Source organism: Actinoplanes sp. NPDC048988 (assembly GCF_043197815.1).
In the GTDB taxonomy this organism is placed as follows: Bacteria; Actinomycetota; Actinomycetes; order Mycobacteriales; family Micromonosporaceae; genus Actinoplanes.
Window position 1 is genome coordinate 15,136 of the sequence record NZ_JBICTW010000024.1, and the last position, 55,700, is coordinate 70,835.

Below are 55,700 nucleotides of genomic sequence, written 5' to 3' on the forward strand. Positions count from 1 at the left end.
CCGCGGGGCGCGGCTCAACCGCGGGGCGCGGCTCAACCGCGGGGCGCGGCTCAACCGCGGGGCGCGGCTCAACCGCGGGGCGCGGCTCAACCGCGGGGCGCGGCTCAACCGCGGCGGCTCAGGCGGGGATGTTTCGGCGGCGGAGGCCGTTCAGGCCGATCGCGGTGAGGGCGGCCGCGATGGCCAGGAGCGCTAGCAGCGGGGTGACCGCGACGTCGCCGCCCGGAAGGTGCGGGATGTGGGTGAAGGGCGAGACGTCCAGGAGCCACTGGTCGAGCCGCACGGTCTGGCCGACCAGCAGGATCAGCAGGCACAGGGCGGGGGCGCCCCAGGCCGCGGCCGACAGGCGGGGGAGCAGTCCGAACAGGAGGACGGTCACCGCGGCCAGGACCCAGACCGCCGGCAGCTCGATCAGGGCGCTCGCCACGATGGCGCCGAGGTCTCCGTCGGTGTAGGTCAGGCCGGCCACCAGACCCTCCGCGAACAGGGCCACGGCCGGGCCTGCGAGACAGAACAGCAGGTGGGATCCGGCCCAGGCGTAGCGGGACACCGCCGTGGCCAGGATCGGCTCGGCGTGGCCGGACTGTTCCTCGTCGCGCAGGCGCAAGGCGGCCTGCACGGCGTAGCAGGAGGCGATCAGGCCGACGATGCCGGCCGTACCGGCGAAGTAGTTGTCGACCAGGCTGGTGGCGCCGCCGAGGCGGGTGAAGATGTCGCCCACCCGCTGGTTGTCCTCGACGAGGTCGACGACGCTGCCGCCGACGCCGCCGAAGATCAGGCCGAGCAGGGCGAAGCCGGTCGTCCAGCCGATCAGCAGGCCGCGGTGCAGGCGCCAGGCCAGGGCCAGGGGCGTGCCCAAGCCGGACGTCGCCGGTCCAGGGCGGGCCGGGAGCAGGCCGCCGCCGAAGTCGCGCCGGGCCAGCAGAACCGCCGACAACCCCGAGGCCAGGACCACGAACAGGGCCGACAGCAGCACCGGCCACCAGTCGTTCGCGCCCCACGGGAAGATGTGTGTCGCCCAGCCGATGGGGGAGAGCCAGCTCAGCCACGAGACCGCGCCGTCGCCGACGGCCGAGACGTCCCCCGCCACCCGCAGCGCGTACGCGGCGCCGAGCGCGACCACCGCGATGGTCCGCGCCCCGCGCGCACCGGCGGTGAGCTGCGCGGCGACGGCACCGACGGCGGCGAAGGCGCAGCCGCTGAGGGCGAACTCGGCCCCGAACAGCACCGCCCCCTCGGCCGGCAGGTTCTGCCCGAGCATGGCCGCGGTCAGGATCGCGCCGAGCAACAGGCTGGCCGCGCACGTCGTGATCAGGGCGGCCGCGAGTGGGGCGTGCCGCCCGACGGCGCCGGCCGCCACCAGCTCCGTACGGCCGAACTCCTCGTCGGCGCGGGTGTGCCGGATGACCGTGAGGGCCGCGAAGAGCGCCACCATGATCGGGATGAAGCCGGACCGCCAGGCCACTATCTCGCCCAGCGAGGAGCCGCTGATCAAGCCGTAGAGGCCGACGAAGCCGGCGTTGGAGCCGCTGACCGTCGCGTATTCGAGGCGGTCGGCCGCGGTCGGGAACAGGCTTTCGAAGGACGTCGCGTAGCCGGCCGGGATCAGGGCGAGGGCGATCACCCACAGCGGCAGGACGACGCGGTCGCGGCGCAGGATGAGCCGGATCAGCCGGCCGGTCCCGGTCATGAGCCGGACCGGGAGTACTGGCGCAGGAACAGCTCCTCCAGCGACGGCGGCTGGCTGACCAGCGAGGTCACCCCGACCTGGACCAGCGTCTGCAGGGCGGGCGAGAGGGCGTCGGAGTCGACGTCGAACCGTACGCGGCCGTTGTCGATCTGGAAGTCGTGCACGCCGGCCAGGGAGGCCAGGCCGTCCGGGGGTCCGGCCAGGTCGGCCTGGATCGTGGTGCGGGTGAGGTGGCGCAGGTCGGCCAGGGTGCCGGTCTCGACGGTGCGGCCGTCGCGGATGATCGTCAGCCGGTCGCACAACTTCTCGACCTCGGCCAGGATGTGGCTGGAGAGCAGGACCGTACGGTCGCCGCGCCTTTTCTCCTCTTTGATCACCTCGCTGAAGACCTCCTCCATCAAGGGGTCGAGGCCGGAGGTCGGTTCGTCGAGGATGAGCAGTTCGACGTCGGAGGCGAGCGCCGCGACCAGGGCGACCTTCTGCCGGTTGCCCTTGGAGTAGGTGCGGCCCTTCTTGCGCGGGTCGAGTTCGAAGCGTTCCAGCAGGTCCGCGCGGCGCCGGGGGTCGAGGCCGCCGCGCAGCCGGCCGAGCAGGTCGATGACCTCGCCGCCGGTCAGGTTGGGCCAGAGGGTGACATCTCCGGGCACGTACGCGAGGCGTTTGTGCAGTTCGGTGGCGGACGACCAGGGGTCGCCGCCGAGCAGGCGGGCGTGGCCGCCGTCGTACCGCATGAGGCCGAGCAGGACGCGGATCGTGGTGGTCTTGCCGGCCCCGTTCGGGCCGAGGAACCCGTGCACCTCGCCGGTACGCACGTGCAGGTCGAGCCCGTCGAGGGCGGTGACCGGGCCGAACCGCTTGATCAGCCCGGTGACGTCGATGGCGTCGCTCATGATGGGGCCTCCCCGAAGATCTTGTCGAGCTGGGCCCGCGCCTGATCTGCCTGCGAGGGCGTGATGAGGGGTTGCGAGAAAAGGTCGAGAGACGCGTTCAGTACGCGCGTCCAGCCCTCGACGGAGCCGACGTCGCTGCCCACGGCGCGGGAGAGAAGCTCGCGCATGGTGAACATCGACATCTTCATGACGGTGAGCAGGCCGATGAACGCCGCGGGGTCGGTCACCTTGAGATCGGGCTGCTGGGCCAGCCACTCCCGGCCGTGGTCGATGATCCGGTCGAACATGGCCGTGCCGGACGGCGAGCCGTCCATGGTCGAGCGCATGAAGTAGCGCTGGAGCAGCAGGATCTTGGGTGTCAGCCGGTCGAGCGACTGGAACTCGGTGAAGTGGGCGTTGACCCGCAGGAGTTCGCTCAGCGCGTACTCGTCGCAGGCGTCTCGTAGCCCCTCTTTGGAGCCGAAGTGGTGACGCAGGAGGCCGGAGGAGACCCCGGCCGCCTGCGCGATGTCACGGATGGTGGCGGCCTCGATGCCACGCTCGGCGAAGAGCTCGATCGCGGCGTCGCGGATGCGCGCTCGTGCGGTCAGGTCGCTACTCACATGTGTAGTTTACTGCACACGTGTGTAGCGTGCCTAGCGTCGATCTGGCAGCAGTCGCTCCTCGTGGTCGAGCTCCCGCTCCAAGATCCGCAGACTCTCGTCGTTGAGGTTGCCCGCGTCCCGCCATCGCAGCAGCTCCTCGCGCTGCGACTCGATCACCATGCGCCTGACCATCAGTGCCGCCTCGTACTCCGGCGAGGTCGGCACCTCGTCCGAGTCGGCGTTCTCGAGCAGGTCCAGGCGCCGGCTGTAGCGTTCGAGCCGGATCTCCAGCTGCTTGCGCATGTTCTCGATGGCCCGGTCCTCGACGTGGTCGTGCTGCTCCTCCTGGATGTCCTCGAGCCGGTCCAGGGCGGCCCGCACCGCGGCCGACCGGGCCTCGTTGCGCTCCCGGGCGTCGTCGGCGTGGTTGGCCCGCAGGCCCAGCATCCGGACCAGCGGGGCAAAGGTCAGACCCTGGCCGAGCAACGTCACCAGCACCACCACGAAGGCGCAGAAGTGCAGCAGCTCGCGGTTGGGCACCGACTCCGGCAGGGTGAAGATGGCGGCCAGACTGATCACGCCCCGGGTTCCGGCCCAGCTCAGCGCGGTCACCTCGCGGCCGGTCAGGGCCTGCTCGCTACGCGGCCCCTCGACGTCCTCGCCGCCCAGCCGGGCGTGCAGCGAGCGTGGCAGCAACTGGGTGAGGATCAGCCACAGCGGGCGCAGGATCAGCGTCACGCCGACCGTCACCGACACCGCGATGATGATCGTGGACATGTCGTAGTTGCTCAGCTCGTCCACCACGTTCGGCAGTTGCTGGCCGATCAGCAGGAAGACGATGCCCTCGAGCAGGAAGTCGACGAGCCGCCAGACCGCGCTGGTCTGCAGGCGGCTGGCCGCCCCGCTGTAGCGGGGCGAGTCGTGCCCGATGATCAGGCCGGCGATCACCACGGCCAGCACACCGGAGACATGGACGGACTCGGCCAGGATGTACGCGGCGAGCGGGGTGGCCAGCGAGATCGCGTTCGCGGTGAGCGGGTCCTGCCGGATGTGTCGGAGTTGCCGGATCACGAAAGCGACCACGACACCGGCGACCACGCCGCCGATGGCCATCAGGAAGAACTCGCCGATCGCCGACGGCACGGAGAAGTGACCGCCGTTGGCGGCCGCGACGGCGACCGTGAGGATGGTCAGCGCGGTCGCGTCGTTGAGCAGGCCCTCGCCCTGGATCAGTGTGATCAGCTTGCCCGGCAGGCCGGCCCGGCGGCCCACCGCGAGCGCGGCCACCGGATCGGGCGGGGCGACCGCGGCGCCCAGGGCGACACCGGCGGCCAACGTCGCGCCACCGACCCACAGATCGATCCCCCAGCCGATGAGCAGGGCGGTGACCAGAACCAACAGCACCGAAAGACTGATCACGGTGCGCATGTGGCGGCGGATGTCGAGCAGCGAGGAATCGAGCGCCGCGTTGTAGAGCAGCGGCGGGATCACATAGGTCATCACGAGCTCGGGTTCGAGCTCCAGATTCGGCCCGGGCAGCAACGCGTACGTGATGCCGGCGATCGTCAGAAGAGCGGCGGCCGGAAGGCCCGTCTTCTCCGCGATCAGCCGTACGCCCACGATCAGCGCGACGCCGCCGAGGATGAGAAGGAGTGTGGTCTCGGCGTGCACACCTCTCATCTTTCCTGGCCGACACAGGGATAACTGTGTCGGCCAGGAAAACAATGATCAGTAGCGGTAGTGCTCCGGCTTGTACGGGCCGTCGACGTCGACGCCCAGGTACTCGGCCTGCTTCTTGCTGAGGGTCGTCAGCTTGACGCCGAGGGCGTCCAGGTGCAGCCGCGCGACCTTCTCGTCCAGGTGCTTCGGGAGCACGTAGACCTGCTTCTCGTACTCACCCGGCTTGGTCCAGAGCTCGATCTGGGCCATGACCTGGTTGGTGAACGAGTTGGACATGACGAAGCTGGGGTGGCCGGTGGCGTTGCCCAGGTTCATCAGGCGGCCCTCGGACAGCACGATCACCGAGTGGCCGTCCGGGAAGCGCCACTCGTGGACCTGCGGCTTGATCTCGACCTTCTCGATGCCCGGCACCTTGGCCAGGCCGGCCATGTCGATCTCGTCGTCGAAGTGCCCGACGTTGCCGACGATCGCGTTGTGCTTCATCGCCTGCAGGTGCTCGACCCGGATGATGTCGGTGCCACCGGTGGTGGTGATGAAGATGTCCGCCTCGCCGACGACATCCTCGAGCCGGGCCACCTGCATGCCGTCCATCGACGCCTGCAGCGCGCAGATCGGGTCGATCTCGGTGACGACGACGCGAGCGCCCTGACCGCGCAGTGTCTCGGCCGCGCCCTTGCCGACGTCGCCGTAGCCGCAGACGATGGCCAGCTTGCCGCCCAGCATCACGTCGGTGGCCCGGTTGAGGCCGTCGACGAGCGAGTGGCGGATGCCGTACTTGTTGTCGAACTTGCTCTTGGTGACCGCGTCGTTGACGTTGATCGCCGGGAAGAGCAGGGTGCCCTCCTTGGCCAGCTTGTACAGCCGGGCCACGCCGGTCGTGGTCTCCTCGGTGACGCCGCGGATGTCGGCCGCCACCCGGGTGAACCGCTGGCCGTCGGTGGCCAGCGAGGACCGGAGCGTCTCGAGAATGATCGAGTACTCGTGGCTGTCGGCGTCGGTGGTCTGCGGGACCGCGCCGGCCGCCTCGAACTCGACACCCTTGTGTACGAGCAGGGTGGCGTCGCCGCCGTCGTCCAGGATCATGTTCGGACCCTGGCCGTTGCCGAAGTCGAACAGGTTCATCGTGGCCCACCAGTACTCGTCCAGCGTCTCGCCCTTCCAGGCGAAGACCGGAACGCCGGCGGGGGCGTCGACGGTGCCGTTCGGGCCGACGACGACGGCGGCCGCCGCCTCGTCCTGGGTCGAGAAGATGTTGCAGGACACCCAGCGCACCTCGGCGCCGAGCGCGACCAGCGTCTCGATCAGGACTGCGGTCTGCACGGTCATGTGCAGCGAGCCGGCGATCCGGGCGCCGCTGAGCGGCTTGGCGTCGCCGAACTCCTTGCGCAGGGACATCAGGCCGGGCATCTCGTGCTCGGCCAGGCGGAGCTGATGACGACCGGCCTCGGCCAGTGAGATGTCCGCGATCGCGAACTCGAGGCCGTTACGGGTCTGAAGCTTGTCGCTCACGAAGAGGGTCTCCTCCCTCATCAGGAGGCGCCCTTGAGTCAGAAACCCGAGCCGAGCGTGGCGAACCACCCATCAGGAGCTCGGGGGCCCGTCGCAGCGCCTCTCGGACGCGGGCTCTAATACTCTAGCGTGTCCGGTCTGGCAGGGTAGGGGATCATGCGTCTGCGCACTCAGCTCACCCTGGCCGTCACGGCGGTGGTGGCCCTCGTGGTGGCCCTGGCCGGGTTTTTCGTCGTGCTGCGCATCGACAGCCGGGATCAGGAGGCTCTCGACCGCGAGATCTCGTCCCGGGCCGACCGGGTACGCGTCACCGCGTCGAAGACCGGGACCCTCGCCTCGGACGGCTCGTTCGTGGCCCGGTTGATCAAGGACGGCGTACTCGTCAAGCAGGTCGGATCGTCGGCCGGCGTCCCGCTGCCGGTCGCCGAGGGCTACACGACGGTGAAAACCGGTGACGGCCAGTGGCGTTCGCTCGGCGAGACGCTGCCGTCGGGCGCCCAACTCCAGATTCTGATGAGTCAGGACGACCTGAACGACCAGCACGGCAGTAACGTGCGCATCGTGGTTCTCCTCGTGGTCCTCGCGGCCCTGTTCAGCGCGGCCGGTGTCTGGTTCGCGACGGGATACATGCTGCGCCCGTTCCAGCGCCTGCTGACCTCGGCGCGGGACCTCGACCCGGCGGACCCGGCGTCGCGCCTGCCCGAGGTGCGCAGCCCGCGCGAGGTGGCCGAGCTGGCGTCGACCCTGAACGGCCTGCTCGACCGCGCCCGCGGAGCTCCCGCCCCGTCCGCCCCGCCGGTTTCCTCCCCGTTGACCGCCGAGACGATCGAGATACCGAAGATCGTCGTGGAGAAGGTCGTGGAGAAGGTCGTCACCACGCCGGGGCCCGACCTCCGCCCGCCGCTGGCCGATCTCGGCGCCAACCTCGAGACCCTGCTCGACAATCCGGACATGCCGGCCACCCAGCGCCACCTCATCCTGGCCGCCATGGCCGACGAGCACCGTCGCATGCTCGCCCTGCTTGCGGAGCAAGCTGACCGGTGACCAGTCGCGCCAGGGGTGGAACAAACATCAAAGACCTTCCATAAGACCTCAAAAACCCCTCATTCTGTACGGCGTGAAGCACCTCCACCGGATCCGCGAGATCGCCGAGCGCGCCGGCCTGAGCCCGGCCACCGTGGACCGGGTGCTGCACGAGCGGGGCGGGGTGCGTGAGAGCACCGTCCGCCGGGTCCACCAGGCCATCGCCGCCCTGGACGGCCGGGAACCGCCGTACCACCCGGCCGTGCCGATCGACGTGGTCGTCCCCCGCCCGGATCCGGTCCGGGCCGCCTTCGCGGCCGAGCCGCCGCCGCTGATCCGCCCCCGCTTCCTCAGCGACCTGGCCCGGGCCGGCCACGCCCGGGGCCTGATCCTGGACGCCCCCGACACGCCGGAGGTCACCGAGGCGGTCGGCCGGCTCGGCGTCCCCGTCGTCACCCTCGGCCGCGACCTGCCCTCGAGCAAACGGATCGCGCACTTCGGCCCCGACCACGGGGAGTCCGGCGCGACCGCCGCGTACCTGATCGAGCAGTGGCTGGCCGACCGGGCCGGCGACGTGCTGCTCGTGGAGGGCGACCGGGACGAGAGCGCCTTCCGGGCCGAGATGAGGTCGCGCGCACCGAACCGGCGGCTGCTGTCCGTGCCGCTCGCCGAGGTGCGGCCGGCGCTGGCCGCCAACCCGTCGGTGCGGGCGGTCTACTCGGCCACCAGCGGCAACGCCCAGGTGGTGGCAGCGTTCGCGGCCGAACGCCGCCGCTACGACGTCTTCGTGGCGTACGACCTCGACGACGAGAACGCCGGCCTGCTGCGCGAGGGCAAGCTGTCCGCCGTACTCCATCATGATGTGCGGTCCGACCTTCGGAACGCGTGCCGAGCCATCCTGCGGGAGCTCGGCCTGCTGCCCGGGCCGCTGCCGGAGACGCCCGCCCCGGTGCGGGTGATAACTCCGATGAACATTTCCGCCTGATGCTGTCCGATAGCCGGTGTCCCCGTTCGTCACCCTGGTGACAAGCGAACAGCGAGGGAGTGGACAGCGATGAAGTACATGATGTTCGTCTGCACCGACACCGAGCCGGAGACCGACGAGTCACGGGTGCCCGACATCGAGGTGTGGGTCGCCGAGAACGACGCCGCCGGCCGCCGGGTCACCGGCAGCGTGCTGGGCGCCACGTCGGCCGCCACCACGGTCCGGGTCCGCGGCGGCGAGGTGCTGCTCACCGACGGCCCGTTCACCGAGACCAAAGAGGTGATCGTGGGATTCGACATCCTGGAGTGCGCTGATCTGGACGAGGCGATCGCCGTGGCGGCGGCCCACCCGATGGCCTACAACGGCCGGATCGAGCTCCGCCCCTTCGCGGACCTGTGAAGGAAGTAGCTGAGGCGGCCCAGGACTCGTACGCCCGGATCGTCGCGACCCTGATCCGGGTGACGGGGAACTGGAGCCTGGCCGAGGACTGCGCCCAGGACGCGCTGACCGCCGCGCTGGAGCGATGGCCGCGCGACGGCGTGCCCGGCAACCCGGGCGGCTGGCTCATGACGGTCGCCCGGAACCGGGCCGTCGACGTGCTGCGGCGCGCCGCGGTCGAAGAGACCAAGCTGCGGGAGATGGCGATGCTTGCGGGCTCGGGGGATTCTGCGCCGTCCGACGACCGGCTGCGGCTCATCTTCACGTGCTGCCATCCGGCGCTGTCGCTGGAGGCGCGGGTGGCGCTGACCCTGCGTACGGTCGCCGGGGTGCCCACGGCCGGCATAGCCCGCGCCTTCCTGGTCTCCGAGGCCACCATGACCCGCCGCCTCACCCGGGCCAAGTCGAAGATCGCGGCCGCCCGTATCCCGTACCGCGTACCGGCCGACCTGGGCGAACGCTTGCCGGGCGTACTGGCCGTGCTCTACCTGCTGTTCACCCGAGGCTACGACGCCGACGGCGAGCCGGCCTTCGCCGACGAGGCGATCAGGCTGGCCCGCATGCTGACGGCGCTGATGCCGGGCGAGCCGGAAGTGGCGGGACTGCTGGCCCTGTTGCTGTTGCAGCATTCCCGCCGAGCCGCCCGCCGCGACGAGGCGGGCGACCCGATCACGCTCGCGCGGCAGGACCGTTCCCGCTGGGACCGGGCGGCGATCGACGAGGCGGTGAAGATCTTGTCCGGTACGCCGGTGGAAGGTCCATATGCGATCCAGGCGCACATCGCGGCCTGCCACGCGGGGGAGAGCACCGACTGGAGGTCGGCGGCTTCGTGGTACGACGAGTTGGCGCGGGTGCAGCCGACACCGGTGGTCGAACTGAATCGGGCCGTGGCACATGGTTACGCCTACGGCCCGGCGGCCGGATTGTCGCTGCTGGCCTCGGTGAGCGGCGCTCCGGAGGGATATACGCTGGCCGTGGAGGCCGACTTGCGAGAGCGCGGCGGCGAGGCGGACCGCGCTTTAGACCTGTTCCGCCGGGCCGCGGCCGCGGTGCCTGACGGCCCGGAACGGCGAGCCCTGCTCAAGCGCGTCCACAGCGAGCCGCGTAAGCCCTGATGCCTCAGGCCGCGGCCAGCTTGTTGGTGGCGTCCAGGGCCTTCGTCGACCAGCGCACCGCGTCCATGTACTCGCCGACCAGGTTCACGTCGGCCGGGCCGCATTCGCCGTGTTCGTACGCGTCCACCGCCTGCAGCACCTGACCCAGCGAGCCTGTCCCGTTGGTCAGGGCCGCCGCCACCTGTGGGTGCAGTGGGAACTGCTCCGCCATGTCGGCCGGTGTCATGCCCAGCACGCCCGCCACCCCCGTGATGACTCCCGCCATGAACGCCGCGTCCGACGGGGCGCCGAACGAGTGGGCCACGTTCTCGCAGAGCCGGGCCCGGGTCAGCACGTCCAGCATGTGCTCCTCGGTCGCCCCGCCCACCTCGTCCAGCACCATCAGCATCGCCCACTGGCGGATGTGCGGCAGGCCCACCATCACCACCGCCTGCTGGACCGATGAGACCCGGTTCGCATGGCCGGCCGCCACCGAGTTGCTCGCCCGCAGCACGCGCAGGGACAGGGCCGGGTCGCTCGCGATGATCGAGACGATGCGGGGGAGGTCGGCGTCGGGCGCGCTCAGCGCCGCCACCAGTTCGAGGCGCCGCAGGCGGGACGGTGACAGGCTGGCCACCGTGAGCACCTGGGGGTGCGAGAGGGCGTACCCCTGACGCAATTCCATGCCGTAGCGGTCGGCCAGGGCGAGCTGTTCGTCGGTTTCCAGCCGCTCGGCCACGATTTTGATGTTGGGGTGTTGCCGGCAGGCGGCCACCACCTCGTCGAGGTTGCTCAGGTCGCCGTCGAGCAGGTCGAGTTTGACGTACGAGGCGATGCCGAACAGCTGCTCGTGCCCGGAGCCCCAGACGAAGTCGTCGAGCGCGATCCGGTATCCGGCCTCGGCCAGCCGGGTGATGCCGGCGACGACCTCCTCGTCCATCTGCACCGTCTCCAGCACCTCGAGCACCACCTGGGCCGGGCCGAACGGGAGGGCGAGCTGCCCGGTGAGGAATTCCCGGGTGAGGTTGATGAAGCAGAGCCGGCCGCCGGCTACCTCGTTGATGCCGAACTCGGTGAACGCGTTCACGATGACCGTGCTGGTGGCGTACGTGTCCTGCCGTCCCGCCGCGACCGCTTCCATGCTGCCGCGGAAGAGCAGTTCGTAGGCGAACACGTCGCCCTGCTCATCGAAGATCGGCTGGCGGCCCACGTGCACGAGCTGGGTGCCGGTCGAGGAGGCGGTGGATGTCACACCGCTGCTATCGGCCACTACTCATCCGACTTGAGCCACCACGGGCTCGAGTAGGCGACGCCCCAGTCGTTGCAGGGATGGCCGAGCGGTCCGGGGGAGTCGTTCTCCTGTCCGGGGTCGGAGACGCGCAGCAGGACCCAGTCGCCGTCGGCGGCGTCGAGCGGGACGGTGAACCGGGTGACCCGGCCGACCTCGACGGCGATCACGTCGGCCACCTCGGGGACCTGACCGCCGGGCCGTAGCACCTGGACCAGCAGTTCCCGGCCTTCCCAGTGGCGGCCCCGGTCGAGGTCGAGCTCGAATTTCACGTCACCCTTGGTGAGGGGCAGGTGCTTTCCCATCCGTACGCCGTTGGCCCGCGCGTCCAGGCGTAGTCCGCTCACCCGGGTGGCGAAAAAGCGGCGGCGCCGCATCGCCTCGAGCACGCCGGCCCGGGTGTTCTCGGTGACCCAGATGCCGGTGCGCCCCCGGCCTTCGTCGAAGCCCCAGTCGGTGCCGTGCTCGTCGGCGACACCGGTGATCCCGGTCCGCCAGCCCGCGTTGAGGCAGGCGTTCAGTGGTGAGCCCTGCAGCGGCCAGCCCTCGAAGAGGTAGTCGTCGCGGTTGTTGAACATCTCCAGGCTCACCATCTGCCGGCGCAGTGCCGGGTGGTAGGCGAAGTTGTCGAAGCGCAGGAACTGCCGTCCGGGGTGGTTGAAGCCGCAGATCCCGGAGGTGTTGGCGATCCAGTCGTAGAGCCGGCGCATGCCGCCGGTCATGGTGGGCTCGGTGTAGTCGTCGGTGAACCAGACGTTGACGTGGCCGAGGGCCGAGTGCGACCACTCGAAGCCGCGGATCGCCGTGTAGGCGCCGGGCTCGTCGGCCTTGTCGGCGAGCTGCCCGGTGCGGCTCCACTCGGCGTGGTTGAGCCCGTCGATGCCGAGGAGCTTGGAGTGGTCGGTCAGCGCGGCCACGTCGAGTCCGGCCGAGCGCATCGAGGCGAAGGCGAGCGCGGGGTCGCCGTGGCCGTCGGACATGAGCGTGTGGTTGTGCAGGTCGGCTTCGACGAGCCGGGTGCCGTGGCTGATCGGGGATCGGCGCCGTCCGGCGACGGCCGCCCGGGCACTGCCGGGTGCGGCCGCGAGCATGAGCATCCCGCCGGCGGCGGCCAGCACAGAGCGTCGGGCGAAATGGTGTTTATGGGGGTGTTCGTCCGATGACATGCAGGCAGCTTCTCAAGATCCGGGCACCCGGCGTGGTTGAACCCCCGCAAGGGGTCGAAAGGTGCAAGAAGGAGATTCGTAGAGCGCAAACACCGAACAGCAGCGCGAAATTAGACGACAGCATCTTGTGCACTTCGTCACACCCGACCTATGGTCACCGGCAAGCTCCCTCCTCTGTAGAGAAGAGTTCGTCGATGTTCCTGGAACTGAGACGTGGCGGCTGGGCCATCGCGGCCGCCACAGCCTTGGGAACCGTCCTCAGCGGGGGCGCGGCCTACGCGGCTCCCGCCTCGCCGGCGCCGAAAGTCACCCGCGCCGGGCTCGACCCCGCCCTCGTCGCCGGCCGGGGCGCAGCCGTCGGCTTCCACGAGCAGGAGGCCGAGAACGCCCGGACGAACGGTGCCGTCATCGGCCCCGACCGCACGGCCTACACGCTTCCCGCCGAGGCGTCCGGCCGTTCCGCCGTGCGGCTCACGCCGGGCCAGTGGGTCGAGTTCACGCTGCCCCGGGCGGCCAACGCGATCACCGTGCGATACAGCCTGCCGGACGCGCCGAACGGCGGCGGGATCACCGCGCCGCTGACCGTGAAGGCCGGCAACCTGACCCGCGCGATGACGCTGACCTCGCAGTACTCCTGGCTCTACAACCAGTACCAGTTCACCAACGACCCCAACGCCGACCTGCTGCACCCGGACTGGTGGATCACCGAGTGCGCCTGCGTGCCGGCCGCCACCACCCCGGCGCCGGTGATCGCCAAGCCGTTCCGGCCCATGCACTTCTACGACGAGCAGCGCCTCCCGCTCGGCCAGACGGTCCGGGCCGGCGAGAAGGTCCGCCTCACCGCCTCGAACAAGGCCGCGTGGACCGTCATCGACCTGCTCGACTCCGAGTTGGTCGCGCCGCCCAAGGTCAGCCTCGTCGCGGCGAACGTCCTCGCCTTCGGCGCCGACCCGACCGGGCGCCGCGACTCCGCCCCGGCCTTCGACCGGGCCATCGCCTTCGCCCGCAAGGCCAAACTGAAGGTGTACGTGCCGCCGGGCACCTTCCAGGTCAACCGGCACATCGTCGTCGACGACGTGACGATCGAGGGCGCCGGCAACTGGTACACGATCATCAAGGGCCGCGAGGTCGCGCTGAGCACCCCGGCGCCGGACGGATCCGTGCACACCGGCGTCGGCTTCTACGGCAAGGACGCCAAGGACGGCGGCAGCCGCAACGTGCGTCTGTCCGGCTTCGCGATCGAGGGCGACGTCCGCGAGCGCATCGACACCGACCAGGTCAATGGCGTCGGCGGCGCGATGAGCGACTCGACCATCGACGGCCTCTACATCCACCACACCAAGGTGGGTCTCTGGTTCGACGGGCCGATGGCGAACACCAGGGTCACCAACAACATCATCGTCGACCAGATCGCCGACGGGCTGAACTTCCACACGGGGGTCACCCGCTCGCTGGTGCGCGGCAACTTCGTCCGCAACACCGGCGACGACGCGCTGGCGATGTGGGCCGAGAAGGTCACCAACTCCGGCAACACGTTCGACCGCAACACCGTGCAGACGCCGACGCTGGCCAACGGCATCGCGATCTACGGCGGCCACGACATCACGGTGTCGAACAATCTGGTCGCCGACCCGATCCGCGAGGGCAGCGCGATCCACGCGGGTTCCCGGTTCGGGGCCGAGCCGTTCACCGGCCACCTGTGGATCACCGACAACACCACGGTGCGCGCGGGCACGTACGAACTGAACTGGAACATCGGCCTGGGCGCGATCTGGATCTACGCGCTGGAGCGGAACATCGACGCCGACATCCGGGTGACCGGCGACCACTTCCTGGACAGCACCTACAACGCGATCATGCTGGTCGCCGACTGGCCGGTGAAGGATCTCTACTCGATCACCGATCTGCACTTCAAGGACATCAGGGTCGACGGCACCGGTACGAGCGTTCTCAGCGCCCGGGTGGCCGGCGGCGCCACGTTCGAGAACGTCGACGCCCGCAACGTGGGCGCGGTCGGCGTGAACAACTGCGGCACGTTCCACTTCACGCCCGAGGGGTCGGAGTTCGCACTGTCGGATCTCGGCGGCAACGACGGCGGCTGGCTGGCCCCGTGGATGCTGCCCAACACGATCACCTGCGACGACAGGCCCCCGGTGGTCGCGCCGCCCGCGCCCTCCACCTGGTAGCCCGAAGGATGCCGCCCCATCGGACGATTCCGGTGGGGCGGCGTTTCCTTGGTAGCCTCGCCCGAGTCGGCCGGGGAACGTCGTACGGAGGAAGTTTTGAGTCAAACGCTGCTGGTCACCGGTGGTGCCGGATTTGTCGGTTCCGCTCTGATCAAGTCACTGCTGACCGACTTCCCCGGGGCGGCGATCGTGTCGCTCGACAATTACTTCACCGGTGTGCCGGAAAATCACGTGAACGACCCCCGGGTGACCTACATCGACGGCTCGACGGTCGACCTCGCGAAGATCTGGGCCGGTCGCGGCCTGCCCAGCCCCGAGATCGTCTTTCACCTGGGCGAGTACTCGCGCATCGTGCAGTCGTTCGACGACCACGACCTGACCTGGGAGTTCAACCTCCACGGGACCAAGGAGGTCGTGAAGTTCGCGTCGGCCAACGGGTCCAAGCTGATCTACGCGGGCTCGAGCTCGAAGTTCGGCAACGACGGCCAGGACGAAAACCTGAACCCGTACGCCTGGACCAAGGCGAAGAACATCGAGTACATCAAGAACTACGCCGACTGGTTCGGCCTCGACTTCGCCATCACCTACTTCTACAACGTGTACGGGCCGGGCCAGATCACCAGCGGCAAGTACGCGACCGTGATCGGCATCTTCGAGGACCGCTACCTGCGCGGCGAGCCGCTGCCGGTGGTCTCGCCGGGCACCCAGACCCGCGACTTCACCCACATCGACGACATCGTGCGCGGCATCGTGCTGGTCGCCCAGAAGGGCAGCGGCGACGGCTACCTGCTCGGCGCCGGCCACGAGCGCCCCATCCTCGAGGTGGCGAAGATGTTCGGTGTGCCGTACGAGCTGGTTCCCGCCCTGCGCGGCGAGCGCGTCCGGGGCCAGGCCGACAACACCAGGGCGGCCGAGCTGGGCTGGCGCCCCGAGCGTCACCTGGACGAGTACATCGCGTCCTTCGTGGCGGCCCACCCCGTTTAACGGGTGATCAACCGGGAACGCGCCGCCGTATGGATCAGCGGCGCACCCCGGTGCTGGACGCCATCGAGCAGTTCCGGCACAACGACCAGTACTCCTTCGCCCTGCCCGGCCACCGCCTCGGCCTGGGCATTGACGACCGCACCGCCTCGGTGCTGTCGCGCGGCGCCTTCGAGGCCGACGTCATCTTCGCGAAGAGCGCGGTCTCCGAGGCCGAGGAACTGCTGGCCGATGCCGTCGGCGCTCACCACGCCGTCTTCACCACCTGTGGCTCCAGCATCTCGATCCACACCGCGATGCTGACCGTCACCGGGCCCGGCCGGAAGGTGCTGGTCGACCGGAACGTACACAAGTCGGTGGTGGCCTCGCTGATCCTGGCCGGCGCCGAGCCGGTGTGGCTGCGCCCGCGCTGGGACGCCGAGAACCAGATCGCCCACCCGGCCACCGCGAGCGACGTCGCCGCCGCCCTGAAGCGGGAACCGGACGTCTCGGCCGTCCTGATGATCACACCGACCGAGTACGGCACCGGCGCCGACGTCCGCGGTATCGCCCGGGCCTGCCACAAGCACGGCGTCCCGCTGCTGGTCGACGAGGCCTGGGGCGCGCACTTCCCATTCCACGACGACCTGCCCACCGCGGCCATCCAGGCCGGCGCCGACATCGTCGTGCAGAGCCTGCACAAGGCCGACGGCGGCCTCTGCCAGGCCTCGGTGATCCTGATGTGCGGCGACCTGGTCAACCCGGTCGACCTGCGGCTGCGGCTCGACCTGATCACCACCACGAGCCCGTCGGCGCTGCTCTACGGCTCGATCGACGGTTTCCGCCGCCGGATGGTGGCCGAGGGCCGCCAGCTGCTGGACGACGCGCTGCGCCGGACCAACCACCTGCGAGCCCGGCTCGGCAAGTTGTCCCCGCTGTCGGTCATGGACGAGTCGATCATCGGGCACGACGCCGTGGCCGAGTGGGACCCGATGAAGCTCTCGGTGGACGTCTCCGGCCTCGGCCTCACCGGCTACCAGGTCATGGACTGGATGTCGGAGCGCCGGCGCCTGAGCCTGCAGCTCGGCGACTCGCGCCGGGTGATCTGCTCGCTGACCTACTCCGACTCCGAGGTGGCCATGGAGCGGCTGGCCACCGCCTTCGAGGATCTGGTGGCCGAGCCACCGGCGCCGGACCGGCCGGCGCCCGCCGTGCCGCCGCTGGACGAGCTCGACCTCGACCAGGCGATGAACCCCCGCGACGCGTACTTCGCCGAGACCGAGCAGGTGGCCGACCCGGCCGGCCGGATCTCGGCCGAGATGATCAGCCCCTACCCGCCGGGCGTTCCGGCGATCCTGCCGGGCGAGCGCTTCAACGACGCGGTCGTGAAGTATCTGCGTGCCGGGCGCGCGGCGGGCATGGTAATCCCCGACGCGTCCGATCCGGAATTGGCAAGTTTTCGGGTCGTGCGTAACGGTTGTCACTGAGGCGAACAGGGTGGCCGGCGGGTAGATCAACTGTCGTGCGACGTTCCCTCGTTTTCGTTTTGGCCGTGGCCTGCGGTCTCACCGTGGCCAACCTCTACTACTCGCAACCGCTGCTCGACCTGATCGCCGACTCGTTCCACGTGAGTCAGGGCGCGGCCACCGTCGTGGTCACGCTGACCCAGGTCGGGTACGCGGTCGGGCTGCTCTTCCTGCTGCCCCTCGGCGATCTCGTCGAGAACCGGAAGCTGACCACCCGCATGCTCGGCGGCACGGCGATCGCCCTGCTCCTGGCGGCGGTCTCCCCGGCGTACTCAATCTTCCTGGTCGTCTCGGTCCTGGTCGGCGTGACGTCGGTGGTGGCGCAGATCCTGGTGCCGCTGGCGGCCCATCTGGCTCCGGCCGAGCAGCGCGGCGCGCTGGTCGGCAAGGTGATGAGCGGCCTGCTGCTCGGCATCCTGCTGGCCCGCACGTTCTCCAGCCTGGTGGCCGAGGTGTGGGGCTGGCGGGCGATCTACTTCATCTCGGCGGTCCTGATGGTGGTGCTGGCCGTGGTGCTGCGCCGGATGCTGCCGGTGCGGCCGGCCGACCACACGGCCGGCTACGGCTCGCTGCTGCGCTCGGTCGGCACGCTGGTGCGCGAGGAGCCGGCGCTGCGCCGCCGCGCGCTGAGCCAGGCCACGCTGTTCGGCGCGTTCACCGCGTTCTGGACGGCGATCGGCTACGAGCTGATCGACGAGCACGGCTTCAGCCAGGGCGCGATCGCGGTCTTCGCGCTGATCGGCGCGGGCGGCGCGCTGGCCGCCCCGATCGCCGGCCGGTTCGCCGACCGCGGCCACGGCAAGGCGGCCAGCGGGGGCGCCCTGCTGCTGGCGGCGCTGATGCTGATCCTGGCCGCGGTGGGTCACGGCAGCGTCATCGTGCTTGCTCTGGCCGGCGTCCTTCTCGACTTCGCGGTGCAGGCCCACCAGGTGATGAGCCAGCACGAGATCTACGCGCTGCGCGAGAACGCCCGGGCCCGGATCAACACCGTCTTCATGACCACCGTCTTCTCGGGTGGGGCGCTCGCCTCGGCCCTGACCGGCGTGCTGCACGACCGCTACGGCTGGACCGGCGCCTGCGTACTCGGCGCGGTCCTGGCTCTGGTGGGCCTGGGGGTGTGGGCGACGGGTCTTCGTTCGCGGACGCCCGCCGCTGCCTATTGATTTTCGATAGCTAACGAGCGATAGTCGATGCATGTTCGCGCATCGGGTCGTCGCGCCCCTCCGTGTCTTCCTCGCCCTCCTCTTCGCGGTCCTGATCTTCTTTCAGACCGTGTCGCTCCCGGGTCAGTTCGCCCACATGGCCCGGGAGGCTCCCGAGGGCGCTTACCTGAGATGGCCGGCCACGATCGTCACGATCTTCTGGGTGCTCTGCGTTCAGGCCGTGATCGTGGCGACGTGGAAGCTGCTCACCCTGGTCCGCAAAGACCGGATCTTCACGCCGGCGTCGCTGGTCTGGGTCGACGTGATCCTCTGGGCCTTCGGCGCCGGCTGGGTGACGCTGGTGGGCGTCTTCCTCTACGTCGGCTTCAACGCCGAGGACCCCGGCCTGCCGCTGCTGCTGTTCCTGGCCACCACCGGCGTCACCGTGCTCGGGCTGCTCATCACCGTGCTGCGAGCGCTGCTGCGGCAGGCCACTACGCTGCGGACCGACATGGAAGCGGTCATCTGATGCCCATCGTGGTGCGCATAGACGTCGAACTGGCCAAACGCAAGATGAGCGTGGGCGAGTTCGCCGAGAAGGTCGGGCTCACCCCGGCGAACGTCGCCGTGCTCAAGAACGGCCGGGCCAAGGCGGTGCGCTTCAGCACCCTCGAGGCGATGTGCCGCGTCCTCGAGTGTCAGCCCGGCGACCTCCTCGAATTCATACCGGAGCCGGAGTAGCGATCCGCAGCGCCTCGATCAGGCCGCGGTAGAGCTCGTCGGTGGCCAGCAGCGACTCGTGCGTCCCCTCGGCCCGGACCCGCCCGTCCTGCATCACGATGATCCGGTCGGCGTCGATCACGGTCGACAGCCGGTGCGCGATGGTCACCACGGCGGATTCCGATGCCTTTTCCCGTACGCACCGGTGCAGCGCCGCCTCGGTCAGCGCGTCCACCTGGGCCGTCGCCTCGTCGAGCAGCAGGACCGCGGGGGAGTGCAGCAGGGCCCGGGCCAGCGCGATCCGCTGACGCTCCCCGCCGCTGAGCTCGGTCGCCGAGATCGGAGTGTCCAGGTTGACGACTTTCTCGCGGAGTCTTACCCGCTCCAGCACGTCCCACAGCTCACTCTCGGTCACCCCGGGATTGCCAAGCATGAGGTTTTCCCGAATGGTGCCCGGGACCACGGGGGCTTCCTGCTCGACGTACGCCAACTGGTCCCGAATCTCGGCATGCGTGAGGTCTTCATATGGCCGCCCGTGCAGCAGCACCTGGCCTTCCTGGGGATCGAGGAAGCGCAGTATGAGCGAGAAGAGCGAGGTCTTGCCGGCGCCGGAGGGTCCGACGACGGCTGTGTGCCCCCTTGACGAAATGTCCAGATTTATCGTCTTGAGCGCTTCGGTCGACCCGTAGCGCAGGGTGACATCGCGCATGGCCAGAACGGGCGCTTCGGGCATGGCGGCGGAGGCGCGCGGAGTCGAGGTCTCCTCGTCCATCGCGTAGACCTCGCTGATGCGCCGCGCGGCCGCGATGCCGGACTGCAGGGCGGTGACGTTCTGGGTCAGCTCGCCGATCGGCCCCATCAGCTGGAAGGCGTACAGCAGGAACGCGATCAGGCTGCTGACCTCGAGCAGACCCGCGTCGGCCCGCCACGCGCCGACCCCCAGCACGGCGATCACCGAGAAGGAGATGCCGCTCCAGGCGACCGTCCAGACCCAGGCGGCCCGCCTCGCGGCCCGCACGTTGTGCGCCGCCGCCCGCTGGGCGTCGGCCTCGATCCGCGCCTCCTGCCGGGACTCGGCCCGGCTCGCCTTCACCGTCCGCATCGCCCGCAGCGTTCCCTCGAGCTCGCCGCCGAGGTTGCCCACCGCGTCCTGGGCCGCCTTCTGCGCCCGGCTGATCGTCGGCAGCAGCGTCGCCATGACGATGCCGATCACGACGACCGCGGCCAGCGTGCACAGCAGCAGCACGAGGTCGAGCGTGCCCATCAGCACCAGGGTGGCGATGAAGGCGAGACCCGCGTTGATCAGGCCGACGATGCTCGACGAAGCCGCGTGCAGCAGGCCCGGGTCGGCGGTGACCCGGGTGACCAGCTCGCCGGCCGGGCGCCCGGTCAGCTCGGCCAGCCGGGCCCGGAAGTAGCGCTGGATGACCGAGACCCGCGCGTCGAGCACGACCTGCTCGGCCAGCGTGCCCATCAGGATCCACTGCCAGAGCCCGATCACCGCGCCCACGACGACGAGCCCGAGCAGCAGCGTGATCGGCCCGGTCAGCGCGCCGCCGTCGCCGAGCGTGTCGATGATCCGCTTGGTGGCGAGCGGGGCGGCGAGGTTGGCCGCGTTGGCGATCAGTCCGAGGAGCAGCCCGAGGGCGAGGACCGGCCAGTGCGGCCGAAGGAGGCGCAGGAGAATCTGCATGTTCTGTAGTGGAACACAGGTGTTCCATCGCGGGCAATGCCAATTCCCGTAAGGTATGCGCGTGACCTCCGGCATCAAGAACCGCACCCGGCAGGCGATCGTCGACGCCGCGATCACCCTGCTCGCCGGCAACCCGTCCTGCTCCCTGGGCGACATCGCCGCCGCGGCCGAGGTCGGGCGCACCACCCTGCATCGGTACTTCGCCGAGCGGGCCGACCTGATGGCGGCCGTGGCCGTCGAGGGCGGCGAACGCCTGACCCGCGCCGCCCGGCTGGCCGAGCTGGACAAGGGGACCGGCGCCGAGGCGCTGCTGCGGCTCTGCCGCGAGTATTTCGACCTGGGTTCGCTGCTGTCGCTGGTCTTCAGCGAGCCCGACGGCGCCTGCTACACCGAGGGGGAGCAGCCCGACCTCGACGCGGTGATCCGCCGCGGCCACGCCGACGGCTCCATCGACCCGGTGCTGCCGCCCGACTGGGTGATCAGCCTGATGTGGTCTCAGCTTTACGCCGCGTGGTCATATCTGGCCGAGCGCCCCGGCGCCTCCCGCCACCACGTCCTGGACCTGCTGACCAGGACGCTGGCCAATGCCGTCCGTGGGCCCGGCGCGATTTGAACGCGCGACCTACCGCTTAGGAGGCGGTTGCTCTATCCACTGAGCTACGAGCCCGTCCTCGCGAGGGTACCAGTGGCGTGTTCATGGGGTCGCGTGCAGATAGACCTCGACGTCGTACAGCAGGCGGACCGGCTCGCCGTTCGTCACCCCGACGAAGACGGGGTCGCTTGCGGGGGTACGGCCGAGCCGGATCACCGCGTCACGGGCCGCGTCCCGCGACGGCCGGTCCACCTTTCCGGCCCGATGGAGGGCGAGCACCTTCTTCGCCGCGCCTCGACTGCTGTCGACCTGAACCCGTACGAGAGGCATGCAAGCAATTTAACGTTGTTAAGTCGGGTTATCATCGTTCGGTGCCGAAGACCGACAGCATCTGGCTCCGCGCCGAGCCGGAGCGCCCCCGCCGCCCGCCGCCGCTCACCCGGGAACGCATCGTCGAGGCGGCGATCGCCCTGCTCGACGCGGACGGCCTCGACGGGCTGACCATGCGCCGGCTCGCGCAGCGGTTCGACGTCAGCGCCACCGCGCTCTACTGGCACGTCCGCACCAAGGACGACGTGCTCGACCTGGCGGTCGACGAGATCTTCTCCGAGGTACGCCTCCCGGCCGCGACCGCCGACTGGCGGGCCGACGTCAGCGACCTGATCCGGGGCTGGCGCGACGCCATGCTGCGTCATCCGTGGTCGGTCACCCTCATCGGCCGCCCGATGCTCGGCCCGAACGTCCTCGCCCGTACCGAATTCCTCCAGGCCACCCTCATCCGCGGCGGCCTGACCGGCCACGACCTGGCAGTGGCCACCCGCCTGCTGGCCAACTTCGTGGTCGGCGCCGCCGCGACCGCCGCCGCCGCCGACCCGGCCCAGGCGCGCCGGCACATCACCGCCGACCCCGGCGCCTACCCGACCCTGACCGCCTCCGGCCACCTCGATCCGGGTGAATGGAACGACGACGACCTTTTCGAGAGTGGTCTCCATGTCCTTCTCGGATAGATGCAACCTCGCCGCCGGCGGAATCGTCATCGGGGCGTGAGACGAGACAGCGGCTCGGGCAGAACCGAGCGAGACGAGCAGTTCCACGAGTTCGTGGTCGGCCGGCGGCCTCGCCTTCTCCACACGGCGACCCTGCTCACAGCGGGCGACACGCACCTGGCGGAGGACCTGGTCCAGGCGGCGCTGACGAAGCTGTACGTGGCGTGGCCGGCGTTCCGGCGCGCGCACAACCCCGACGCGTACGTGCGCCGGGTGTTGGTGAACGCGCTGATCGACGAGCGGCGGCGGATCTGGCGGCGACGGGAACGCCCGGTGGCCGAGCTCCCCGAGGTCGCTTTCGCCGAGGCCACGGGCGATGTGGGCGAGGCCGTACGGCAGGCGCTGCGCGAGCTGCCGCCGCGGATGCGGGCGGCGGTGGTGTTCCGCTACTTCCACGACCTCGGTGTCGCCGAGACCGCGGACGCCCTCAACTGCTCCGAAGGCAACGTCAAGAGCCAGACCGCCCGTGGGCTGGACCGTCTCCGCACTGCGCTCGACTCGGCGCAGACCACCTTCCTCAGCAGCCAAGGAGCCACCCGATGAGCGACCTGCGCCGTCACTTCGAGAAGATCGCGGGCCCCGCGCCGGAGACCAACCCCACCACCGTCCGGGCTCTCGCCGAGGCCGATGTCGTCCGCGGCCGCCGGGCCCTGCGCCGCCGCCGCACCCTGCAGTCGGTCGCCGGATCCGCGTTCGGCGTCGCGGCCCTGGTCGCGGTGTTCGCGGTGACCACGACCGGCGGTGCCGGCGAGTCCGCCGCGCCGATCGCCGCCGATCGCGCCGCCGATCGCCCCGCCGCTCGTCCCGCCGCGAAGGTGCAGCTCGTGGCCTACAAGGGCGAGCAGCCCAAGGGCTTCACCGTCGACAAGGTGCCGTCGGGCTGGTTCATCCAGAACGACGACAACTACTCGCTGGTCTTCGCCCCCGAGAAGGCCAAGAACCCGGGCCCGGACGTCGACCCGTCGGCCGACCCGATCTACGACCCGAACCACTTCGCCGACAAGATCGTCGTGATGCTGGAGTCGAAGGACCAGAGCGGCCCGGGCCGCGAGGGCAAGAAGGTCAAGGTCGGTGACCAGGACGGCGTACTCCTCAAGAGCCTCCAGGACATGACCCCCGACGGCCCGGCCCCGACCGCCCCCGGCGGCGACACCGGCTGGGAGCTGTGGGTCAAGCAGCCCTCCGGCATCTACATGATCGTCCAGGTCTGGCAGGGCCTCGGCCTGAGCGAAAGCCAGATCGTCGAGCTCGGCGCCGGCGTCCACGTCCACAAGGGCGCCCAGCAGGGTGTCGGCTGATCGGCCCGAACGGCCGATTTGGCTCGGTTGGGTAGCCTCGGGGCATGTTTCCCGGGCCGGGTGAACCGGTGGCCGGCCCGTGGCAGGCCGAAAGCATGGAAACCGTCGTCGAAGCGCTTCTCGACGACGGTTTCTCGCGTGGCAGCGGCCCCCGCGTCATCGCCGTCGACGGCCGCGGCGGCTCCGGAAAGACGACTTTCGCGTCGTCTCTGGCCGCTTCGATCGACGGCGCTGTCCTCGTCCACACGGATGACGTGGCCTGGTGGCATTCCCGCTTCGACTGGGCGCCAGCCATGATCGACGGAATCCTGGCACCGCTGCGTTCCGGCGAGGATGTGCGTTTCACGCCACCCGGGTGGGAGGCTCACGGGCGTACCGGGGAGATCTTTGTTCCCGCCTCCGCATCCGCGGTGATCGTCGAGGGTTGTGGCGCCTCCCGCCGCGAGTTGGCCCGCTACCTCGACGTGACCGTGTGGGTGCAGTCGCCTTTCGACGAGGCCCGCGCGCGCGGCCTGCAACGGGACGTCGTCGAAAAGGGCCTGCCGATGGCCGACGCCGAGCGCGAATGGGACGAATGGATGGCGGAGGAGATTCCGTTCTTCCTGTCCGACCAGCCGTGGCGGCGCGCCGACCTCATCGTGTCCGGCTTCGGCGACCTCCGCGTCGCATAGCCTCGTCGTCATGGTTCCGCATGTAGTGCTGCCGCCATCCGGTGGTCCCCGCCCCGAGGCTCCGGTCGTGGTCGGATATCACCTGCTCGACGCGCCTCGTACGCCGTCCGCATTCGCCGCCGCCGTGCCGCTCGACGGCCTGGACGCGTGGAAGATCTACCTGGGCCTGCCACTGCCCACTTCGGATCGGGACGAGCTTCGGCGCCTGCTCGGCGAAGACGCCGTTCTGAGTCTCTACCAGCACGTCCTTTTCGGCGCGCTCGCCGAGTTCCCGTCCGCTCTCGCCTCCATCCGCCGCGAGAACGGCATCGCCGACGACGTTCCCCTCGGAATGATGGGTGGCTCGATGGGCGGCGCGGCGGCTCAGCTGGTCATGGCGGAGAGCGGTTACGCCGCGCACGCCGCCGTACTGGTCAATCCCGTGGTCCGCATGCGGGACACCATCGACGCCCTGTCAGTCGTTCACGACAACCCGTACACGTGGAGTTCCGCGTCCTCCGCGGTGGCGTCCCGAGTCGATTTCGTCGCCCGCTCAGCGGACATCGCGGATGCCGCCATTCGTTTCATCACCGGCGCCGACGACATGCCGGACGTCATCCTGAATCCGGTGGGCGCCGCCGTCGACGCATTGACCGCCTCCGGTGCGACTGTCGACTGGAAAGTCGTACCGGACATGGCCCACGCCTTGGCCCCGCAACCGGGAACAGACCCGGCACCGCAGACGCCACACGCCGCGGCGGTGGACAGACTGGCCGTCGAATGGTTCGACCGCTACTTGTTCTGAAGCTGCACCCAGGCGCCGGTCGCCGCCGAGCGCTCCATCGCGTCGAGCGCTTCGGCACTGCGAATGGCATCTTTGAGCGTTGCCCCGTACGGCTTCCCCTCGGCGATCGACCGCAGAAACCGAGCCGCCTCGATCACCTTCAGGTCGTCGTACCCCATCGGAATGCCCGCCCCCGGCTGAAACGCCCCGAAGTCGCCGTCGCCCGGCCGCACAAAATAGTCGCCGCCGCCGGCAATGCCCAGCTCACCCATGCGCCGGAAGTCCCAGTACAGCGCTCCCTCGGTCCCATGAATCTCGAACCCGTAGCTGTTCTGTTCACCCACCGCGACCCGGCTGCAGTCGAGCGTGACACGCGCCCCATTCACCATTCGGAGCAGACTGCCGAAGTAGTCCTCGTTCTCCACAACTCCCGCTTCACCGCTGCCGCGTTGATGCCCCTCCGTAGCTCCGGTCGGCCGAGGCCGCTCAGGAATGAAAATCGCGGTGTCGGCGACCAGCGAATCAATCTCCCCCAGCAGATACCGCACCAGGTCGACACCGTGCGCACCGAGATCCCCGAGCACCCCGTTGCCGCCGCGGTCCCGCTCGAACCGCCAGCTCAACGCCCCATCCGGATGAGCCGCATAGTCACTGAGAAACCGAAACCGCGCATGAGTGACGGCCCCGATCTCCCCACCGGCGATGAGTTCCTTGGCCCGCTCAACGGCCGGCGCGTTCCGGTAGTTGAACCCCACAGCGACCTGACCACTCCCGACGATCGCCCGGGCGTCATCGGCGTTGAGTCCCACCGGTTTCTCAATCCAGATGTGCTTCCCGGCCGCCGCGAACGCGGCACCCATCTCCCGATGCAGAAAGTTAGGCGCGGTAATACTGACCGCCTCAACCGCAGGATCGTCGACGAGTTCCCGCCAGCTCTCCACCGACCGGCCGAACCCGTACCGCGCGGCCGCCGCCTGAGCCCGCCCCGGCACGTCATCCGCCACCGAAACAAGCCGCACCGCCGGCACATCAGCGAAGTGATGAGGCACCCGCGCATACGCCTGCGTGTGCACCCGCCCCATCCACCCGAACCCCACAACAGCGACGCCGACCGATCTTTCCGTCATCCTCGGCTCGCTAACTGGCTTCATCAGCGGAATCGATCTCGCTCAGGGTGCGCCAGGCGAGCTCCGCCAGCGTCTCTCCGGAGCTGACAGTCCATCGAGCGGTTCCCTGATTGGCTACTGGCCGGTTCTCCCAGCCGGCCAGCTCCCAGATGCGAGAGACCAGTCCCGATGGTGAGTAGGGCCGGCCGTCGGCAGCCCAGATGATCGGCTTGCCGCGATGGGGAACCCAGATACCGCGTCCGCGTTTAGGGTCTTCGGCCAGCCATTGGTGTAAGGCCTCCACCTCGCTGGGCACCGAGACGACAAGGGTGAGAGGCTCCCCTTCGGGGAGAACTGCCTTGTCCACCAGAACCGACACCGCGTTGGGGCGACGGGTACGTCCTGGCGGCATCCGGCGATACCTGTTGCTTGACACTTGAGAGGTTCCTTGCGAGGTCAGCACATGTTCGGTGATCTCGCGACAACGTGTGACGTCAGAGCAGACGGCTCGGATCTGCGCACGGTCCGAAAAGAGATCGTCGATGGTCGTGGCCACCCTCGGCAGAAGCTCCTCAATCAGGATCTTCACTTGGTTCAGCGCCTGCCGTGACCACTCCAGCCTCGAATCGGGCTCATCGATCCCATCGGTGTCGAGCCGACGGAACACCAGATGGGTGAGAAGGTACGCGCCGTGCTCGATCAGGGCGGCGCCGCGGCCTTGATACTGCGGCTTCAGTTCGTGCAGGACACGGCGCACCTCCCGCAGAACCAGCACGGTGTTCCAAACGGCATATACACCGGGCTGCGGCCGGAACAGGATGTCATAGATGCCCTGCGAGCCACGTTCCCAGAGGACATCGAGCGTAGTCGCGATCCGGGCCGCGTACTGGCTGTCCGAGTGAGCGCAGGCCAGCGCGCAAGCAGCTTCGACGACCGAGCAGCCGGTATCGCGCTCCGGCTCCAACTCGCCTCGGCGCACGCTGTATTCGAGACCGAGCTCGGCGCGCATGTCCTCGAGGATGGCGGCCTGTACCGGATCGAGCGCGATGAAGTCGCGTGCCTCCACCCGATTCTGGCGGTTCGTTGCCTGGGTGGCGCGTTTGGCGAATTCCTCCGCCTTGCCGGTCACGATGATGCGCACACCGACCTGGGCGGATCCGGCCTCCTCGTCAGCGGCAACGGCCTCCGCGACGGACCGGACGGTCTGGGCCCCGTTGATGACACTCGCGTTGTGCAGCGTCAGCTTGATCGGCTTCATCTGCGGCGATCGAATCGACTGAGGGACGGCGTCCGCCGACTCGCAAAGGATGGTGATGCCGTTGTTGAAGTACCAGAAGTGCGCCGGCTCGTCGGTCAGAGTCTCGATTATCTCGTTGTTGATCGCGGTGCGCCCGAGAGGGTTTCGGATGTTCAGCTGGAAGAGGTTCGTACCGTGTTCGACCCACCGGGCAACCTGTTCCGCCTCCACTACGCCCTGGTACGAAATGTACGGCGTGCTGATGGGGAACCACGGGAACAGCTCGGCGTCCAAGTCGACCGGCCGTGTGGACATGTCGTCGCGAACCGATGCCCAGACCTCCGACGCGAGGATGATACGGCTGTCGAGCACGTTGCCGTGACGGTTGAATTCGCGCTCTCCGCCCTGGACCGCATCGAGAAATCCGAGCGGCACGTCATCGGCCCGCATCAGAACGATGACCTGCGTGACCGGCACGGGTCCCTGTGACATGACGTTCTTGGCCTGCTCGGCCAGGATCCGCCCGCGGAGGTTGAACGGTGTGAATTCCTCGTCGTCGATGAGGCGCAGGCCGGCCAGAAGCTCCATTACCGCGGATCGGTCGGCGTTCGCGCTCCCGTTCTTGCTCCACTTCGCCTGCACCAGGAAGACGTGCGGTTCGGGCTTCTCCACCACCGCTATCGCGTCGATGCCCTGATCAGCGACACCGTCGATGACGGTGAGCGCCGCATCCGGTGCGGCCCACCCGGTGACTATGCGCACGGCCTGGGCGGCGAGCGCCCGCGAAAGAGCGCGAGGAGCGCGCTCCTCCTCCGGCCGTCCCTCGATATCTTCGAGGTTGAGCAGACCCGGGTTGATGTAGACCGAGCGGAGAGCCGCCTCGGTCTGACGGACCTGCAGAGCTACGTCGCGGGCACCGGATCGGTGGCTGGGCGAGCTCAAATGGGCCTCCTCGAGCCGAAGAGCGGAGTGCGAAGTGGATTGTCGCACGCGATAGCGGCCCGAGGCTTTCCTGTCATCCGCGATGACGAACGCGGAGGACGGCTTGGAACATTTGTAGCGGGGACAGGATTTGAACCTGCGACCTCTGGGTTATGAGCCCAGCGAGCTACCGAGCTGCTCCACCCCGCGTCGGCGAATCCAGCATAGTCCGGGTATATCGGGACCCGCCGGCCGACCCCCCGAGCGACCCGTCAGGCTGACGGGTCGCTGCTCAGAAGTGTCGTACCCAGCCCATAGGATGGCTCGGTGCCTGGAGAGAACACGGACTACAACCGAACACTGAGCGGTCCTGAGCACCAGCAGGTTCGTCTGCCCATCATCGAGGAGCTCGCGAAAGCCGGTTGGAGCCGGGACCAGGTGCGCTGGCAGCCCGAGTGGCGCGTGCCCAAGTCTCCGCACGATGCCGCGCAGCGCGAGGGCGGCAAGTCGTTCTCCTCGTGGCCGGTTGATCTGGCCCTGTTCGATGACGCCGCGCACGTCGACGACTGGCAGCACGTCGTGGTCCTGTTCGAGTTCAAGGCACCCGAGCTTGATCAAGGCATTTCGCAACTCGAGATCTACCTGGCCCGCGAGCCTCGCGCCAAGCTCGGCTACTGGACCAACGGTCAAGAGAATGTGCGGGTCTACAAACTTCCGGACGGGAACTTCAAACACCAACGCAATCGCGGGGTGCCGAAGCCGGCCGAGCAACTCGAGCTGCCGTCCGAGAAACCTCTCACCTACGACGACCTCAGCGTTCCCCAGAACGGCAGCCTTCGCTCGGTCTTCAAGCGCCTGCTCGATGCGGTGGTGGCCCGCGACAGCCGCGCCACGCGGTCCGAGACGCAGTTGAACGAGCTCTGCAACCTTCTGCTCCTGAAGATCGAGTCGGACAAGAGCGCCCAGGCGTCGCCGAGCGAGCCGGTGCAATTCCAGCTTGCCGCAGGCGGCGAAGCCGAGACCGCGAAGAAGATTCGTGGCATGTTCGCCGATTTGACCAGGTTTCAGCCGGACGTCTTCACCGATCCTAACGATGCCGATCTCGACCTGGATGATCACAGTATTCAGGACGTGGTCTACGAACTCTCCGGGCTGAACCTGGTCGACATGAGGCCGGAAGCTATTTCGTCGGCTTTCCAGGTATTTCGGCGGGCCAACCTCAAAGCGGGCGAAGGGCAGTACTTCACTCCGCAGAGAGTGATCGAGGCGGCTGTCCGGCTGATGGAGATCACCCCGAGCGACAAGGTGATCGATCCCGCCTGCGGTACCGGAGGATTTCTGGTGGAGTCCTTCCTTTCCGTGACCGAGTTGATCAGATCAAGCAGCGACATGGCCGACGCTGCGGCGCGCGCGCGGGCTCATCGGCAGATATACGGCGTCGACAAAGACGCGATCAACGTCAAGCTCGCCCGAGCGATCATGCTCAGCCTGGGCGATGGGCCGGTCAACATTCATGCCGGCGACTCGATCCGCGAGGATCGCTGGGAGCGCGACTACCCACACCTCCTCAAGCCCCTCGCCGATGAGTCGTTCACGGTGGTTCTCACCAACCCGCCGTTCGGCCAGGGCCTCAAGGTCAGCAGCGTGGAGGCGCGTCGCAACAGGTACACGATCGCCCAGCGGGAAAACGGCCAGTATCGGGCGCTCGAAATTGGACTCGTCTTCCTCGAGCGTGCACATCGGCTGTTGGTGAGCGGTGGTCGGTTGGGCATCATTTTGCCGGAAACGTACTTCTTCTCGGCGACCTACAACTGGTTGCCGAAATGGCTCGAGAGTCGATTCATCCTGCGTGGTGTCGTCAATATTCCGATGGAGGCCTTCCAAGGCTTCTGCCGAGCCAAGACCAACCTGTACGTCTTCGAGAAGAGGTAGGCGTGATGGCGCACCGACCCAGCTGGTTCAGAGACGGCTACGTCTTCGTTTCATACGCGCCCACCGTCGGCATCAACAAGGACGGCGAAGAGCTCTATGTCGTCGACCCGCGGACCGGCACCCGGACCGGTGAACTGGACGACAAGGTTCTCGAGGACGTCAACAACGTAGTTTGGGACAAGGAAACGACGGCGACTTCCCGATGGGTCGAACGGGAGAGGCTCGAGCCCGGCTTGCAGGCGGTTCCGGTCTACTTCGACGACCGATCGGTCGCGAACTTCAAGACTCTCCTCGAAGAGCCGGAATTTTCCGGCTTCGAGGCTGTGACTCTAGGTGACCTGATTGACGACGGGCGCGTCGTCGCGCGGCCGGGGCACGGCAGTCCGAGCGCTGACCTCCGGACCGGCATGGTTCCGTACATCAAGGTGTCCGACCTGAGGGCCGGCCAGGTGAACATCAATCCGACCAACCGGGTGACGGATGTCGTCGCTGAGCGGTTCTGGCGCGGAAAGACCTCGGGACTGTCGCCGTACGACATCCTGACGCCGATTCGGACCAGCAAGAACATCGGCGATTTCGCGGTTCTCATGCCCGGCCAGGAGAGGTTGGTGCTCACCAAGGAGATCCTGGTGCTCCACGCCGCCGAGGATTCCGGCTTCGACAACTTCTACCTGCTGTGGGCCATGAGTCTGCGGGCGGTGCGCCGGCAATGGGACCGGATCGTCTTCATGCAGACCAACCGCGAGGACGTCGGTAGCCGTTACCGCGAGATCCTCATTCCAGTGGCGCCCAGCCGGAACAGGGCAGATGAGGTCAGCGAGTCGTTCCGGAAGTACTACCTCGGAATGCAGGAGCTTCGCCAGTCATTCCTCGATCATCTGAGCGAGTCGGACAAGTACCACATCTTCTTGTCCAGCGCCGAAGCGGTCGAAGAAGAGATCGAAGAGGAACTCGAGGAGCTGTAGCTCGTCACGTAGTGACTGCAGAAGCCACTGGATGGGCGCTACGCGGGGCGTTCGGGCAAACTTTGAGGTTTGTTTACAGAGGGCTTGACTTCGGTGAGCGGGATCTAGTTGAGTCGATGTACCACTCATCCCCCTCGCGCCAGTACGTTCCCCGACGTACGGAAGGTTTGTCATGCCCAGGAAACGGCTTCTGTCCATCGTGGCGGCGGTTGGTGTTGCGCTGGCCGGTGCCGCCGCCGCGGTCATCCCCATGACGGCGTCCAATGCGGCTGAGGCCTGCGTGGCCGCGTACAGCAGCTCGGCGGTTTACACCGGTAATCAGCGGGCCTCGTACAACGGGCACAACTGGACCGCCAAGTGGTGGACCCAGGGTGAAACGCCCAGCACCGGCGGCTCCGGTGTGTGGGCCGACAACGGCGCCTGCGGCGGTGGCACGACGCCGCCCCCGGCGACCGGTTGCAATTACCCGAACTGGGTCGCTGGGCAGTACTACGCGGCCGGCGCCATCGTGAAGTACACCAACGGGCAGTACTACAAGGCCTCGCATGAGAACCCGGGCTACGATCCGGTCATCAGCACCTGGTACTGGTCCCCGTTCACCTGCTCGGGAGGTGGCACCACGACTCCGCCGCCCGCCGGCTCCGGTTCCTTCCCGGTCAGCGAAGCCCAGTTCAATCAGATGTTCCCGAACCGGATCGCGTTCTACTCGTACTCGGGCCTGATCGACGCCATCAAGAAGTTCCCCGCCTTCACCGCCACCGGCAGCGACACGGTCAAGAAGCAGGAGGCCGCGGCCTTCCTCGCCAACGTCAATCACGAGTCCGGCGGCCTGGTCTACGTCGAGGAGATCAACCAGGCCAACTGGCCCCTCTACTGCGACCGCAACCAGCCGTACGGCTGCCCCGCCGGCCAGAGCGCATACCACGGCCGCGGCCCCATTCAGCTGAGCTGGAACTTCAATTACAAGGCGGCCGGCGACGCCCTCGGCATCGACCTGCTGAACAACCCCGACCGCGTCAAGAACGAGTCGTCGGTGGCTTACCAGACGGCCATTTGGTACTGGATGACCCAGCGCGGCCCGGGCACCATGACCCCCCACGACGCCATCGTGAACGGCCGCGGTTTCGGCGAGACCATCCGCTCCATCAACGGTTCCCTGGAGTGCAACGGCGGCAACCCGGCCCAGGTCCAGAGCCGCGTCGACGCCTACAACCGTTTCACCGCCATCCTCGGCGTAACGCCGGGCGGCAACCTCTACTGCTGATCTGGGGGACGATGAAGGGCTCGGCCGTCACGGCCGAGCCCTTCATCAGCCGAGATGACCCGGAAGGTCATGGCGGGCCAGAAGGTCGGTCAGCTCAGTGCCGCTGATCAGAGTCAGGGGCTTGCCCCTGGCGAACTCGTGCGAGCCTGGCCCGAATCCCGAGGTCGTCACCAGAATGCCTTTGGTGGCACCTCGATGTTGCACGGTGCCGTAAAGGTCACGTACGACGCTGGGTGTGATGGTCGCGCGGTATCGCTTCACCTGAATAACGATGAGTCCACCAGTGATGGGGTCGGGGTCCCGAGCCTCGACGTCAACTCCGCCGTCGCCGCTGCGGGCGGTGGTCACGACCTCGAGCCCACGCGCGCGGAAGAGATCGGCTACCAAGTCTTCGAAGCGTGCCGGGTCCATTTGGTAGAGGTTTTGGTCAGCCGGGTCGTCGACTGGCGCCGGCGGCACGTCAGGATGGCTGTGGGCTAGCCGCGAGGGTCGGACCGTTTCGAGGCGTTCAGATCGTGCGGACACCTGGGCGCGAAGCTGACGCAGACATGCGGCGGCGTCGACCTCGGTGAGACGGACGCCCGCCAGATCCTCTCGGCGAATCATGGCGCTCACCAGATAGCGATCGCCGTCCTGGCCGGTCGCGGGATCGTGGGCCGCCACGTACCCGTTGAGGACGACCGATGCCAGGTTCTCGAAGTGGTCGGCGCGGAACAGGTCAGCGACCACCCGGAGGGTGCTCTGACACACCACGTCGCGGTAGAGAGCAGCTCGCGGGCCTGCGGCCATCGCGATGCGCCTGTATTCGTCGCTGCTTTTGACGTAACGGACACGGGTGGCGTCCGGAACCGCCTCGAAGCTGGGTAGTTGCCAGTCAACGATGAGCTGGCGAGCGGCGCTGTCCCACTCGGTGCGCGCGGCACGCGGGAAGTGGAGTGGCCAGCCCGCGCTCACATACAGAACCGCGGTGAAGTAGCCCTCGACGGCGTCGGTGTCGCCGGCGTGCAGCCGTGTGGGCAGAGCCTCGGCCCACGCGTTTCGCTCGGTCGTCTGTCGCTGTTGGTCGTGGAGCCATGCCTGATGCCGACGGTGCAGCTCGTCCAAGCGGCGGCGGCGGTCGGCCTCGGCGGCCTGGGCCGAGTGCCAGTCGCGTTCGAACTGGCTGCGCGCACGGGCGATGTGGTCCGCGTGCTCTCGCCGAGCCGTGGGATTGAGTGATTGCAGCGCGGGCAGCGGCGGGACCTCATAGCGAGCCGGATCGGGTGAGGGTATGGGATGCGCCAGCGGTCCGGGGTTGAAGTGAACTGTCTGAGCTGCGGTCCTCAGATGCGCCGGATGTAGCGGTGGCAAGGCAGCGCCGTCGACGAGAATCCGGCCGAGCGAGGCTATCTGCCGCTCGAGCTCGGCCGTCTGTTGAACGGCTTCGTTCTCTCGTGCGTTCTGATAGGCCGCCATCGCGGCTTTGTGCCCCTGAGCGGCCGCACGTTGTGCGGCACGGTGTGCCTTCTGCTGCTCCTGAAAGGTCGCTGCCTGCGCTCGCTGTTGCGCCTGCTGTTCGCGTTGGCGTCGCCGCTGAGCCTCCACCAGTAAGTCCAGAACTCCCGGGTTGCGCTTCATCGATGCCCTTCCCGGATGCTGGTGAACGAGGCCAAGTCGGCTCCAAGACCGGCTGGAACGGTAGCGCATCCCTTCCGGTCCATTGTCGATGTGCCGGAAGGGCTTTTTGTGCGGTAGCGACACGGCTTCAGTTGCCTGATCGTGTGGCTTGCACTTGTCGCCGTACGGCGGCTGTTCGAGCAAAGTCCTCGTGGTTAGCGTCATCGGTCGTGCCAGATCGTTCGACCTTTTCCGAGTACGCCGATGTTCGGCAACTGATCGAGGTGCACCGGGAGACGTTCGCGGCAGCCCGGCCGCGGGTTGCGGTGCCTGCACCACTGCCGGACCGGGAGGATGTGTACCGGCACTACGAGCGCCATGCGTTGCGCGGTGTCGGGATCTTCGATCGGGCGGGCCGGACTCGCGCGAGGCAAACGGCGGCCGAATACACAGAACGATGGATGGCGGCGCAGTGGGCCGAGGCTGAGGCGCACAGGGTTGCCCAGCAGGCGGGCTTCGACGATCAGTGGCGGCGCCTGATCGGCAACGACGAAGACACTGTCCTTGGCGTGCTGGCCGCGGCGTTCGAGGCAGTACCCGGATATGCGCCCGTCGGTGTCGTGAACGTCGATGGTGATCGCCTCGAGCTGGCTCTCGCCGCCGCGTCCGACCGTGTTCTGCCGGATGCGCTCACGGGTGAGCAGCGCGCCTGGATGTACAAGGCGATGGTGAACAGCCAAGTTCTTGCCGCGGTGAGGCAGGCGTTCGCGTTGGCGCCGGGACTTCGGTCGGCGCGAGTGGTGGTCGTTCGGCACGATCTGCGGCGGCCGTGTGTGCTGTCGCTGGTGGTGACTCGTGCGGCGCTGGAGAGTGTCCGGTGGGACATCGCAGACGCTACTGAGGTCGTGACTAGGACCGGGTCGGAGCTGCTGGTTCGTTCGGAGGGCGCGTTCGGCGACCTCGGGCCAGTCGATGATTTGCTTGATGAGGCGTCGGCGCGTCTGGCCGCAGGGGCACGCAACGCGCTGGCTGACATGGTCGCGAGGGACACAACCGCTGGTGGCGACAATCTCGCCGGGTTCGCGGTGGTGGACGTGGAGACCAGCGGACTGTCACCGGAGTACGACCGGATCATCGAGGTCGCGGTCGTCGCCACCGATCGATACGGCAACGTCGTCGATGAGTGGACCACTCTGGTGAACCCGGAGGGACCTGTCGGCAAGGTCAGCTTGCACCGCATCACCGCGGCTGACGTGGCGGACGCGCCGCGGTTCGCCGACATCGTGGGCGAGCTGACTCGCCGATTGGTCGGACGAGTGATCGTCGGCCACAACGTGCAGTTCGACTTGCGGTTCCTGCACGCCGAGTACGCCCGCGCTCGTCTGCGATTCCCGCAGGTGGTGTCGTTGTGCACCTACCGCGAAAGCCATGAATACTTGCCCGATCTGGTACGGCGCCGGCTTCCCGACTGCTGTCACGCGGTGGGTGTTCCGCTCACCGACGCGCACGCGGCGCTCGAGGACGCGCGGGCCGCCGCTGGGCTCTTGCGTGTGTACCTAGGCGCCGGGACGGAGCTCGCGGGCCGGCACCGCCAGCTGCCCGAGAGGGCGGAGTTGGTCGGATGGCCGTCCGTTCCCTCCTCCTCGGCGCAGGCCAAAGTACGGCCACCGGCCGTTCCGCCGCCGGTCCCGGCTCCGGCCGGAGCTCTTGCCGTTCTGTTGGAAGAACTGCCGGTCGCGGACGTGCTTCCCGACGGCGCGCCGGCGTCGGCCGCCGGCTACGTGGAGCTGCTCGCCGAAGCGATTGAAGACGGCGTGCTGACGATGGAAGAGGTGACTGCGCTGGCTGATCACGCCCGGTTCGCCGGGCTGGCCCGCGTGGAGGTCGAGGCCGCCCACCGCGGATTCGTGCTGGCGCTCGCGCGTAAAGCGGTCGCTGATGGCCGGGTCTCCGCGGATGAGCGTCGTGAGTTGAACAATGCGGCGGAGATGCTCGGGCTGCCGGATGGCGCCGTGAAGCGTCTGCTGTCCGAGGCAGAATCGGAGTGGGTTGCTCAGCTCAGCAGCGACTGCAGGCCGTTGCCGCAGGACTGGGCGCACGGGGAGCCGCTTCGCGTCGGGCAGAAGGTCGCGTTCACCGGCGGTGAGCCCGTGCGGCGGGAGCGCCTGGAGGTTGCCGCGCAGGTAGCGGGCCTGCGAGTGATGAATAACGTTTCGAGCAAGACGACGGTGCTGGTGACCCCGGACGCACGGCCGGACTCGACCAAAGGCCAGGCCGCACGCCGTCACGGAACGCGAATCGTGCGCCCGGGTGTGTTCGAGCACCTGGTGACCTATGTGCAGCCCGCCGAGACGCCGGCTCTGGAAGCGCCCATCAACGCCGAACCTTCGACCGTGGCCGCCGGGGTCGAGCGATCGCTCGGAGTTCCGGCCTCACCGGCCGTCATCCGGGCCTGGGCCAGGGAAAACGGCTACGTTGTCGGACCCCGGGGCCGGCTACCACAGGAGATCCAAACCGCATTCATCGAAGCTCAAGCCAGTACGGCCTGATTTGGGACCTGGAGAACGGCACCTTGAGGGGTGCGGCCATGGACCGTACCCCTCAATGCTGGGCCCAGTCGGGCGGCGAAACGACTGGCAGGTACGGCTCGCCGGCAATGGGTTCGAGCGCGTAGAGGACGGTGAGCTCTTCGCGATCGGGGTCGGTCTGCACGCGTCCATAGCTGCCGTCCGCGGCAACCAGATACCAGTAGTCCGGCGCGACGCTGCCGTCATCGAGCAAAGCGCGGCTCCGGGCGACGCGGCAGATCGTCTGAGCCAGTTCGAGCTCGCTGGCTTTGGTGAGTTCCCGCAGTTTGTCGCCCGCGCTGAGCTCGTTTCCGAACTGACCTTCGACCGGAGTGATCAGCACGATCGGGTCAGGGCCGGGATAGTCGTTGAGTTGGTCGTACGGACCCACGTAGATCAGCTCGATCGGCACGTTGTAGACGGCGTGCAGCGCCTGGCCGAGGGCCTCCGCCGGCGTTCCGGTGTCGAAATAGATTCCGTAGGTCATGCCTCGCCCCTGTAGCTCTTATGGTGCTTGAAGACATCCAGTGCCGGCTGCCAATCGGCCTCGCTGATGCTCGGATCACGGCGCAACGCCTCTCGCGCCGCGTCGATGTCGCCGCCCGAGCTGATCAGCTGCTTGAGGACCCTATATTCGGGTCGCGACAGGTTGACGAAGCCGGGTCCCGACACGGGGATGACAGTTCCCGTCGACTCCACCATGTACCGGCGGCCGTTGACCTCGTACTGGTTGGCCTGCTCGATCCACGTGCCGCGGCCGGCGGTGATATCCGCCAGATCACCTGAGACATCCGTGCCCGGCAACACGATCGTGTTCTTGTTCTTGGGTGGGCTCTGAGGCCGGATGCCATTGACGTTGTGCCGGTTGTTGGGAGGCTTCAACGGGATCTTCGCCGCCGGCCCTTTGACCGGACTCGCCCTCGGAGCGGCACGCCGGCCCGAAGCGCCGGGCCGGCCGTATTTGCTCGCCTCGGCGACCTTCTCCTGGGCAGCGGCGAGGCTGCCCCCGTCGTCGGCGCCGCCGACGGCTGTTCGCCGCCGGGGAGGATCCCCACCGCCGCCACTGCCGCCTCCGGCGGAGGGCTTCGGCTGTGGTGAGTGAGGACGGGCCACGCGCCAATGGTATAGATGAATGTCGAAGCGTCACGGGGTCAAGCGGTTCGGTGGCGGCCGATCGGGACGATCATGGGGGTGTTTGAGACGGGGTCGGGGACTACGCGGCAGCGGATGCCGAAGACGTCGGTGACTACCGCCTCGGTCAGGACCTCGGTGGGGGCGCCGGCCGTGACCACCGCGCCGTCCTTCATGACTACCAGGTGGTCGGCGTAGCGGCAGGCCAGGTTCAGTTCGTGCAGGACGATCACGATGGTGGTGCCCTCGGATTCGTTGAGGTCTGTCAAGACGTCCAGGACCTCGACCTGGTGGCTCACGTCCAGGTACGTCGTGGGCTCGTCCAACAGGAGCACGCCGGTCCGCTGCGCCAGCGCCATCGCGATCCACACCCGCTGGCGCTGGCCGCCCGAAAGTTCGTCCACCGAGCGGGCCGCCAACTCCAAGGTTCCCGTTGCCGTCAGGGCCTGTTCCACTGCCTCGTCGTCCGAGCTGCTCCAACGACGGAACCAACCCTGATGTACGTGGCGGCCGCGGCTCACCAGGTCGGTCACCGTGATGCCGTCGGGGGCGATCGGGCCCTGCGGCAGGATGCCCAGCCGCAGCGCCACCTCCCGGCTCGGGGTCTCCTGGATCGACTTGCCGTCCAGCAGTACCGCGCCCGAGGACGGTGGCAGCAGACGCGCCAGGCCGCGCAGGAACGTCGATTTTCCGCAGGCGTTCGGGCCGATGATGATGGTGACCTTGCCCGTGGGGAGGGGCAGGGTCAGGTCTTTGACGACTGGCCGGTCGCCGTAGCCGAGGGACAGCGACGACGCCGCGAGAGTGGATGGGGCCTGCAAAGCGGTCAGCCTCCTCGGCCGGTGCGGTTCGATGTGGCCAGCAGCCACAGCAGGTACGGGGCGCCGATCACGCCCGTGACGACGCCGACGGGGTAGACGCGGGCGCCGAGCAGGTGGGAGCCGGCGAAGTCGGCTACCAGGACCAGGAGGGCGCCGACCAGGCCGGCCTGCAGCAACACCGGACGGCCGCCGCCGACCAGGCGTACCGCGATCGGTCCCGACATGAAGGCCACGAAGGCGATGGGGCCGGCCGCCGCTGTGGCCATTCCGGCCAGGATCACGCCCGTCAGCAGCAGCGCCAGGCGGCACGTCTCCACCCGTACACCAAATGCTCGGGCCAGGTCGTCGCCGAGCTGCATGCCCGACATGGCGCGCCCGAGGATCAGCGCGGCCGGCAGCAAAACCACAAGGGCCACGAACAAAGGCACGATCTGGGCCCATGTACGCCCGTTGACGCTGCCCGTCAGCCAGATCAGCGCCTCGGCCGCGACCTTCACGTCGGACCGGGTCAGGATCAACGACGTGACGCTGGTCAGGGCCGTGCCCACCCCGATGCCGACCAGGATCAGGCGGTAGCCGCCGACCCCGTTCCGCCAGGACAGCAGATAGATCGCGATGGCCGTGACCAGCGCGCCGGCCAGGCCGATGGCCGAGACCGCCACCCCGGAGAAGCCGCCGGCCATCACCGCCAGCACCGCCGCCGTGGTCGCTCCCTGCGCCACCCCGATCACGTCCGGGCTGGCCAGCGGGTTGCGCAGCAGCTGCTGGAAGATCGCCCCGGCCAGGCCGAACGCCAGACCGGCCAGCGCCGCGACCGACGCCCGGGGCAGCCGCAGCGTATGCATGATGTAGTCCACGCCGGCCGGGGTGGGCTGCCCGAGCAGGGACCGCACCACGTCCGGCAGCGAGATCTGAAAGTCGCCGTAGGAGAGCGTGAGCCCGAACATCGCAACCACCGCGGCAAAGAGCACGAGAGAGACGCGACGCGCCCGCGCGTGCGAGCGGCGACGGGTGGTGGCGACGATGCTCATAGCTCGGCCAGCCTCCGCCTGCGGGCCAGGATCACGAAGACCGGCGCGCCGATGATCGCGGTGACGATGCCGACCTGCACTTCGCCGGGCCGCGCGACGACCCGCCCGATCACGTCGGCCAGCAGCAACAGCAGCGGCGCCAGGAGCATCGAGTACGGCATCATCCACCGGTGATCCGGCCCGGTGATCGCCCGCGCCACGTGCGGGATCATCAGCCCGATGAACACGATCGGCCCCGCCATGGACGTCGCCGTGCCGCACAACAGCACGATCGCCAACCCGGCGACGAGCCGGGCCACCAGCACGTTCTGACCGAACGAGGTGGCCACGTCGTCGCCCAGGGCCAGCGCGTTCAGGGCCCGGGCCGACGCGAACGCCAGCACCGCGCCGACGGCGAGGAACGGCAGCGACTGTACGACCACGTCCGAGCCCCGGTTGGCCAGCGACCCCACCTGCCAGAACCGGAACTGGTCGAACGTGTCCACGTCGTTGAGCAGCACCGCCGTCGTGAACGAGGTCAGCGCCGCCGTGACCGCCGCCCCGGCCAGGGCCAGTTTGATCGGTGTCGCCCCGCCCCGCCCGACCGAGCCGATCGTGTAGACCAGCACCGACGTGACGGCCGCCCCGGCGAAGCCGAACCAGACGTACCCGGTCAGGGTCGTGACGCTGAAGATGCTGATCGCGATGACCACGAAAAGACCCGCTCCGGCGTTGACCCCGAGGATTCCAGGGTCCGCGAGCGGGTTGCGGGTGACGCCTTGGATCAGCGTTCCGGCCAGCCCGAAAGCCGCGCCCGCGAGCAGGCCCACGAGCGTACGGGGAATGCGGGACTGTGTGACGATCAGGTCGTCGCGCGCCGGCGAACCGGGGTTGACCAGCGCGTGCATGACCGTGCCGAACGGGATGTCGCGGGCGCCGACGACCAGGCTCAGCAGGGCCGCGCCGGCGAGGGCCACCGCGATCACCACCAGTCCGGTGGCGAGCACGGTGGCCCTGCGGTGACGGGTTTCCTCCGGCACAGGTCAGCCGAGAGCGCTGGCCAGCAGCGGGGTGACCTTGTCGACGGCGTACGAGAGGCCGGCGACCGAACTGCTCGAGAACGCGTTGGAGACGTCCTTGTTGTCCATGTAGGCCACGTGGCCGGCCTTGACCGACGGAACCGCCTGGAAGATTTTGTCGTTCTTGACCTGGTCGAGCGTGGCCTGGATGAGGAAGACCACCGTGACGTCGGCGTCGGCCAGGTCGAGCTGCTCGTTGGAGAGCGGGATGTAGAAGTTGTCCTTCTTCAGCGCCTCGATCTTCGGGGCGTTCTTGAAGCCGAGCTTCTGCAGGAAGTCGACGCGGCCGTCACCGGTCACGTACGCGCCCCAGCCGTCGCCGGTGCGGGCGATCGCCGACGCCGTGGCGCCGCTGAACTTCGGGTTGGCCTGGGCGGCCGCGGTGAACTTGGCGTCCAGGTCGGTCTTGAGCTTGGCCGCCTCGGTCTGCTTGCCGAGCGCCTTGCCGATCATGTCGAGCTGCTGCTCCCAGCTCGTCAGGTACATCTCGCCGCCCTTGGGCACGTCGACCACCGGCACGCCCAGTTTGGCCAGCTGGTCGTACCGGGCCTTCTCGCCGCTGGACCGGGTGTCGAGGATCAGGTCGGGCTTGAGCGCGGCCACCTTCTCCATGTCGAGCTCGAGCGTGCCCAGGATGGTCGGCGCCGTCGTGTACTTGCCGGCGTTCCACGGGCCCTGCCCGTCGCCGCCGAAGGCCAGCCAATCGCTGGCCCCGACCGGCTGGACACCGAGCGAGAGGGCCACGTCGGCGTCGCTCCAGCCGAGCGCGACGACGCGTTCGGGCTGCTTGGAGACCGTCACGTCACCGAACGCGGTCGGGATCGTGACCGGGAACTGCGCGGCGGCCGTGGACGAGGCGGCGGGCTCGGAGGAGTCTTCGGTGCCGGTCGTCGAGCAGCCGGCGAGGGCGACCGCGGCGCTCAGAATGGCGACCGGCAGGAGCCGGCCAAGCGGGAGACGCATCAGAAACTCCAGTGGAAGGGAAAGGTGAGCCTAACCTAATGGGATCGACCTGATCTTCAAACCGGAGAAACACAGGTCACACGTGTCTACTCCTTTATCCCAGCGTTATGAACGGCCGGGACGCGCAGCAGCCGCCGCACCGGAAGAATGGTCGTGACCAGGGCCAACACCGTCGCTCCACCGAGAACGACGGCCCAGCCCATGGCCGGCACGTAGGGGATCGGGCTCCCGGTCAGCGCGTTCACCACCGCCGTGAGCGTCACCGCCGCGATCAGGGCCCCGATCGTGAGGGCGCCGCCGAGGAGCCCGACCTGCTCCGCGGTCACCATCCGCCGCACCTGCCGGCGGGTCACCCCGGCCAGTTGCAGCACGGCCAGCTCCCGCTTGCGGGCCAGCGCGGCCATCACCATCGTGTTGCCCGCGGCCAGCGCCGCGTAGCCGACCATCACCCCGATGAGCAGCTTGTTCAGCCAGGCGCTCAGGGCCAGATCGCGGCTCAGCTGCCCGGTCAGCTCGGACGCCGGCACCAGCGAGGCGCCGGGATACTGCACGGCCTTGCCCCGGGTCAGCACCTGGTCGTCCGGCCCGGCCACGAGGTCACGGGGAAGCAGCACGTCGGCGAACCCGAGCCCACGGTCGTAGATCGCCACCACCTTCAGCGTGACCTGGCGTCCGTCGGGGAGCCACATCTTCGCGTCATCGCCGACTTTCCAGCCGGACGAGTCCGCCCGCAGCTGCGACACCGCGACACTGTTCCCGTTCAGCGCCTCGAGGCTGCCCTGGCTGACCCCGAGATCCATCGTGGACGACAGCCCGCTCACGTCGACCGCCTTGGCGGTGGCCGGCTCGCCGCCGTCGAAGATCGGCGCCACCACCGACGTGTTCCGCACGCCCGTCGCGGCCTCGACCCCCGGCGTACGGCGGATCTTCTCGGCGGCACCGGCCGGCAGCGAGCCCACCAGCGCGTAGTCGGCCTTCATGCCGTCCTGGCTCTGCGTGACCGTCTGCCGTTGCAGATTGTTCTGCAGGAACCAGACCGAACCCCCGAACCCGACGGCCAGCACGAGCGCGGTCAGCACGGCGGCCGAGCCCCGGGCGTTGGCCCGCAGGTTCGCCACGGCCAGGCCGCCCGAGACACCCCAGCCCGCCCGCAGGACAGGGCCGAAGACCCGAGCGGCGAAGGCGTTGATCCACGGAGCGAGCAGGGCCACCGCGATCACGTAGAGATAGAGCAGCCCGATCGCCGACGCCTGCGCGGCCATCCCGGTCGTGCCCAGCGCGAACACGGTCGCCGCGCCACCAGCGCCGAGCGTGAGGACGCCGAACACGAAGCGCACCTTGCCGCCGCCCGGCGGCTCGACCGCGATGTCACCGAGTGCCTCGGCCGGCTTGATCCGGCTGACCCGGCGCGCGGCGATGCGGGCCGCGACGATGGCGACGAGCAGGATGAGGACGACAGCGAAGGCCGCCGCCACCGGCTCACCCACGATCGGAAGGGTCTCGGGCACGAAACCGCGGCTGATCAGCTGGTCGTGCACCCAGGTGGTGGCGGACAGGGCGGCCGGCACGCCGATCACGGAGGCGGCCAGCGCCAGGACGGCGTTCTCGGCCATGACCAGCGCGCGCACCTGGCGTGGGGTCGCGGCGATCGCGCGTAGCAGGGCGAGGTCGCGGCGGCGATGCCGCACGGCCAGCCCGACCGTGCCGGTGACCACGAAAATGATCAACAGCACGACGTAGCCGCCGAACGCGGCGCCGGCCTCCATCAGGAACGATCGTGCGTCACCCGCTTCGGAGCGGTCGGCGAATCCGCGGTCGTCTCCCGCGTACGCCTCCACGCCGTTCTCTTTCGCGAGGCGTTCCACAGCCTTGAGCGCGTCGCCCTTCACACCGAACGCCGCGACACGATCCCTCGTCGGACCGGGGAACACCTGAACGTCGGTGACCCCGGGCAGGGCGCGGAGCTTGTCGCCGAGGTCGGCGGGAACAGTCCCCTCGGGAAGCGCGACGTGGGTCACCGAGTTCTCGCCGTCGAACTCCTTGGTGACGATCTCGACCTGGCGGTGGGCGACCACGACATCCATGGCGGCATAACGGCCGGGATCGGGCTTGTAGACGGCGGCCGAGACGATGAAGACGGACAGGGTCATCAGAATCATGACCCCGGCCGCCAGCGCGACCAGGGTGGCCACCGAGGTGCCGAGGCGGCGGCGCAGCAGGCCAATCGACAGTTTCAGCATCGCTCAGCCCTCCACGGCCACGAGGCGGCGGCCCAGCGAGGCCAGCATTTCGGCGATCCGGTCGGCGCCCGGCTGCGGCGTGTCGTGCACGATCCGGCCGTCGGCCAGCAGGAGCACGCGATCGGCGTACGAGGCGGCCACCGGATCGTGCGTGACCATCACGACGGTCTGCCCGTAATCGGTCACGGCCGACCGCAGCAACGCCAGCACCTCACCGGCCGACGTCGTGTCCAGGGCACCGGTCGGCTCGTCGGCGAAGATCACTTCGGGCCGTACGGCGAGGGCGCGCGCGATGGCGACGCGCTGCTGCTGACCCCCGGACAGCTGGGCGGGCCGATACTTGAGCCGCTGAGTCAGGCCGACCCGCTCGACCACTTCGGACACCCACTCCGGATCGGGCAGGAGCCCGGACAGCCGACCCGGCAGCAGGATGTTCTCCTCGACGGTCAGCGCGCCGATCAGGTTGAAGGACTGGAAGACGAAGCCGATCCGGTGGCGCCGCATCTCGGTCAGCTTGGTCTCGTTGAGCTTCGACAGCTCGGTGTCACCGATCCAGACCCGGCCGGAGCTCGGCCGGTCGAGCCCGGCGGCAGTCTGCAGAAGGGTGCTCTTACCCGAGCCGGAGGGCCCCATGATCGCGGTGAAGGTCCCGCGGGCGAAGGCGGCGTCGACGCCGGCCAGCGCCGTGACCTTCTGGCCGTCCGTGGCATATGTCCGAGTGAGCTGCTCGATCCTGATGACTGCGTCCATGGCGAAAACGCTATTTCGGCGGGCCTTCGCGGGCGATATGGCTAACTACCGACTTGGGGGTATAGCTGGCTATACCCCGGCGCTACCGGGCCGCTTCGAGGTAGCGGAGGACGGCCGTCACCCGGCGGTCGGCGCGGTCGTCCGGGGCCAGGTCGAGCTTGGCGAAGATGCTGCGGATGTGCTTGTGCACGGCGCCCTCCGTCACGACCAGCTTGTCGGCGATCGCGGTGTTGCCCAGCCCCTCGGCCATCAGCGCCAGCACATCGCGCTCGCGCGGGCTGAGCCGGGCCAGCGAGCTCTCCGGCCGCTGCCGGGCCAGCAGCAGGCCCACCACCTCGGGGTCGATCGCCGTGCCGCCGTCGGCGACCCGGTGCAGCGCCACCAGGAACTCCTCGACGCGCCCGACCCGCTCCTTGAGCAGGTATCCGAGTTTGGCCGCGCCGCCGGCCAGCAGATCGGTGGCGAAGGCCTGTTCCACGTACGCCGAGAGCACCAGCACCGCCAGATCGGGCCGGCGCCGGCGCGCCTCGACCGCGGCCACGATGCCCTCGTCGGTGTGCGTCGGCGGCATCCGGACGTCGACGATCGCCACATCGGGCTCGTACTTGTCGACCGCCTCGAGGAACGGTTCCGGCGAGTCGGTCGTGGCCACCACGTCCAGTCCCTCGGCGCGCAACAGCAGCGCCAGGCCCTCGCGGAGCAACGGGTCGTCCTCGGCGATCACGATCCGCACGGCAGCTCCACCCACATCGTCGTCGGCCCGCCCGGCGGGCTGTTCATGGTCAAAGTTCCGTCGTACGCCTCGACCCGCCGCCGGATGCCCTTGATGCCCGACCCGTTCGCCTCGTTCGCCCCGCCCCGGCCGTCGTCCTCGACCCGGATCCGCAGGGTCCGGTTCTCGAGGCTCGCCGACACCTTCGCGCTGGTCGCCCGGCTGTGCCTGGTGATGTTCGTGAGCGCCTCGGCCACCACGAAGTAGGCGGTCGCCTCGACCGAGGCGGCACACCGGCCGGGCAGGTCGACCTCGAGCTTGCAGGGCACACCGCTGTCGGCGGTCAGCGCCTTGAGCGCCCCGTCGAGCCCACGCCCGTCGAGCACCGGCGGCAGGATCGTCTTCACCACCGTCCGCAGCTCGGCCAGCGCCTGCTCGGCCGCGCCCTGTGCCCGCTCCAGAAGCTCGTCCGCACCCTCCGGGTCGCGGGCGACCTGTCTGCGGGCCGCACCGAGCAGCACGGTCACCGCGACCAGCCTGTTCTGCGCGCCGTCGTGCAGCGACCGCTCGATGCGGCGCAGCTCGGCGGCGTGCGCGTCGAGCGCGGCGGCCCGGGTCGCGGTCAGCTGGGCCACCCGCAGGGACAGGTCGGCCCCGGCCGGCGGAGCGAGCAGCCTGCGCCCGGGCCACGCCTGCACCCGGGCCAGGAACGGATGACCGAAGACGCAGACGGCCAGCCAGAACACCCCGTACAAGCAAACGAGAAAGGCGCCGGGAAGCCCGCGCACGTACCAGAAAACGAGACCCGGGCCCGTGCCCGGCGGCACCAGCGTCCACCACAGCGGGAAGGTCAGATCCTGCACCGCGTACAGCGGCAGGCTGATGCCGAGGAGGCCGAGGACCATGCCCCACGTGGAGTGCACGGCGACCCAGGCGAACTCGCGCCAGACCACCGGATCGCGCGCCGCCCGCAACCCCGGCGGCAGCGGATCGGGCTCGATGATCTCGGGACCCCACCGGGACAGCCGCGCCCGCTCCCGTCCGCCGGCGGCCCGCACGGCCCGGGCCGCGCTGTGCGCGAACGGAAGCCCGACGCCGACCACGCTGGTGACGGCGACGGCGGCCACCCAGATGAGCGTGCCGATGGCCAGGATGGCCGTGCCGAGCCCGCCGACGAGCCGCTCCAGGGCGTCGACGGCCGCGCGGGCCCGGTCCATCAGGTTCACGGGCGTCACGTTAGAGCAAGGGTCCGACGGTTTTCTCCGACCGGCTGGCGGGTCGACCAGATTCCCGCGTTGAGCGCCGCCCAGGCGGCACCGAGCAGCACCGCGGCGACCGTCTCACTGAGCCGGCTCCAGCCCAGGTAGACCCACGACCCGGCGCACACCGTGACGGCGATCGCGGCGACTGTCCACAGTGCTACCCGCGTACGCCGGAACCTGATCTTTCGCATGATGAGCCAGGTGAGCAGGCCGATGACCGCGGCCAGGCGTGCCGTCTCGGCGGCGGCCAGGGTGGCGAGCGCGGATCCGGAGCCGGCGGAGGGTAGCGGCCCGTCGAATTCACCGGGTGACGGCAGAACGAGGGCGCCGGGCTGGGTCCAGTCGACCGGATCGGCCAGTTCCAGGGTGAGCGCGAGGATGATCATCGGCAGCACGGGCGCGAGACACCGCAACAAACCCGGCAGATCGGGCCGCGTCGCGCGCCGCCGATGACCTAACAGCCAGCCGCCGAGGGAGACCGCCGCGGCCACCCCGAGCAGCGCCTCCGGGCTCACCGACGTGGCGAGGTCGAGCGCGAAGCGATAGCCGTCCGAGGTCCACTCGCCACGCGCCCGTCGAGCGACCACCTCGTCCGCCTCGGAGAGACCGCTGAACCGCACGATCGGCGGAATCGCCACCACCAGCACGAACGCCGCCCCGGCGAGCAGACCCACGCTGACCAGCAGCGGACCCCGGACCCGGAAACCGGGCACCGGCAGCCGCACCGGATGGCGGCCCACCCATCGACCGGCCAGGACCAGGGCGACGATGAGCGCGGTCAACACGGCCAGCGCGCCGCCGGCTCGCCCGGCCCGGGCGGCCAGGACGTCGTACGAGGCCCCGGCAAGATAGCTCGCACCCACCAGCCACGTCGCCCAGAGAAGGACCGCCGGGGTATGAAATGCCGCGAAGCGGCGATAGGGCACCCTTTTCCGTCCCGCCAGCCGCGGAACCAGCGTGCGCGCCCCCACCACCCACTGCCCGAGGAACACCGCACGCCCGCCGTAGCGTTCGAAGAGCCTCTCCGCCTTCTTGTTCGCCTTGGGCGGCTTCCGCTGCCCCGCGAAGTAGGCGAAGTTACCTCCGGCCAGCCCCGCGGCCACCGCGCTGGCCAGCGCCGGGCCGATGCCCACCACCCCCTCGATGGCGAGCAGCCCCAGCGCCACCAGCGCGGTGGCCGACGGCAGCACAAGCCCCGCGACGAACGCCGCCTCTCCCGCCACCAGCGCCGCCACCACGACCAACACCAGAACGGGCGGAAGAGCCCCCAGGATTTCGTCGACCACCTGCACCTTCGCCAGCGTATGGACGACACCCGATGCCTTGGATCGGTGAGATCCCCCTGGCCGACCCTGATCAGACACCCGTAGTGGCCGGCCTCCGGAGCGGCACTGGAGCTACGCCCACAGACGTACGCGGGGAACTAGCTCCCTCCGGTGAACGACTACCCGGGGACCATCCGTAAAACTACGAAGACCCAGCCCTAGCAGAAGGACTTCCGACTGATGAGCCGTCTCACCTCTCGCCTGGCCTTGGCCCTGGTAGCCACCGTCGCGGTCCTGCTGCCCGGCGCCCCCGCGTGGGCTCACAATTCGCTGGCCGAGGCCAGCCCGGCCAAGAACGCCACGCTGAAGAAGGCCCCGGAAAGCGTGAAGCTCCGCTTCCTGCAAAAGCTGAATCCCACAGCCACCACCATCACCATCACCGGCGCCGCCCCGGTAACGGCCTCCGCCCCGAAGATCGAAGGCGCCACCGGCACGATCACCTTCGACCCACTCCCGAACGGCGAGTACACGGTCGCCTACGACGTCGTCTCCAAGGACGGCCACCCGGTGAAGGGCTCCTACAAGTTCACCGTCACCGCGCCGGCCCCGGTGGCGGCCACCTCCGCGCCCACCGCGCCGTCGCCCTCCCCGGTCACCTCATCGCCGGCGGCCGCCGCACCCGCCCCCACCGCCCTGGTCTCCGACGAGGACAGCTCCTCGTCGACGTTGTGGCTGGTCGCCGCCATCGCCGGCGCGCTCCTGGTAGCCGGCGGAGTGATCGTCACCTTGCGCCGCCGCCGCACCTGACCGGCCGGTGGCAGGCGGCCACGGGTTGATCGCCGCAGCCGGTCAGCGCGGCCGTATCGGCGCGCTGGGAAAGCGCCGCATTCCCCGAGGATTAGGGGGTCGGCTCCGCGGTTCGGTCGGTGTGGCCGAGGCTTCGGCCGGGGGCTATGCGGTCGCGGACCATTCGCTTGAGGTCGGGTAGCTCGGGGAAACCGCCCTGTTCCTTGCGGGACCACAGCAGTTCGTCGCCGAGTGTGACTTCGAAGATGCCGCCGGTGCCGGGGACCAGGGCGACCTCGCCCAGTTCCTTCTGGAAGGTGGTCAGGAGCTCCTGCGCAGTCCAGGCCGCTCGCAGAAGCCAGCGGCACTGGGTGCAGTACTCGATCTGCAGGCGAGGTTCCCTGGTCGTCACAATCGACGATTAGACCAGCTCGGGGACCTTTTCCTCGACCTCGCCGGCGGCCGGCTTCACCGTACGCAGCGTCCACAGCGCGATCGGGACGCCCACCGCCACCAGGATCGCGGCCACCACCAGCGAGAACTGGTAGCCGGCCAGGTAACGGTGCAGCTCGGTGCCGGTGGCGGCGTTCGACCGGTTGGTCAGGATCGCGCCGAGGATGGTGATGCCCAGCAGGCCGAAGACCTCGCGCGACACGTTCAGCATGCCGCTCGCGATGCCCGCCCGCTCCTGTGGGAGCGCGCCGACGATCACGTTGTTGAGCGGCACCAGCAGGCCACCACCCACCCCGTACACCAGGAACCAGGGCAAAAGCGCCAAATACGAGGTTCCTTCGCCGTACGAGGAAATGCCCGCCACCGACGCCGCCATCAACGCCAGCGCCGCCGCGACCGTCCGGCCCGCTCCGAAGCGTGCCTCGAGCCGCGGCGCGATCGTGGCCATCGCCGCCATGACCAGTGCCATCGGCACGAACGCGGCCCCGGCCGCGGTGGGCGAGAAGCCGAGCACGTTCTGCATGTAGATCGCCATGTAGAAGTAGATGCCGAAGACGCCGAACGCCCACAGCCCCATGGCGAGCAGCCCTCCACTGAAGACCCGCAGCCGGAAGACGGCCAGGTCGATCATCGGATTGGCCGAGCGCGCCTCGATGACCACGAAGGCGATCGCCGAGGCCGCGGCGGCTCCGAACGCCAGCAGGATCTCGGGGGAGGTCCAGCCCTGCGATTCGCCTTCGATCAGGGCGTACGTCAGGGTGAACAGCGCCAGCGACGACGTGATCACGCCGGGCAGGTCGAGCCCCCGTGTGGTGCCGCGACCCAGGGCCGGGGTGCTCCAGGCGGCCAGCGCGAAGGTCGCGATCCCGATCGGCAGGTTGATCAGGAAGATCCAGCCCCAGGACACGTGCTCGCTGAGCCATCCGCCGGTCAGCGGCCCGAAGGCCAGGGCGAGCGCGCCCACCCCGCCCCAGATGCCGATGGCCGTCCCGCGTTCGCGCGGGTCGGGGAACAGCGACGTGAGCAGGGCCAGCGCGGCCGGCGTCAGCAGCGCCGCCCCGACGCCCTGTACGGCTCGCGCCCCGATCAGCATCTCCTGGCTCTGGGCGAGGCCGGCGCCGACCGACGCCACCGTGAAGATCGCGAGCCCCGCGTAGAAGGCCCCACGCTGTCCCAGCACGTCGGCGATGCGCCCGCCGGCGAGCAGCAGGCCCGCGAAGACCAGCACGTACGCGCTGGCGATCCACTCCAGGCCCTCGAGCGAGAGGCCGAGGTCCCGCTGGATCGAGGGGAGGGCCACGTTGACCACGTTGTTGTCGAGGTACGTCATGAAGGTGCCCAGGGCCACCGCGACGAGCGCCCACCACCTGCGGTTCTTGTCCATTCCACCCTCCCGTACGAGGTACATGTACGGCGTACATGTACCTCGTACATGACACCTGTACGTTGTATGGTTGTCAAGTGGCAGGGGACAAGCTGAGTAAGACCGCGGTGGCCGAACGGGCACTGCGGATCGGTGATGAGCACGGTCTCGAAGCTGTGACGATCCGTCGTCTGGCTCAGGAACTCGGTGTCACGCCGATGGCCCTGTACTGGCATTTCAAGAACAAGGAAGAGCTGCTGCTGGGCATCGCCGATCACGCGCTGTCCACGGTCCGGGCCGATCGCGACGCCGACGATCCGTGGCAGAAACAGGTCCGCGCGATGGTCGAGGCGCTGCTCGCCGTCATGCGGAAGCACCCGAGCCTGCCCGACCTGCTGGCCATGGTGGAGAAGTCGCGGACGGCGAGCTTCACCCGCGCCTCGAACGACGCCCTGATGCTGCTGACCCGGGCCGGTTTCACGGTGCGGCAGGGCTACTGGATCGCGTCGTACCTGATGCACGGCGTCATCGGCCTGCTCCAGATGCAGCCGGAGGGTCCGCCGCACGCGAGCCCGGAGGAGACGGCCGAGTGGCGGCGGCAGCGCCGCCTGGAGTTGGTGTGCCTGCCGCCCGATCAGTTCCCGATGATGGTCGAGTTCGGTGAGACGTACGCCGATACGCCCGACCAGGAGGCCTACTTCGCGTTCGGCGTCGACCTGCTGATGGCGGCCGTGGAGAAGATGGCGGAAACGGCCGAAGGCCCGGCGGGCGCATCGCCCACCGGGCCCTGAGGGCAGAACGTTTTACGCGCTTTCGAGTGCGCGGTCGCCCGTCGTGGCGGGCGAGGTGTTGATGGCGATCCGGCGCGGCTTGGCCGCCTCGGCGACCGGAATGGTCAGCGTCAGCACGCCGTCCTGCCACGTCGCCTCGATCCGGTCGAGGTCGAGCCCGTCGCCCAGCGTGAGCCGGCGCTCGAACGTGCCGGTCGCGCGCTCGCGGCGAACCCACTGGACCTCTTCGTCGGTGCGCGGCGAACGCTCGGCGCGGATGGTCAGCACCCGCCCGTCGACACCCACGTCGACGGAGCCCGGGTCGATGCCGGCGAGGTCGCAGTGCAGCACGAAATGGTCACCGGAACGGTAGAGGTCGATCGGCATCGCGATGGAGTTACCGCCACCGAGCATCTGGCCCGCCAGACGGTCGAACTCGCGGAAGGGATCGAAAGTCAGCACCACGGAAACCACCTCCCATAGATGGCTCGCCGGCCTGCCCGGCGAGCGCGTGGCGCTCGGCTCAGATCAGTTCTGCCGAGGTCGGTGAGCCCCTGAGCAGCACCGACAAGTCATTTTTTAGCACTGTCGCCAGCCGAGTGCCAAGGGGTTTGACGAAAAATTCGGCCTGCGTCCCGCGTCATAGTCCGGCCGGCCGAACGGGTGAATGATGAGCCCATGACGTATGTCGTGGTGGGCGGCGGCCTGGCCGGCGCCAAAGCGGTGGAAACCCTGCGCAAGTCCGGCTTCGCGGGCCAGGTCACGCTGATCGGTGCGGAGACCGTCCGCCCGTACGAGCGTCCGCCGCTCTCCAAGGGCCTGCTGCTCGGCAACGACGAGCCCGACAGCGTCTTCGTGCACTCCACCGAGTGGTACGCCGACCACGACGTGGACCTGCGCCTCGGCGTCACCGTCACCGCGCTCGACCGCACCACCAAGTCGCTGCGTCTCGACAACGGCGACGACGTCGACTACGACCGCCTCCTGCTGGCCACCGGCTCGTCCCCGCGCCGGCTGGACGTGCCGGGCGGCGAGCGAGCGCTCCTGCTGCGGACGCTCGCCGACTCCCACCGCATCGACGAGGCCATCACCAAGGACACCCACCTCGTGGTGGTCGGCGCCGGCTGGATCGGCCTCGAGGTCGCCGCCGCCGCGCGCAGCCGGGGCGCGCGGGTGACCGTCGTCGGAACGTCGGCCCTGCCCCTGCAACACATTCTCGGCGACGAGATCGCCCGGGTCTTCGCCGACCTGCACCGCGCCAACGGCACCGAGCTGCGCATGAACACGCACGTCACCGAGGTGACAGCCGACGGCGTACGGCTGGCCGACGGCACCTCGGTGCCGGCCGACGTGGTCGTGGCCGGCATCGGCGTGACGCCGAACGTCTCGCTCGCCGCCGGCGCCGGCCTCGACGTCGACAACGGCGTGCTCGTCTCGTCGAGGTTGGCCACCAGCGACCCCGACATCTTCGCGGCCGGCGACATCGCCAACATCGACCACCCGCTGCTCGGCCGGCGCCTGCGCGTGGAGCACTGGGACACGGCGATCCGCAGCGGTCCGGTGGCGGCCCGGGCGATGCTCGGCGAGGACGTGGTCTACGACCGCCTGCCGTTCTTCTTCACCGACCAGTACGACCTGGGCATGGAGTACACCGGCTCGGCGCCGGCGGACGCCGAGGTGGTGATCCGCGGTGACCTCGCCGCTCGCGAGTTCATCGCGTTCTGGTTGGTCGACGGCAAGGTGGCCGCCGGCATGAACGTCAACATCTGGGACGTCTCCGACAAGATCGACGCGCTGATCCGATCGGGCGCCACCGTCGACCGGACCCGGCTGGCCGCCACGGACGTGGATTTGTCCGAGCTGGCCGCGTAGAGCAGCGCGTTTCGCACTCGGTGTCCGTCGCGCCAGGGCGGATGATCGGCGACGCTTCCGGGGTGGCGGCCTCACAGTGGTGGCCCGCGGAAGTGCTCACCCACGAGCGCCGCGGAGCCGACGTCGTGGTCTTCACCTGCCGCACCCGCCGGGCGATGCCGTTCCGGGCCGGGCAGCACGTGGAGATCGAGTGCCCGTACCGGCCGTGGCAGAGCTCGCCCTATGCCATGGCGAACGCCCCGCGGCGGGACCGGGTGCTCGAGTTCCATGTGCGCGCGGGATCCCCGTCCGGCGTATCGGCCGCCCTCGTCGAACGGCTCAAGCCCGGCGACACGCTCAGGCTCGGCGAGCCGCACGGTTCGATGGCGCTCAACCCGTACTCCCGCAGGGACCTGGTCTTCATCACGGGAGGAACCGGCCTCGCCCCGGCCAAGGCGTTGATCGATGAGTTGTCAAGGTACAACCGCACAAGGTGGATCCATCTGTTCCGCGCGGAGCGGGATGACGGCGCCTTCTACGACCGCGAGCCGCTGGACCGGCTGGCCGTTCGCCATCCCTGGCTGACGATCGTGCGCACGACGGCCGACGTCGCGGAGGCCGTCGCCGCACGTGGCCCCTGGCCCCATCACGACTTCTACATCTCGGGGCCGCAGTCCATGGTGGACTGCATGTTGGAGCGACTGGAGGCGCTGCGGGTGCCGGCGGCGCGCATCCAGTACGACGCCTTCGCCCTGCGCTGACTCACTCCGGTTTCAGATGGGCGAGCAGAGCGCCGGCCTCCGCACGCAGCTGCTCGGCCCGCTCCGGCCGGCCCAGCTCGGCATACTCGGTCGCGGCGCGTTCCCGATCGTCCGCCTCCGCCCGGACGATCTGTCTCACGTCCTCCTCGGTCAGCACTCGGCGTGCCACCTCGGTCGCGCCGACGCCGACAGGCGATGTCTCGATGGCCAGGCTCACCCCCGTACCCTCATCGGTCTGCACTGCTTCGGCGTTGTCGATCGCCGCGAGCGTCGCCCGCAGAACCGCGATCGCGGCACGATCGCGGGCCTTCATCGCGGGTGGAAGCGCCTCTCGAAGCCGTTGCCGGAGCGGTGTCTCAGTCATGCCGAGACGTTATCGAGTTCCGGCGATCGAGGCTTTCGGTTATCCACAGGGGCGCCCTCGGCGACCGAGTTGTCCACAGCGAAGGCCCGCCGCAGGTGCGGGAGCAGGGCCGATAGCGCCGGACTCGCGCGCCGGCGCCAAACAAGCGCCAACAGCGCCGGAATCGGCACGTTATCGATGGGTATGGCGGTGAGGTGGGGAAATGCGGGCGCCATGGACTCGCTCAGCACTCCCACTCCCAAGCCGCGCGACGCGAGCTCGGCGACGGTCCCGGGCGCCGACGCGACCAGCGCGACGTCGGGGATCAACCTCGCCGCCAGACAGGCCTCGTCGAAGGCGGCACGGATCCCGGTGCCTTGCGGCAGGGTGACGATGGGGTACGCCGTGAGGTCGGCCAGACAGATGCGGTCGCGGGGCTCGTCCGGGGGAAAGAGCGCGACCAGGCCCTCGCTGCTGATCACCTGCGTGGCCAGGTGCTCGGGCGGCTCGCCGGCGAGGCCGACCAGGGCGATGTCGATCGCACCGGCCCGGACTCCGGCCACGAGATCATGGGAGTCGCCCTCGGTCAGTTCGAGCTCGATGCCCGGGTGCTCGCCGTGGAAGCCGGCGATCCCGGCGAACAGCGGTGTGATCTCGCAGCCGCTCACCATTCCGACCGTCACATGCCCGCGAACCAGGCCCTTCACCTCGTCGATGGCCTCGCGCAGGTCGGCTGCGGCGTCGAGCGCGGCCCGGGCGTACGGCAGCGCGGCCACCCCCGCCTCGGTGAGGCGGGCGACTCGTCCCGAACGGTCGAACAGCTCCGCACCGAGCTCGCTTTCCAGCGCCTTGACCTGCGCACTCACGCCCGACTGGCTGATGTGCACCTTCTCCGCCGCCCGGGTGAAGTTCGCTTCCTCGGCGACCGTCACGAAGTACTCCAGCTGCCGCAGTTCCATAACTGCGGATTCTAGCTGCCATGAAAGCCATGCGTTGGACTTCTCATCCCGCCTCGAGAAGGCTGGACGCATGACGAAACGAGAGAAGGCCCAGCGCCCCGAAGACCTGACCCGCCTGTTCGTCGAGCGTGCCAACGCCAAAGACGCCGAAGGCCTCGCCCTGCTGTACGAGGAGGATGCCGTGATGGCGTACCCGCCCGGACGCCAGACCGTCGGCCGCGCCGCCATCCAGCGCATGTGGGAGGAGGCCCTGCCACACATGCCCACCGTCGAGCCCGAGGAGCCGCTGCCCACCCTGCTGAGCGGCGAGCTGGCCCTGACCTCCACACCTCCGCGAGATGGCTCGGGCGCCCGAGCCCAGGTGGTGCGCCGCCAGCCCGACGGCACGTGGCTGCGGGTTCTCGACCAGCCGGAATTCCAGACTCCGCGGTCGTGATCCCGGCGCCGGCGATCAGGCATTCGCCGGCGCCGGGAGCAGCTATTACAGCGCCAGAGGCTGACCCGGGAAGATGCGATGCGGGCTGTTCAAAGCGGCGCGATTCAGGCGGTATAGGGCTCGCCAGCCGCCTTCCACGTTTGCCTTGGCGGCGATTGAAGCAAGGGTGTCGCCGGCGCGCACCACGTAGTAGCGGCCTGTGGATGACGCTGT

The 55,700-nt window shown here is 69.0% G+C and carries 54 protein-coding genes and 2 tRNA genes (1 of these 56 running past the window's edge); 25 read left to right on the top strand and 31 right to left on the bottom strand.

What is annotated here, in order from left to right:
• Positions 1 to 118 precede the first annotated feature (118 nt).
• The 5 genes from ACGFJ7_RS42765 to ahcY are packed head-to-tail and all read right to left on the bottom strand — an operon-like array spanning position 119 to position 6,353.
• A complete protein-coding gene (locus tag ACGFJ7_RS42765) occupies positions 119 to 1,690 on the bottom strand; it encodes an ABC transporter permease (protein ID WP_392647849.1) in 1,572 nt (523 codons plus the stop codon).
• Positions 1,687 to 2,580, bottom strand: coding sequence for an ABC transporter ATP-binding protein (locus tag ACGFJ7_RS42770; protein ID WP_360246044.1), 894 nt, complete (start codon positions 2,578 to 2,580; stop codon positions 1,687 to 1,689). The genes ACGFJ7_RS42765 and ACGFJ7_RS42770 overlap by 4 nt, the downstream gene beginning before the upstream one ends.
• Positions 2,577 to 3,182, bottom strand: coding sequence for a helix-turn-helix domain-containing protein (locus ACGFJ7_RS42775; RefSeq protein WP_360246041.1), 606 nt, complete (start codon positions 3,180 to 3,182; stop codon positions 2,577 to 2,579). Before ACGFJ7_RS42775 ends, ACGFJ7_RS42770 begins: the two co-directional genes overlap by 4 nt.
• Before the next feature lie 33 nt (positions 3,183 to 3,215).
• Positions 3,216 to 4,835, bottom strand: a complete 1,620-nt coding sequence (locus ACGFJ7_RS42780) for a Na+/H+ antiporter (RefSeq protein ID WP_392647854.1) — start codon at positions 4,833 to 4,835, stop codon at positions 3,216 to 3,218.
• Between the two features lie 57 nt (positions 4,836 to 4,892).
• Positions 4,893 to 6,353, bottom strand: coding sequence for an adenosylhomocysteinase (gene ahcY, locus ACGFJ7_RS42785; protein WP_392647857.1), 1,461 nt, complete (start codon positions 6,351 to 6,353; stop codon positions 4,893 to 4,895).
• A gap of 156 nt (positions 6,354 to 6,509) precedes the next feature.
• On the opposite strand from ahcY, the gene ACGFJ7_RS42790 reads away from it, so the two are divergent.
• The 4 genes from ACGFJ7_RS42790 to ACGFJ7_RS42805 all read left to right on the top strand — a co-directional run bounded on the left by ACGFJ7_RS42790 (position 6,510) and on the right by ACGFJ7_RS42805 (position 9,914).
• Positions 6,510 to 7,397 (top strand): hypothetical protein, encoded by an 888-nt coding sequence (locus ACGFJ7_RS42790; RefSeq protein ID WP_360246032.1) that lies wholly within the window; start codon positions 6,510 to 6,512, stop codon positions 7,395 to 7,397.
• A 73-nt stretch (positions 7,398 to 7,470) separates the two neighbouring features.
• Complete coding sequence (locus ACGFJ7_RS42795; protein WP_392647860.1) at positions 7,471 to 8,361, top strand: LacI family DNA-binding transcriptional regulator; 891 nt, start codon at positions 7,471 to 7,473, stop codon at positions 8,359 to 8,361.
• A 69-nt stretch (positions 8,362 to 8,430) separates the two neighbouring features.
• Entirely contained in the window at positions 8,431 to 8,760 is a 330-nt protein-coding gene (locus ACGFJ7_RS42800) for a YciI family protein (RefSeq protein WP_392647863.1), read from the top strand.
• A complete protein-coding gene (locus ACGFJ7_RS42805) occupies positions 8,757 to 9,914 on the top strand; it encodes an RNA polymerase sigma factor (protein WP_392647864.1) in 1,158 nt (385 codons plus the stop codon). The genes ACGFJ7_RS42800 and ACGFJ7_RS42805 overlap by 4 nt, the downstream gene beginning before the upstream one ends.
• Positions 9,915 to 9,918: 4 nt before the next feature.
• Here ACGFJ7_RS42805 and ACGFJ7_RS42810 read toward each other — a convergent pair whose 3' ends face one another.
• Positions 9,919 to 11,145, bottom strand: a complete 1,227-nt coding sequence (locus tag ACGFJ7_RS42810; RefSeq protein ID WP_360246020.1) for an HDOD domain-containing protein — start codon at positions 11,143 to 11,145, stop codon at positions 9,919 to 9,921.
• 17 nt (positions 11,146 to 11,162) lie between these two features.
• Entirely contained in the window at positions 11,163 to 12,347 is a 1,185-nt protein-coding gene (locus ACGFJ7_RS42815) for a CehA/McbA family metallohydrolase (RefSeq protein WP_360246017.1), read from the bottom strand.
• Positions 12,348 to 12,541: 194 nt separating this feature from the next.
• Between ACGFJ7_RS42815 and ACGFJ7_RS42820 the strand changes: the two genes are divergently transcribed.
• From ACGFJ7_RS42820 to ACGFJ7_RS42845, 6 genes are all read left to right on the top strand, one after another.
• Positions 12,542 to 14,533 (top strand): glycosyl hydrolase family 28-related protein, encoded by a 1,992-nt coding sequence (locus ACGFJ7_RS42820; RefSeq protein ID WP_392647867.1) that lies wholly within the window; start codon positions 12,542 to 12,544, stop codon positions 14,531 to 14,533.
• A gap of 96 nt (positions 14,534 to 14,629) precedes the next feature.
• A complete protein-coding gene (locus ACGFJ7_RS42825; protein WP_360246011.1) occupies positions 14,630 to 15,517 on the top strand; it encodes an NAD-dependent epimerase/dehydratase family protein in 888 nt (295 codons plus the stop codon).
• A gap of 29 nt (positions 15,518 to 15,546) precedes the next feature.
• Entirely contained in the window at positions 15,547 to 16,980 is a 1,434-nt protein-coding gene (locus tag ACGFJ7_RS42830) for an aminotransferase class I/II-fold pyridoxal phosphate-dependent enzyme (protein WP_392647870.1), read from the top strand.
• Positions 16,981 to 17,015: 35 nt separating this feature from the next.
• Positions 17,016 to 18,182 (top strand): MFS transporter, encoded by a 1,167-nt coding sequence (locus ACGFJ7_RS42835; protein WP_360246004.1) that lies wholly within the window; start codon positions 17,016 to 17,018, stop codon positions 18,180 to 18,182.
• Positions 18,183 to 18,213: 31 nt separating this feature from the next.
• Positions 18,214 to 18,690, top strand: a complete 477-nt coding sequence (locus ACGFJ7_RS42840; RefSeq protein ID WP_360246001.1) for a DUF2975 domain-containing protein — start codon at positions 18,214 to 18,216, stop codon at positions 18,688 to 18,690.
• Positions 18,690 to 18,902: a helix-turn-helix transcriptional regulator gene (locus tag ACGFJ7_RS42845; RefSeq protein ID WP_360245999.1), complete on the top strand. Its 213-nt coding sequence runs from the start codon at positions 18,690 to 18,692 to the stop codon at positions 18,900 to 18,902. Before ACGFJ7_RS42840 ends, ACGFJ7_RS42845 begins: the two co-directional genes overlap by 1 nt.
• On the opposite strand, the gene ACGFJ7_RS42850 is transcribed toward ACGFJ7_RS42845, so the two are convergent.
• A complete protein-coding gene (locus tag ACGFJ7_RS42850; protein WP_392647874.1) occupies positions 18,883 to 20,574 on the bottom strand; it encodes an ABC transporter ATP-binding protein in 1,692 nt (563 codons plus the stop codon). The two genes, ACGFJ7_RS42845 and ACGFJ7_RS42850, sit on opposite strands and share 20 nt — an antisense overlap.
• Positions 20,575 to 20,635: 61 nt before the next feature.
• Between ACGFJ7_RS42850 and ACGFJ7_RS42855 the strand changes: the two genes are divergently transcribed.
• Entirely contained in the window at positions 20,636 to 21,187 is a 552-nt protein-coding gene (locus ACGFJ7_RS42855) for a TetR/AcrR family transcriptional regulator (protein ID WP_392647877.1), read from the top strand.
• Here ACGFJ7_RS42855 and ACGFJ7_RS42860 read toward each other — a convergent pair.
• Together ACGFJ7_RS42860 and ACGFJ7_RS42865 are read right to left on the bottom strand one after the other, a co-directional pair.
• Positions 21,169 to 21,241 (bottom strand) — tRNA-Arg (locus tag ACGFJ7_RS42860). The genes ACGFJ7_RS42855 and ACGFJ7_RS42860 overlap by 19 nt on opposite strands.
• Positions 21,242 to 21,268: 27 nt before the next feature.
• On the bottom strand, positions 21,269 to 21,496 hold the full coding sequence (locus ACGFJ7_RS42865) for a hypothetical protein (protein WP_392647879.1): 228 nt from the start codon (positions 21,494 to 21,496) through the stop codon (positions 21,269 to 21,271).
• Between the two features lie 41 nt (positions 21,497 to 21,537).
• Here ACGFJ7_RS42865 and ACGFJ7_RS42870 point away from each other — a divergent pair, with 41 nt between their 5' ends.
• From ACGFJ7_RS42870 to ACGFJ7_RS42890, 5 genes are all read left to right on the top strand, one after another.
• Positions 21,538 to 22,173, top strand: coding sequence for a TetR/AcrR family transcriptional regulator (locus ACGFJ7_RS42870; RefSeq protein WP_392647881.1), 636 nt, complete (start codon positions 21,538 to 21,540; stop codon positions 22,171 to 22,173).
• Positions 22,174 to 22,209: 36 nt separating this feature from the next.
• Positions 22,210 to 22,755, top strand: a complete 546-nt coding sequence (locus ACGFJ7_RS42875) for a SigE family RNA polymerase sigma factor (RefSeq protein ID WP_360245984.1) — start codon at positions 22,210 to 22,212, stop codon at positions 22,753 to 22,755.
• The gene (locus ACGFJ7_RS42880; RefSeq protein ID WP_392647884.1) at positions 22,752 to 23,510 is read left to right on the top strand and encodes a hypothetical protein; all 759 of its coding nucleotides are present in this window, start codon (positions 22,752 to 22,754) and stop codon (positions 23,508 to 23,510) included. Before ACGFJ7_RS42875 ends, ACGFJ7_RS42880 begins: the two co-directional genes overlap by 4 nt.
• 95 nt (positions 23,511 to 23,605) lie before the next feature.
• Entirely contained in the window at positions 23,606 to 24,181 is a 576-nt protein-coding gene (locus tag ACGFJ7_RS42885) for a uridine kinase (RefSeq protein WP_392647887.1), read from the top strand.
• 10 nt (positions 24,182 to 24,191) lie between these two features.
• Positions 24,192 to 24,965, top strand: coding sequence for a prolyl oligopeptidase family serine peptidase (locus tag ACGFJ7_RS42890; RefSeq protein WP_392647889.1), 774 nt, complete (start codon positions 24,192 to 24,194; stop codon positions 24,963 to 24,965).
• Here ACGFJ7_RS42890 and ACGFJ7_RS42895 read toward each other — a convergent pair.
• The 3 genes from ACGFJ7_RS42895 to ACGFJ7_RS42905 form a co-directional block, all read right to left on the bottom strand.
• Positions 24,953 to 26,071: a Gfo/Idh/MocA family protein gene (locus ACGFJ7_RS42895; RefSeq protein ID WP_392647892.1), complete on the bottom strand. Its 1,119-nt coding sequence runs from the start codon at positions 26,069 to 26,071 to the stop codon at positions 24,953 to 24,955. The two genes, ACGFJ7_RS42890 and ACGFJ7_RS42895, sit on opposite strands and share 13 nt — an antisense overlap.
• A 10-nt stretch (positions 26,072 to 26,081) precedes the next feature.
• On the bottom strand, positions 26,082 to 28,229 hold the full coding sequence (locus tag ACGFJ7_RS42900) for an AIPR family protein (RefSeq protein WP_392647894.1): 2,148 nt from the start codon (positions 28,227 to 28,229) through the stop codon (positions 26,082 to 26,084).
• Positions 28,230 to 28,344: 115 nt separating this feature from the next.
• Positions 28,345 to 28,418: transfer RNA gene (locus ACGFJ7_RS42905), tRNA-Met, on the bottom strand.
• A 117-nt stretch (positions 28,419 to 28,535) separates the two neighbouring features.
• Between ACGFJ7_RS42905 and ACGFJ7_RS42910 the strand changes: the two genes are divergently transcribed.
• The 3 genes from ACGFJ7_RS42910 to ACGFJ7_RS42920 all read left to right on the top strand — a co-directional run bounded on the left by ACGFJ7_RS42910 (position 28,536) and on the right by ACGFJ7_RS42920 (position 32,369).
• Complete coding sequence (locus ACGFJ7_RS42910; protein WP_392647896.1) at positions 28,536 to 30,140, top strand: class I SAM-dependent DNA methyltransferase; 1,605 nt, start codon at positions 28,536 to 28,538, stop codon at positions 30,138 to 30,140.
• Positions 30,141 to 30,145: 5 nt separating this feature from the next.
• A complete protein-coding gene (locus ACGFJ7_RS42915) occupies positions 30,146 to 31,105 on the top strand; it encodes a hypothetical protein (RefSeq protein ID WP_392647899.1) in 960 nt (319 codons plus the stop codon).
• Between the two features lie 172 nt (positions 31,106 to 31,277).
• Entirely contained in the window at positions 31,278 to 32,369 is a 1,092-nt protein-coding gene (locus ACGFJ7_RS42920) for a glycoside hydrolase family 19 protein (protein ID WP_392647902.1), read from the top strand.
• A gap of 45 nt (positions 32,370 to 32,414) precedes the next feature.
• Here the strand turns inward: ACGFJ7_RS42920 and ACGFJ7_RS42925 are convergent, their stop codons facing one another.
• Complete coding sequence (locus ACGFJ7_RS42925) at positions 32,415 to 34,169, bottom strand: restriction endonuclease (RefSeq protein WP_392647905.1); 1,755 nt, start codon at positions 34,167 to 34,169, stop codon at positions 32,415 to 32,417.
• Positions 34,170 to 34,195: 26 nt separating this feature from the next.
• Between ACGFJ7_RS42925 and ACGFJ7_RS42930 the strand changes: the two genes are divergently transcribed.
• Complete coding sequence (locus ACGFJ7_RS42930) at positions 34,196 to 36,514, top strand: exonuclease domain-containing protein (RefSeq protein ID WP_392647908.1); 2,319 nt, start codon at positions 34,196 to 34,198, stop codon at positions 36,512 to 36,514.
• A 52-nt stretch (positions 36,515 to 36,566) separates the two neighbouring features.
• Here the strand turns inward: ACGFJ7_RS42930 and ACGFJ7_RS42935 are convergent, their stop codons facing one another.
• The 11 genes from ACGFJ7_RS42935 to ACGFJ7_RS42985 form a co-directional block, all read right to left on the bottom strand.
• Positions 36,567 to 37,019 (bottom strand): hypothetical protein, encoded by a 453-nt coding sequence (locus ACGFJ7_RS42935; RefSeq protein WP_392647910.1) that lies wholly within the window; start codon positions 37,017 to 37,019, stop codon positions 36,567 to 36,569.
• A complete protein-coding gene (locus ACGFJ7_RS42940; protein ID WP_392647912.1) occupies positions 37,016 to 37,645 on the bottom strand; it encodes a hypothetical protein in 630 nt (209 codons plus the stop codon). The genes ACGFJ7_RS42935 and ACGFJ7_RS42940 overlap by 4 nt, the downstream gene beginning before the upstream one ends.
• Positions 37,646 to 37,683: 38 nt before the next feature.
• The gene (locus ACGFJ7_RS42945; protein ID WP_392647914.1) at positions 37,684 to 38,484 is read right to left on the bottom strand and encodes an ABC transporter ATP-binding protein; all 801 of its coding nucleotides are present in this window, start codon (positions 38,482 to 38,484) and stop codon (positions 37,684 to 37,686) included.
• Positions 38,485 to 38,489: 5 nt separating this feature from the next.
• Entirely contained in the window at positions 38,490 to 39,515 is a 1,026-nt protein-coding gene (locus ACGFJ7_RS42950) for a FecCD family ABC transporter permease (RefSeq protein WP_392647916.1), read from the bottom strand.
• Positions 39,512 to 40,501, bottom strand: coding sequence for a FecCD family ABC transporter permease (locus ACGFJ7_RS42955; RefSeq protein ID WP_392647918.1), 990 nt, complete (start codon positions 40,499 to 40,501; stop codon positions 39,512 to 39,514). Before ACGFJ7_RS42955 ends, ACGFJ7_RS42950 begins: the two co-directional genes overlap by 4 nt.
• Before the next feature lie 36 nt (positions 40,502 to 40,537).
• The gene (locus tag ACGFJ7_RS42960; protein ID WP_392647921.1) at positions 40,538 to 41,536 is read right to left on the bottom strand and encodes an iron-siderophore ABC transporter substrate-binding protein; all 999 of its coding nucleotides are present in this window, start codon (positions 41,534 to 41,536) and stop codon (positions 40,538 to 40,540) included.
• A gap of 86 nt (positions 41,537 to 41,622) precedes the next feature.
• Entirely contained in the window at positions 41,623 to 43,776 is a 2,154-nt protein-coding gene (locus tag ACGFJ7_RS42965) for an FtsX-like permease family protein (RefSeq protein ID WP_392647924.1), read from the bottom strand.
• A gap of 3 nt (positions 43,777 to 43,779) precedes the next feature.
• On the bottom strand, positions 43,780 to 44,526 hold the full coding sequence (locus ACGFJ7_RS42970; protein ID WP_360245927.1) for an ABC transporter ATP-binding protein: 747 nt from the start codon (positions 44,524 to 44,526) through the stop codon (positions 43,780 to 43,782).
• An 82-nt stretch (positions 44,527 to 44,608) separates the two neighbouring features.
• A complete protein-coding gene (locus tag ACGFJ7_RS42975) occupies positions 44,609 to 45,259 on the bottom strand; it encodes a response regulator (protein WP_392647927.1) in 651 nt (216 codons plus the stop codon).
• Entirely contained in the window at positions 45,247 to 46,455 is a 1,209-nt protein-coding gene (locus ACGFJ7_RS42980) for a sensor histidine kinase (RefSeq protein WP_392648030.1), read from the bottom strand. The genes ACGFJ7_RS42975 and ACGFJ7_RS42980 overlap by 13 nt, the downstream gene beginning before the upstream one ends.
• Positions 46,456 to 46,469: 14 nt before the next feature.
• A complete protein-coding gene (locus ACGFJ7_RS42985; RefSeq protein WP_392647930.1) occupies positions 46,470 to 47,792 on the bottom strand; it encodes a DedA family protein in 1,323 nt (440 codons plus the stop codon).
• 213 nt (positions 47,793 to 48,005) lie between these two features.
• Here ACGFJ7_RS42985 and ACGFJ7_RS42990 point away from each other — a divergent pair, with 213 nt between their 5' ends.
• Positions 48,006 to 48,572, top strand: a complete 567-nt coding sequence (locus tag ACGFJ7_RS42990) for a copper resistance CopC family protein (RefSeq protein WP_360245918.1) — start codon at positions 48,006 to 48,008, stop codon at positions 48,570 to 48,572.
• 91 nt (positions 48,573 to 48,663) lie between these two features.
• Here ACGFJ7_RS42990 and ACGFJ7_RS42995 read toward each other — a convergent pair whose 3' ends face one another.
• Both ACGFJ7_RS42995 and ACGFJ7_RS43000 read right to left on the bottom strand, forming a co-directional pair.
• On the bottom strand, positions 48,664 to 48,963 hold the full coding sequence (locus ACGFJ7_RS42995; RefSeq protein WP_360245915.1) for a SelT/SelW/SelH family protein: 300 nt from the start codon (positions 48,961 to 48,963) through the stop codon (positions 48,664 to 48,666).
• Positions 48,964 to 48,972: 9 nt separating this feature from the next.
• On the bottom strand, positions 48,973 to 50,388 hold the full coding sequence (locus ACGFJ7_RS43000) for an MFS transporter (RefSeq protein ID WP_392647933.1): 1,416 nt from the start codon (positions 50,386 to 50,388) through the stop codon (positions 48,973 to 48,975).
• A gap of 77 nt (positions 50,389 to 50,465) precedes the next feature.
• Here ACGFJ7_RS43000 and ACGFJ7_RS43005 point away from each other — a divergent pair, with 77 nt between their 5' ends.
• Positions 50,466 to 51,158 carry a TetR family transcriptional regulator gene (locus tag ACGFJ7_RS43005; protein WP_360245909.1) on the top strand — a complete coding sequence of 231 codons (693 nt, stop codon included), beginning with the start codon at positions 50,466 to 50,468 and terminating at the stop codon, positions 51,156 to 51,158.
• A gap of 12 nt (positions 51,159 to 51,170) precedes the next feature.
• Here the strand turns inward: ACGFJ7_RS43005 and ACGFJ7_RS43010 are convergent, their stop codons facing one another.
• Positions 51,171 to 51,602 (bottom strand): Hsp20/alpha crystallin family protein, encoded by a 432-nt coding sequence (locus ACGFJ7_RS43010; RefSeq protein ID WP_360245906.1) that lies wholly within the window; start codon positions 51,600 to 51,602, stop codon positions 51,171 to 51,173.
• 213 nt (positions 51,603 to 51,815) lie between these two features.
• Between ACGFJ7_RS43010 and ACGFJ7_RS43015 the strand changes: the two genes are divergently transcribed.
• Positions 51,816 to 53,009 (top strand): NAD(P)/FAD-dependent oxidoreductase, encoded by a 1,194-nt coding sequence (locus ACGFJ7_RS43015; RefSeq protein ID WP_392647937.1) that lies wholly within the window; start codon positions 51,816 to 51,818, stop codon positions 53,007 to 53,009.
• Positions 53,010 to 53,071: 62 nt separating this feature from the next.
• Positions 53,072 to 53,749: an FAD-binding oxidoreductase gene (locus ACGFJ7_RS43020; protein WP_360245900.1), complete on the top strand. Its 678-nt coding sequence runs from the start codon at positions 53,072 to 53,074 to the stop codon at positions 53,747 to 53,749.
• 1 nt (position 53,750) lies between these two features.
• Here ACGFJ7_RS43020 and ACGFJ7_RS43025 read toward each other — a convergent pair whose 3' ends face one another.
• A complete protein-coding gene (locus tag ACGFJ7_RS43025; RefSeq protein WP_392647940.1) occupies positions 53,751 to 54,113 on the bottom strand; it encodes a hypothetical protein in 363 nt (120 codons plus the stop codon).
• Positions 54,110 to 55,051: a LysR family transcriptional regulator gene (locus tag ACGFJ7_RS43030; RefSeq protein WP_360245894.1), complete on the bottom strand. Its 942-nt coding sequence runs from the start codon at positions 55,049 to 55,051 to the stop codon at positions 54,110 to 54,112. The genes ACGFJ7_RS43025 and ACGFJ7_RS43030 overlap by 4 nt, the downstream gene beginning before the upstream one ends.
• A gap of 70 nt (positions 55,052 to 55,121) precedes the next feature.
• Here ACGFJ7_RS43030 and ACGFJ7_RS43035 point away from each other — a divergent pair, with 70 nt between their 5' ends.
• Positions 55,122 to 55,487 carry a nuclear transport factor 2 family protein gene (locus ACGFJ7_RS43035; RefSeq protein ID WP_360245891.1) on the top strand — a complete coding sequence of 122 codons (366 nt, stop codon included), beginning with the start codon at positions 55,122 to 55,124 and terminating at the stop codon, positions 55,485 to 55,487.
• A gap of 45 nt (positions 55,488 to 55,532) precedes the next feature.
• Here ACGFJ7_RS43035 and ACGFJ7_RS43040 read toward each other — a convergent pair whose 3' ends face one another.
• Positions 55,533 to 55,700 carry the final stretch of a transglycosylase family protein gene (locus ACGFJ7_RS43040; protein ID WP_360245888.1) on the bottom strand. 441 nt of this gene lie beyond the right edge of the window, so the window shows 168 of its 609 coding nt (coding positions 442-609); its start codon lies beyond the right edge, outside the window; its stop codon occupies positions 55,533 to 55,535.

What these genes read in the sequence shown, in the direction of transcription:
- ACGFJ7_RS42765 (WP_392647849.1), bottom strand. Translation starts at nt 1,690, where the DNA reads ATGACCGGGACCGGCCGGCTGATCCGGCTCATCCTGCGCCGCGACCGC.
- ACGFJ7_RS42770 (WP_360246044.1), bottom strand. Translation starts at nt 2,580, where the DNA reads ATGAGCGACGCCATCGACGTCACCGGGCTGATCAAGCGGTTCGGCCCG.
- ACGFJ7_RS42790 (WP_360246032.1), top strand. Translation starts at nt 6,510, where the DNA reads ATGCGTCTGCGCACTCAGCTCACCCTGGCCGTCACGGCGGTGGTGGCC.
- ACGFJ7_RS42800 (WP_392647863.1), top strand. Translation starts at nt 8,431, where the DNA reads ATGAAGTACATGATGTTCGTCTGCACCGACACCGAGCCGGAGACCGAC.
- ACGFJ7_RS42815 (WP_360246017.1), bottom strand. Translation starts at nt 12,347, where the DNA reads ATGTCATCGGACGAACACCCCCATAAACACCATTTCGCCCGACGCTCT.
- ACGFJ7_RS42820 (WP_392647867.1), top strand. Translation starts at nt 12,542, where the DNA reads ATGTTCCTGGAACTGAGACGTGGCGGCTGGGCCATCGCGGCCGCCACA.
- ACGFJ7_RS42830 (WP_392647870.1), top strand. Translation starts at nt 15,547, where the DNA reads ATGGATCAGCGGCGCACCCCGGTGCTGGACGCCATCGAGCAGTTCCGG.
- ACGFJ7_RS42840 (WP_360246001.1), top strand. Translation starts at nt 18,214, where the DNA reads ATGTTCGCGCATCGGGTCGTCGCGCCCCTCCGTGTCTTCCTCGCCCTC.
- ACGFJ7_RS42845 (WP_360245999.1), top strand. Translation starts at nt 18,690, where the DNA reads ATGCCCATCGTGGTGCGCATAGACGTCGAACTGGCCAAACGCAAGATG.
- ACGFJ7_RS42850 (WP_392647874.1), bottom strand. Translation starts at nt 20,574, where the DNA reads ATGCAGATTCTCCTGCGCCTCCTTCGGCCGCACTGGCCGGTCCTCGCC.
- ACGFJ7_RS42865 (WP_392647879.1), bottom strand. Translation starts at nt 21,496, where the DNA reads ATGCCTCTCGTACGGGTTCAGGTCGACAGCAGTCGAGGCGCGGCGAAG.
- ACGFJ7_RS42880 (WP_392647884.1), top strand. Translation starts at nt 22,752, where the DNA reads ATGAGCGACCTGCGCCGTCACTTCGAGAAGATCGCGGGCCCCGCGCCG.
- ACGFJ7_RS42885 (WP_392647887.1), top strand. Translation starts at nt 23,606, where the DNA reads ATGGAAACCGTCGTCGAAGCGCTTCTCGACGACGGTTTCTCGCGTGGC.
- ACGFJ7_RS42890 (WP_392647889.1), top strand. Translation starts at nt 24,192, where the DNA reads ATGGTTCCGCATGTAGTGCTGCCGCCATCCGGTGGTCCCCGCCCCGAG.
- ACGFJ7_RS42895 (WP_392647892.1), bottom strand. Translation starts at nt 26,071, where the DNA reads ATGACGGAAAGATCGGTCGGCGTCGCTGTTGTGGGGTTCGGGTGGATG.
- ACGFJ7_RS42915 (WP_392647899.1), top strand. Translation starts at nt 30,146, where the DNA reads ATGGCGCACCGACCCAGCTGGTTCAGAGACGGCTACGTCTTCGTTTCA.
- ACGFJ7_RS42920 (WP_392647902.1), top strand. Translation starts at nt 31,278, where the DNA reads ATGCCCAGGAAACGGCTTCTGTCCATCGTGGCGGCGGTTGGTGTTGCG.
- ACGFJ7_RS42935 (WP_392647910.1), bottom strand. Translation starts at nt 37,019, where the DNA reads ATGACCTACGGAATCTATTTCGACACCGGAACGCCGGCGGAGGCCCTC.
- ACGFJ7_RS42950 (WP_392647916.1), bottom strand. Translation starts at nt 39,515, where the DNA reads ATGAGCATCGTCGCCACCACCCGTCGCCGCTCGCACGCGCGGGCGCGT.
- ACGFJ7_RS42960 (WP_392647921.1), bottom strand. Translation starts at nt 41,536, where the DNA reads ATGCGTCTCCCGCTTGGCCGGCTCCTGCCGGTCGCCATTCTGAGCGCC.
- ACGFJ7_RS42965 (WP_392647924.1), bottom strand. Translation starts at nt 43,776, where the DNA reads ATGCTGAAACTGTCGATTGGCCTGCTGCGCCGCCGCCTCGGCACCTCG.
- ACGFJ7_RS42970 (WP_360245927.1), bottom strand. Translation starts at nt 44,526, where the DNA reads ATGGACGCAGTCATCAGGATCGAGCAGCTCACTCGGACATATGCCACG.
- ACGFJ7_RS42980 (WP_392648030.1), bottom strand. Translation starts at nt 46,455, where the DNA reads ATGGACCGGGCCCGCGCGGCCGTCGACGCCCTGGAGCGGCTCGTCGGC.
- ACGFJ7_RS42990 (WP_360245918.1), top strand. Translation starts at nt 48,006, where the DNA reads ATGAGCCGTCTCACCTCTCGCCTGGCCTTGGCCCTGGTAGCCACCGTC.
- ACGFJ7_RS43000 (WP_392647933.1), bottom strand. Translation starts at nt 50,388, where the DNA reads ATGGACAAGAACCGCAGGTGGTGGGCGCTCGTCGCGGTGGCCCTGGGC.
- ACGFJ7_RS43015 (WP_392647937.1), top strand. Translation starts at nt 51,816, where the DNA reads ATGACGTATGTCGTGGTGGGCGGCGGCCTGGCCGGCGCCAAAGCGGTG.
- ACGFJ7_RS43025 (WP_392647940.1), bottom strand. Translation starts at nt 54,113, where the DNA reads ATGACTGAGACACCGCTCCGGCAACGGCTTCGAGAGGCGCTTCCACCC.
- ACGFJ7_RS43030 (WP_360245894.1), bottom strand. Translation starts at nt 55,051, where the DNA reads ATGGAACTGCGGCAGCTGGAGTACTTCGTGACGGTCGCCGAGGAAGCG.
- ACGFJ7_RS43035 (WP_360245891.1), top strand. Translation starts at nt 55,122, where the DNA reads ATGACGAAACGAGAGAAGGCCCAGCGCCCCGAAGACCTGACCCGCCTG.